This is a genomic window from Ignavibacteriales bacterium, from assembly GCA_026390795.1.
Taxonomy (GTDB): domain Bacteria; phylum Bacteroidota; class Ignavibacteria; order Ignavibacteriales; family Melioribacteraceae; genus Fen-1258.
In genome coordinates this window covers 2,422,201-2,479,871 of sequence record JAPLFG010000003.1, presented here as the reverse complement: position 1 = coordinate 2,479,871, position 57,671 = coordinate 2,422,201, and the positions used below count along the sequence as shown (strand labels likewise).

At 36.0% G+C, this 57,671-nt stretch carries 56 protein-coding genes and 1 tRNA gene (2 of these 57 only partly in view); 11 read left to right on the top strand and 46 right to left on the bottom strand.

What is annotated here, in order from left to right:
• From NTX65_14345 to rplM, 23 genes are all read right to left on the bottom strand, one after another.
• Window positions 1-734, bottom strand: partial view of a uracil-DNA glycosylase gene (locus NTX65_14345; GenBank protein MCX6170522.1) — the 5' portion only. 19 nt of this gene lie to the left of the window's left edge; 734 of the gene's 753 nt are visible here — the first part of the coding sequence; it begins with the start codon at window positions 732-734; its stop codon lies beyond the left edge, outside the window.
• 105 nt (window positions 735-839) lie between these two features.
• Entirely contained in the window at window positions 840-1,529 is a 690-nt protein-coding gene (locus NTX65_14340) for a response regulator (GenBank protein ID MCX6170521.1), read from the bottom strand.
• A gap of 11 nt (window positions 1,530-1,540) precedes the next feature.
• A complete protein-coding gene (locus tag NTX65_14335; GenBank protein MCX6170520.1) occupies window positions 1,541-4,189 on the bottom strand; it encodes a sensor histidine kinase KdpD in 2,649 nt (882 codons plus the stop codon).
• Window positions 4,190-4,238: 49 nt separating this feature from the next.
• A complete protein-coding gene (locus tag NTX65_14330) occupies window positions 4,239-6,272 on the bottom strand; it encodes a DUF4118 domain-containing protein (protein MCX6170519.1) in 2,034 nt (677 codons plus the stop codon).
• A gap of 4 nt (window positions 6,273-6,276) precedes the next feature.
• Window positions 6,277-6,852 (bottom strand): potassium-transporting ATPase subunit KdpC, encoded by a 576-nt coding sequence (gene kdpC / locus NTX65_14325; GenBank protein MCX6170518.1) that lies wholly within the window; start codon window positions 6,850-6,852, stop codon window positions 6,277-6,279.
• A 29-nt stretch (window positions 6,853-6,881) separates the two neighbouring features.
• Window positions 6,882-8,978 (bottom strand): potassium-transporting ATPase subunit KdpB, encoded by a 2,097-nt coding sequence (kdpB, locus tag NTX65_14320; protein ID MCX6170517.1) that lies wholly within the window; start codon window positions 8,976-8,978, stop codon window positions 6,882-6,884.
• A 26-nt stretch (window positions 8,979-9,004) separates the two neighbouring features.
• Complete coding sequence (gene kdpA, locus NTX65_14315; protein MCX6170516.1) at window positions 9,005-10,699, bottom strand: potassium-transporting ATPase subunit KdpA; 1,695 nt, start codon at window positions 10,697-10,699, stop codon at window positions 9,005-9,007.
• Window positions 10,700-10,741: 42 nt separating this feature from the next.
• Window positions 10,742-10,837, bottom strand: coding sequence for a K(+)-transporting ATPase subunit F (kdpF, locus tag NTX65_14310; protein ID MCX6170515.1), 96 nt, complete (start codon window positions 10,835-10,837; stop codon window positions 10,742-10,744).
• 128 nt (window positions 10,838-10,965) lie between these two features.
• Window positions 10,966-12,054, bottom strand: a complete 1,089-nt coding sequence (locus NTX65_14305) for a porin (protein MCX6170514.1) — start codon at window positions 12,052-12,054, stop codon at window positions 10,966-10,968.
• A 55-nt stretch (window positions 12,055-12,109) separates the two neighbouring features.
• Window positions 12,110-12,382 carry a hypothetical protein gene (locus NTX65_14300; protein MCX6170513.1) on the bottom strand — a complete coding sequence of 91 codons (273 nt, stop codon included), beginning with the start codon at window positions 12,380-12,382 and terminating at the stop codon, window positions 12,110-12,112.
• A 231-nt stretch (window positions 12,383-12,613) separates the two neighbouring features.
• Complete coding sequence (locus NTX65_14295; protein MCX6170512.1) at window positions 12,614-12,907, bottom strand: DNA-directed RNA polymerase subunit omega; 294 nt, start codon at window positions 12,905-12,907, stop codon at window positions 12,614-12,616.
• Between the two features lie 5 nt (window positions 12,908-12,912).
• Window positions 12,913-13,485, bottom strand: a complete 573-nt coding sequence (gene gmk, locus NTX65_14290) for a guanylate kinase (GenBank protein ID MCX6170511.1) — start codon at window positions 13,483-13,485, stop codon at window positions 12,913-12,915.
• Window positions 13,486-13,488: 3 nt separating this feature from the next.
• A complete protein-coding gene (locus tag NTX65_14285; protein ID MCX6170510.1) occupies window positions 13,489-14,364 on the bottom strand; it encodes a YicC family protein in 876 nt (291 codons plus the stop codon).
• Between the two features lie 92 nt (window positions 14,365-14,456).
• Window positions 14,457-16,583, bottom strand: a complete 2,127-nt coding sequence (locus NTX65_14280) for a BamA/TamA family outer membrane protein (GenBank protein ID MCX6170509.1) — start codon at window positions 16,581-16,583, stop codon at window positions 14,457-14,459.
• A 12-nt stretch (window positions 16,584-16,595) separates the two neighbouring features.
• Window positions 16,596-17,222, bottom strand: coding sequence for a L,D-transpeptidase (locus NTX65_14275; protein MCX6170508.1), 627 nt, complete (start codon window positions 17,220-17,222; stop codon window positions 16,596-16,598).
• A gap of 121 nt (window positions 17,223-17,343) precedes the next feature.
• Window positions 17,344-19,596, bottom strand: coding sequence for a phosphate acetyltransferase (gene pta / locus NTX65_14270; protein MCX6170507.1), 2,253 nt, complete (start codon window positions 19,594-19,596; stop codon window positions 17,344-17,346).
• A gap of 314 nt (window positions 19,597-19,910) precedes the next feature.
• Window positions 19,911-20,651: a hypothetical protein gene (locus NTX65_14265; protein MCX6170506.1), complete on the bottom strand. Its 741-nt coding sequence runs from the start codon at window positions 20,649-20,651 to the stop codon at window positions 19,911-19,913.
• Between the two features lie 310 nt (window positions 20,652-20,961).
• A complete protein-coding gene (gene frr, locus NTX65_14260) occupies window positions 20,962-21,522 on the bottom strand; it encodes a ribosome recycling factor (protein MCX6170505.1) in 561 nt (186 codons plus the stop codon).
• Window positions 21,523-21,543: 21 nt separating this feature from the next.
• The gene (gene pyrH / locus NTX65_14255) at window positions 21,544-22,284 is read right to left on the bottom strand and encodes a UMP kinase (GenBank protein ID MCX6170504.1); all 741 of its coding nucleotides are present in this window, start codon (window positions 22,282-22,284) and stop codon (window positions 21,544-21,546) included.
• Between the two features lie 57 nt (window positions 22,285-22,341).
• A complete protein-coding gene (gene tsf, locus NTX65_14250) occupies window positions 22,342-23,211 on the bottom strand; it encodes a translation elongation factor Ts (GenBank protein MCX6170503.1) in 870 nt (289 codons plus the stop codon).
• Between the two features lie 31 nt (window positions 23,212-23,242).
• A complete protein-coding gene (gene rpsB / locus NTX65_14245) occupies window positions 23,243-24,208 on the bottom strand; it encodes a 30S ribosomal protein S2 (GenBank protein MCX6170502.1) in 966 nt (321 codons plus the stop codon).
• A gap of 144 nt (window positions 24,209-24,352) precedes the next feature.
• Window positions 24,353-24,739 carry a 30S ribosomal protein S9 gene (gene rpsI, locus NTX65_14240; GenBank protein MCX6170501.1) on the bottom strand — a complete coding sequence of 129 codons (387 nt, stop codon included), beginning with the start codon at window positions 24,737-24,739 and terminating at the stop codon, window positions 24,353-24,355.
• A gap of 12 nt (window positions 24,740-24,751) precedes the next feature.
• On the bottom strand, window positions 24,752-25,192 hold the full coding sequence (rplM, locus tag NTX65_14235) for a 50S ribosomal protein L13 (GenBank protein ID MCX6170500.1): 441 nt from the start codon (window positions 25,190-25,192) through the stop codon (window positions 24,752-24,754).
• Window positions 25,193-25,395: 203 nt separating this feature from the next.
• Here rplM and NTX65_14230 point away from each other — a divergent pair, with 203 nt between their 5' ends.
• Together NTX65_14230 and NTX65_14225 are read left to right on the top strand one after the other, a co-directional pair.
• A complete protein-coding gene (locus NTX65_14230; GenBank protein ID MCX6170499.1) occupies window positions 25,396-26,433 on the top strand; it encodes an NAD-dependent epimerase/dehydratase family protein in 1,038 nt (345 codons plus the stop codon).
• Between the two features lie 89 nt (window positions 26,434-26,522).
• On the top strand, window positions 26,523-27,560 hold the full coding sequence (locus tag NTX65_14225; protein ID MCX6170498.1) for a deoxyhypusine synthase: 1,038 nt from the start codon (window positions 26,523-26,525) through the stop codon (window positions 27,558-27,560).
• Between the two features lie 301 nt (window positions 27,561-27,861).
• On the opposite strand, the gene NTX65_14220 is transcribed toward NTX65_14225, so the two are convergent.
• From NTX65_14220 to NTX65_14145, 16 genes are all read right to left on the bottom strand, one after another.
• Window positions 27,862-30,201 carry a T9SS type A sorting domain-containing protein gene (locus tag NTX65_14220; GenBank protein MCX6170497.1) on the bottom strand — a complete coding sequence of 780 codons (2,340 nt, stop codon included), beginning with the start codon at window positions 30,199-30,201 and terminating at the stop codon, window positions 27,862-27,864.
• Between the two features lie 17 nt (window positions 30,202-30,218).
• Entirely contained in the window at window positions 30,219-30,560 is a 342-nt protein-coding gene (locus NTX65_14215; GenBank protein MCX6170496.1) for a hypothetical protein, read from the bottom strand.
• Between the two features lie 128 nt (window positions 30,561-30,688).
• Complete coding sequence (locus tag NTX65_14210; protein MCX6170495.1) at window positions 30,689-31,174, bottom strand: Rrf2 family transcriptional regulator; 486 nt, start codon at window positions 31,172-31,174, stop codon at window positions 30,689-30,691.
• Window positions 31,175-31,342: 168 nt separating this feature from the next.
• The gene (locus tag NTX65_14205) at window positions 31,343-31,879 is read right to left on the bottom strand and encodes a BrxA/BrxB family bacilliredoxin (protein ID MCX6170494.1); all 537 of its coding nucleotides are present in this window, start codon (window positions 31,877-31,879) and stop codon (window positions 31,343-31,345) included.
• An 89-nt stretch (window positions 31,880-31,968) separates the two neighbouring features.
• On the bottom strand, window positions 31,969-32,283 hold the full coding sequence (locus NTX65_14200) for a DUF59 domain-containing protein (GenBank protein MCX6170493.1): 315 nt from the start codon (window positions 32,281-32,283) through the stop codon (window positions 31,969-31,971).
• Between the two features lie 111 nt (window positions 32,284-32,394).
• Window positions 32,395-33,645, bottom strand: coding sequence for a cysteine desulfurase (locus tag NTX65_14195; protein MCX6170492.1), 1,251 nt, complete (start codon window positions 33,643-33,645; stop codon window positions 32,395-32,397).
• A gap of 91 nt (window positions 33,646-33,736) precedes the next feature.
• Window positions 33,737-35,065 (bottom strand): Fe-S cluster assembly protein SufD, encoded by a 1,329-nt coding sequence (gene sufD, locus NTX65_14190; protein ID MCX6170491.1) that lies wholly within the window; start codon window positions 35,063-35,065, stop codon window positions 33,737-33,739.
• Window positions 35,065-35,841 (bottom strand): Fe-S cluster assembly ATPase SufC, encoded by a 777-nt coding sequence (gene sufC, locus NTX65_14185; GenBank protein MCX6170490.1) that lies wholly within the window; start codon window positions 35,839-35,841, stop codon window positions 35,065-35,067. The genes sufD and sufC overlap by 1 nt, the downstream gene beginning before the upstream one ends.
• A 78-nt stretch (window positions 35,842-35,919) precedes the next feature.
• Complete coding sequence (sufB, locus tag NTX65_14180; GenBank protein MCX6170489.1) at window positions 35,920-37,407, bottom strand: Fe-S cluster assembly protein SufB; 1,488 nt, start codon at window positions 37,405-37,407, stop codon at window positions 35,920-35,922.
• Between the two features lie 106 nt (window positions 37,408-37,513).
• Window positions 37,514-38,245 (bottom strand): 23S rRNA (guanosine(2251)-2'-O)-methyltransferase RlmB, encoded by a 732-nt coding sequence (rlmB, locus tag NTX65_14175; GenBank protein ID MCX6170488.1) that lies wholly within the window; start codon window positions 38,243-38,245, stop codon window positions 37,514-37,516.
• A 94-nt stretch (window positions 38,246-38,339) separates the two neighbouring features.
• Window positions 38,340-38,855, bottom strand: a complete 516-nt coding sequence (locus tag NTX65_14170) for a hypothetical protein (protein ID MCX6170487.1) — start codon at window positions 38,853-38,855, stop codon at window positions 38,340-38,342.
• Window positions 38,856-40,118: a histidine--tRNA ligase gene (gene hisS, locus NTX65_14165; protein ID MCX6170486.1), complete on the bottom strand. Its 1,263-nt coding sequence runs from the start codon at window positions 40,116-40,118 to the stop codon at window positions 38,856-38,858.
• Window positions 40,119-40,120: 2 nt separating this feature from the next.
• A complete protein-coding gene (locus NTX65_14160) occupies window positions 40,121-40,594 on the bottom strand; it encodes a PTS sugar transporter subunit IIA (protein ID MCX6170485.1) in 474 nt (157 codons plus the stop codon).
• A gap of 411 nt (window positions 40,595-41,005) precedes the next feature.
• Window positions 41,006-42,199, bottom strand: a complete 1,194-nt coding sequence (locus NTX65_14155; GenBank protein MCX6170484.1) for a PLP-dependent aminotransferase family protein — start codon at window positions 42,197-42,199, stop codon at window positions 41,006-41,008.
• Window positions 42,200-42,600: 401 nt separating this feature from the next.
• Window positions 42,601-43,203: a hypothetical protein gene (locus NTX65_14150; GenBank protein ID MCX6170483.1), complete on the bottom strand. Its 603-nt coding sequence runs from the start codon at window positions 43,201-43,203 to the stop codon at window positions 42,601-42,603.
• Between the two features lie 203 nt (window positions 43,204-43,406).
• Window positions 43,407-43,826, bottom strand: coding sequence for a hypothetical protein (locus NTX65_14145; protein ID MCX6170482.1), 420 nt, complete (start codon window positions 43,824-43,826; stop codon window positions 43,407-43,409).
• A 175-nt stretch (window positions 43,827-44,001) separates the two neighbouring features.
• Here NTX65_14145 and NTX65_14140 point away from each other — a divergent pair, with 175 nt between their 5' ends.
• The 7 genes from NTX65_14140 (at window position 44,002) to NTX65_14110 (ending at window position 50,338) form a co-directional block, all read left to right on the top strand.
• Window positions 44,002-44,232 carry a hypothetical protein gene (locus NTX65_14140; GenBank protein ID MCX6170481.1) on the top strand — a complete coding sequence of 77 codons (231 nt, stop codon included), beginning with the start codon at window positions 44,002-44,004 and terminating at the stop codon, window positions 44,230-44,232.
• The gene (locus tag NTX65_14135) at window positions 44,225-44,743 is read left to right on the top strand and encodes an O-acetyl-ADP-ribose deacetylase (GenBank protein ID MCX6170480.1); all 519 of its coding nucleotides are present in this window, start codon (window positions 44,225-44,227) and stop codon (window positions 44,741-44,743) included. The genes NTX65_14140 and NTX65_14135 overlap by 8 nt, the downstream gene beginning before the upstream one ends.
• 355 nt (window positions 44,744-45,098) lie before the next feature.
• On the top strand, window positions 45,099-46,514 hold the full coding sequence (locus tag NTX65_14130) for a TolC family protein (GenBank protein MCX6170479.1): 1,416 nt from the start codon (window positions 45,099-45,101) through the stop codon (window positions 46,512-46,514).
• 27 nt (window positions 46,515-46,541) lie between these two features.
• Window positions 46,542-47,513: a PhnD/SsuA/transferrin family substrate-binding protein gene (locus tag NTX65_14125; GenBank protein ID MCX6170478.1), complete on the top strand. Its 972-nt coding sequence runs from the start codon at window positions 46,542-46,544 to the stop codon at window positions 47,511-47,513.
• A 98-nt stretch (window positions 47,514-47,611) separates the two neighbouring features.
• Window positions 47,612-47,893, top strand: a complete 282-nt coding sequence (locus tag NTX65_14120) for a hypothetical protein (protein ID MCX6170477.1) — start codon at window positions 47,612-47,614, stop codon at window positions 47,891-47,893.
• 32 nt (window positions 47,894-47,925) lie between these two features.
• Window positions 47,926-49,959: an ATP-binding protein gene (locus NTX65_14115; GenBank protein ID MCX6170476.1), complete on the top strand. Its 2,034-nt coding sequence runs from the start codon at window positions 47,926-47,928 to the stop codon at window positions 49,957-49,959.
• Between the two features lie 4 nt (window positions 49,960-49,963).
• Window positions 49,964-50,338, top strand: a complete 375-nt coding sequence (locus NTX65_14110; GenBank protein ID MCX6170475.1) for a response regulator — start codon at window positions 49,964-49,966, stop codon at window positions 50,336-50,338.
• A gap of 50 nt (window positions 50,339-50,388) precedes the next feature.
• Here the strand turns inward: NTX65_14110 and NTX65_14105 are convergent, their stop codons facing one another.
• The 5 genes from NTX65_14105 to eno form a co-directional block, all read right to left on the bottom strand.
• A complete protein-coding gene (locus NTX65_14105) occupies window positions 50,389-51,279 on the bottom strand; it encodes a DMT family transporter (GenBank protein MCX6170474.1) in 891 nt (296 codons plus the stop codon).
• 90 nt (window positions 51,280-51,369) lie between these two features.
• Window positions 51,370-52,416, bottom strand: a complete 1,047-nt coding sequence (locus NTX65_14100) for a glycosyltransferase family 9 protein (GenBank protein MCX6170473.1) — start codon at window positions 52,414-52,416, stop codon at window positions 51,370-51,372.
• Window positions 52,413-53,417 (bottom strand): glycosyltransferase family 9 protein, encoded by a 1,005-nt coding sequence (locus NTX65_14095; GenBank protein ID MCX6170472.1) that lies wholly within the window; start codon window positions 53,415-53,417, stop codon window positions 52,413-52,415. Before NTX65_14095 ends, NTX65_14100 begins: the two co-directional genes overlap by 4 nt.
• Window positions 53,418-53,481: 64 nt before the next feature.
• Entirely contained in the window at window positions 53,482-54,864 is a 1,383-nt protein-coding gene (gene glnA / locus NTX65_14090) for a type I glutamate--ammonia ligase (GenBank protein MCX6170471.1), read from the bottom strand.
• Window positions 54,865-54,958: 94 nt separating this feature from the next.
• Window positions 54,959-56,254: a phosphopyruvate hydratase gene (gene eno / locus NTX65_14085; GenBank protein MCX6170470.1), complete on the bottom strand. Its 1,296-nt coding sequence runs from the start codon at window positions 56,252-56,254 to the stop codon at window positions 54,959-54,961.
• 214 nt (window positions 56,255-56,468) lie between these two features.
• Between eno and NTX65_14080 the strand changes: the two genes are divergently transcribed.
• Both NTX65_14080 and NTX65_14075 read left to right on the top strand, forming a co-directional pair.
• Window positions 56,469-56,542, top strand: a tRNA-Arg gene (locus tag NTX65_14080).
• 28 nt (window positions 56,543-56,570) lie between these two features.
• Window positions 56,571-56,846, top strand: coding sequence for a hypothetical protein (locus tag NTX65_14075; protein ID MCX6170469.1), 276 nt, complete (start codon window positions 56,571-56,573; stop codon window positions 56,844-56,846).
• A 48-nt stretch (window positions 56,847-56,894) separates the two neighbouring features.
• On the opposite strand, the gene NTX65_14070 is transcribed toward NTX65_14075, so the two are convergent.
• Both NTX65_14070 and mgtE read right to left on the bottom strand, forming a co-directional pair.
• On the bottom strand, window positions 56,895-57,605 hold the full coding sequence (locus NTX65_14070; protein MCX6170468.1) for a hypothetical protein: 711 nt from the start codon (window positions 57,603-57,605) through the stop codon (window positions 56,895-56,897).
• A gap of 29 nt (window positions 57,606-57,634) precedes the next feature.
• Window positions 57,635-57,671 carry the final stretch of a magnesium transporter gene (gene mgtE / locus NTX65_14065; protein MCX6170467.1) on the bottom strand. It continues 1,331 nt past the right edge of the window, so only the last 37 of its 1,368 coding nucleotides appear in the window; its start codon lies off the right edge, out of view — the gene reads right to left on this strand; it ends in the stop codon at window positions 57,635-57,637.

Genomic DNA, 57,671 nt, shown 5'->3' with positions numbered 1-57,671 from the left:
TCATAAAGTTTTCTGAATTTTTGAACATCTTCCCAGCAGCCGCGCTTCCAATTTGGATTACGCAGCAAAGCAGCAGGATGATATGTTGCCATTACTTTTATACCGTTAAAATCGTATATACTTTCTCGAAGCTGACCGAGCGATAATTTTTTATCGAGCAGTCCGTTTGCTGCAACTCTTCCCAAACACAAAATAATTTTTGGTTTAATGAGATCAATCTGTTTGTGAAGATAAGGAATACATGTTTCCATCTCGCCGGGCAGAGGATCACGGTTATTCGGTGGTCTGCATTTTAAAATATTTGCAATGTAAACATCTTCTCGCGCAAATTTAACAGCTTTGAGAATGTCGTTAAGAAGTTTGCCGGCACGTCCGACAAATGGCTCCCCTTGCAAATCCTCGTCGCGTCCCGGGGCTTCTCCGATTAACATTGCATCTGCATTGGGATTGCCGACACCGAAAACAAATTTAGTTCTTGTTTTTCCTAGAGCGCATTTCTGGCAATTGCAGATTTGATTATTAAGGTCAGTTAATGATTCCGCTTTTTGAAAATCTTCTACAAATAAATTTTCGACTAAAGAGATTTCACTTTTTACTGTTACTTCATTTGCTATGGTTCTTTTGCTCAAAGCTTCCTCCATAGGTTTATTCACGTCTTCAAGCAAAAAATCACCGAACAGATCCCGCTGATCTTTAATTGCCTCGATTAATAATTTTTTATCGTCTGAATTCAAAATAATAATTTTTGATGGGTTATAAAGAATTTTCTACGGATGAATTTAGTAAAAAAGAAGGTATTTGCGAAAGGGAGTTGTGAATTATTCTCTTAAAAATCTGCATTACTTGATATTTATCATTCGATAACCGATTCCGGATTCAGTAACGATCATTTTGGGATGAGCCGGATCATCTTCAATTTTTTTTCTTAACTGTCCCACGAATACACGTAATGACTGAGATTGCTCAACATAGCTTTGACCCCATACTTCTTTCAATATCAACTGATGTGTTAATACCTTTCCTAAATTTTTCACCAAAAGTATTAGTAATGAATATTCAGTCGCAGTCAATTTAATTTCTTCGTCACTTTTTATAACAGTTCTTGAGACAAGATCAATTTTTAGAGAGCCGTTAACAAATGTACTGCTCTCTTGAATCTGGCTAGCTCTTCTTAAACTAGCTCTTATCCGGGCGAGTAATTCTGCCGTATAGAATGGTTTGGTCAGATAATCATCAGCTCCTAAATCGAGGGCTCTTACTATATCTTCTTCTGAGTTTCTAACAGATAAAATCATCACTGGCAACGAGCTCCACATTCTAATTTCCTGAAGGACAGAAAACCCATCCTGGTCTGGTAAACCTAAATCCAGAATTATAAGATTAGGGTGCGCAGTTGCCGCTTGTATAATTCCGTCTTTACCGTTTTCGGCTTCAATGACTTTATAGTCGTCAGATTCAAGAGTGATTCTCAAGATTTTTCTTATCTGAGATTCGTCATCAATAATCAGTATTACCGGTTTTACACTCATTGTTTTAGATTTTATTTTTGAATCGGAATATTTATAATAAAAACAGCACCACCATCTTTTCTATTTTTTGCCGAAATGCTTCCGGTGTGTGCTTCAATAAATCCTTTAGCAATCGACAATCCAAGTCCGGTTCCGCCGGTTTTGGTTCCGGGTATTCTATAAAATTTTTCAAATAATTTATTAAGTGTTTCCTCAGCAAAACCCGGCCCGTCATCAGAAATTTCAATTACACAATTATTTTTTTCTTCCTTTACTCTAATTTGAATAGTACTATTTTCCGGAGTGTAAATTAACGAATTATGAATAACATTTATCAATGCTTGTTCAAGTAATCCGAAATCGAATTTGAGAAGAGGAATGTTTTCCTGTATCTCTGTTTTTACAGTATGATTAATTAATTCATTATTTAATCTTTTTAAGACACTTTCAATCAAATCCGGAATTTCATGCCAGTCCATTCTTAATTTCATTTGTCCGGATTCCAAACGCGTCATATCAAGCAAATTCTCAACAAGCCGGTTCAATCGTTCGGCGGCAATATTAATTTCTTTACTCAAATTTTTTCTCATCTCTTTATTTTCGGAGATCGAATCATCTGCGAACGAACTGATGCCGCCGATAATTGTTGTGATGGGAGTTTTTAATTCATGAGAAATTGAATTGAATAATGTCTTATATAATTTTTCCGATTCCGAGAAAACCAAAGATTTTTTTGCCAATTCATTTAGAAGTTCTCTTTCAAAATTAATTGTAATTTGATTTACAAACGCTTCAAGAAGAGTTTCTTGTTCAAAATGTAAAGGTTCATCATTTCTGAATTTTAGTCCAATCACTCCGATCTTACTTTTTGCTCCAATTAATGGAATAAATTGAGCATCAGAAGTGGGAAGAGTGTTGGTGAATTTTCCTGCTTTCTGCCCGCCAAAAAAACTCCAATTGGCGATATGCCATTCCAAATCTGCAAATTGAAATGTACTTGCGGAATGTGGCTGCGGAGAAAGTTTTTTTTCATTAACCGGAAATATTACTGCGACATCTGCATCAAAAACTTTTTTAATATTTTTTATGCTGATTTCAATCAGATCGTTAAGGCTTTTTCCTGTAGCCAATTCTTTAAGAAGATTGTAAAGTGCATTTGTACGTTTTTCTCGAATTGTTACCAATTTTTGTTGAGCTTTCAATTTTGAAGTAAGAACACCAGAAATTGTTGCTACAATAAAAAAGACAAATAACATTAACACATCTTCAACTCTGCCTATATGAAGCGTGAATTGCGGCGGAATAAAATAGTAATCCCAGCTAAGAGCACCGATTAACGCGGCAAGAATCATTGGACCCCTGCCAAGATTTAGTAGCGGCATTAATGAAATAACTAAAAGTAGTATTAATGAAACAGTTTGATAACCGATTTGATCCAACAATGAAAAACAAATTAATATCATAGTGCTAATTATTAAAGAAGAAATTAGATACTGATATTTGCCCGATTGAAATTTTGAAATCAGGCTACCTATTATTTTTCTGGAATCTGTCCTTTCACCTCCAACAATATAAATATCAATCTCTCCGCTCTCTTTTAAAAGTCTTTCGCCCACTTTCGATCTACCGGATTCTCTAGATTTACCGACAATTATCTGCGTAACATTATTTTCAGAAGCGATGCGAATTAAAGCATGAACAATATCTATATCATTAGTTATAATAATTTCAGCTCCTAATTCTTTAGCCAATTCAAAATTCTTTTTTAAAGCTTCCTTGTTTTCTTCAGATACTTTTTGATCTGTCTCCACATAAACTGCTAACCATGATGCTTCCATAGTATATGCCAGCCGGCGTGTCCATCGTATTAATTTTGCAGAATAAGGACTGGGACTTATTGCAACCATTAATCTTTGTCCAGACTTCCAGGCACTTGTTATATTCTTTTCGGTTTTATAATCGCGCAATTGGTAATCTACTCGCTCAGCAGTTAGCCGGAGAGCCATTTCACGAAGTGCGGTTAAATTACCTTTGCGGAAGAAATTCTCGATTGCTTGCTGTGATTGCTCTGGAGTGTAAATTTTTCCTTCACTCAATCTTTGCAGAAGTTCATCGGGTGTAATATCAACCAATTCAATTTCATCGGCATTGGCAAATATTGAATCCGGAACTGTCTCTCTAATCTGAGCGCCGGTAATTTGGAAAACTGTTTCAGCACGGCTTTCAAGATGTTGAACATTTAACGTTGTGTAAACATCAATGCCATTATTCAGAATTTCCAAAACATCCTGGAATCGTTTAACATGTCTTGATCCCGGAATATTTGAGTGCGCAAGTTCATCGACCAATACCAACTTCGGTTTGCGAGTTAGAATTGCATCGAGATCCATTTCCTTGAATATTGTTTCTCTATATTCAATTTCTTTTAAAGATAGAGATTCCAATCCTACTAATAAGTTTGCTGTCTCGGTACGGTTGTGAGGTTCAACATAACCGATTACTACATCAATTTTATCTTTTTTAGCTTTAAGCGCGGCTTCTAGCAATGAATAGGTTTTCCCAACACCGGCACACATACCAAAGAAAATCTTAAGCTTTCCTTTTTTCTCTTCAGCGTCTTCTTGTTGATTTGAGTCAAACAGTTTCAATGGATCCGGGCGATTTTCTTCATTTGTGTTCATTTTATTTTATCTAACTCCAAATTTATCCTTAGCACAGTTATATTACTTTTTAAATCCAATTTGCAATCGCAATAGACGAAAGTTTAGATATTGTATTTATCAGATTTCTTTGCTCTAATAAAATGTCTTTATAATTATATTTAAATCCAACAACTCCTATAGTTCCACCGGAAGGAATAGAGAGAGGAAGAAAGAACCAAAGAATCTCTGTTAAATTATCTGTTCCGCAGCCGGCAATTAAATTTTTATTAAATGTCCAATCTGCAACTCCTAATTCTTTCGTATCCAGTACTACATTAGAAGAGCTCTTTGATAAAGTACGAAGATTATTTTTTTCATCTTTCAGCATCATGATGCAATCGGCTTGTACAACTTTACTGATATATTTGATAACGATTCGAGAAAGCTCTTCCTGGATTGATGTTTTGATAATCTTTAAAATATTATCCGGCTGACTGATCGACTTATCAAAATCTTTAAGAATTTCTTCATGCAAAGGAATGTTCAGAAGGTCTTTGCTCAAATCCTCAATCAAGCTCAAGCTCTCTAATCTCATTCTTAATGCTGAATGTTGATTCTTCGATTGATTGATTAATTGGCTCACCAATGAAGAGACAACAAGAAAAATTAATAGACTTATTAAATGTTCCGGTCGGCTGATTGTAAAACTTAACCGCGGTTCAACAAAAAAATAATCATAAAATAAAACGCTCGAGATGGAAGTAAAGATCGCCGGTCCTAAACCGTAAAAGATCGCGGAGATTATAGGCGCAATTATAAATATAATTTCGAAAGAGGGAATTGAGAATAATTTTTCTAGGATGCCGACAATTATGGTAACCGGAATTAGAATTAAAAAAGAAAAAAGATAATTATTGAAATTGAATTTCTTCTTGTCTGTTTTTAATATTTCCGGACTGGCGGAGGCGTCAGTTTCTAAAAATGGTGTAATCAACTGGATATCAAAAGAACTCTGATCGTACATCAGTTTTGATGTTGGAGATCGTTTTAAGAATTCACGAAAACGCGATTTAAGAGGTTTACCAATAAGAACGCGTGTAATATTTTTATCTTTAGCAAAATTTATAATTTCATCGGCTATATCCGAACCGGAAAGTGTAAATATTTTCCCGCCCAAATTTTCAGCAAGGTTCAATGCATCCGAAAGATACGTCTGTTCTTTTTGCGAAAGATCTTTGAATTTCGGAATCGATACATATACGGCAAACCATTCTATTCCGGCATCATTCGCCATATTATAAGCGCGTCTAACTATTTGCTTTGAATACGGACTTGGTGAGACACAGACCATTATTTTATCTACAACATGCCACGGTTTGTCAATCGATTTTGTCTTAATATAATTAAGAAGTTCGCTGTCTATTTTTGTAGCAACTTTTCGAAGCGTAATTTCTCTAAGAGCGTTAAGGTTTCCTTTCCGGAAGAAATTTTCGATTGCACGTTTTGCCTGTTCCGGTAAATAAACCTTTCCCTCTTTCAGTCTTAATAACAATTCTTCCAGCGGAACATCTACTAATTTAATTTCATCGGCTTCATCCAGAATACTATCCGGGATTGTCTCTTGAACTCTAATCCCTGTTACCTGTTCAATAACATCATTTTGACTTTCGAAATGCTGGATATTAACAGTCGTTAAAACATCAATACCGTGTTCAAGAATTTCTTTTACATCCAAGTATCGTTTCGGATGACGGCTGCCAGAAATATTTGTATGTGCTAATTCATCTATAAGAACAGTTTGCGGATTCCTTTTAATGATGGCATCAACATCCATCTCTTCAAAAACCATATCTCTGTAAGGAATTATTCTTCGGGGCAGAACTTCAAGACCTTCAATCAACGCATTTGTTTCTTCTCTTTTATGTGTTTCAACATATCCAACTACAGTATCAAGACCTCTTTTCTTCAGAGCATGTGCTTCAAGGAGCATCGAATAAGTTTTGCCTACACCAGGAGCGTAACCTAAAAATATCTTCAGTGATCCTTTTTTATTTTCAGAACGCTTTATTTCTGCTAAAAGTGCATCCGGGTCGGGTCTTCGATGTTCTGCAGTTTCTTTCATAACATCAATTCATTTTATCTAAGTTCAAATTTAATAAAAGTATATTAACAACCGAATTGCCCAAAAAGCCAAACTGGGGTTTTTCAGTTAACGAATTAATTAATTGAATTAATTTCTCTTTTTTTGAATTATCAAAATTTCTAGCTTTGGCAACTCTCTCAACCTGCAGCATTGCTGATAAAGGTGAAATATGCGGATCCACTCCGCTTGCAGATGCAAAGAACATTTCATTCGGAATAGTTGAAGCATCTTTAACCGTGTTTTTTTCTACAAAAGTTTTCATTCTATCTTCGTAGAGTTGTTTTAACTTGGCGCTCGTTGGTCCAAGATTGCTCCCACCAGAAGGCGCCGGGTTATAATCGATTGCAGACGGTCGGGACCAGAAATATTTATCGCTTTCAAATTTCTGCCCTATTAATTCTGAGCCGATTATCTTACCGTCTTTTTCAATTAAGCTGCCGGATGCTTTTCCGGGAAAAACTATAATTGAAATTAATGTGATAAAGAGCGGGTAAATTATTCCGGTAACAATAGTTATTGCAGCAAAATATTTTATAGTAATTAAAAGTTGTTTTTTCATTTTATTATCTCTCAAATTTTCAAAGTTTATCAGACCAATTTAATTGCATTTATGAATAAGTCTATTAATTTTATTCCGATGAACGGAACGATCAATCCTCCAACACCATAGACCCAAATATTTCTTCTTAAGATAGCCGCGGCTCCCTGCGGTCTGTATTTTACACCTTTAAGAGCCAGCGGAATTAAAAGGACAATAATCAACGCATTAAAAATTACTGCGCTTAATATTGCGCTTTGAGGAGTTGCAAGTTTCATTATATTAAGAGCTGAAAGCGGCCCATCCGTAAAATGTGTTGCGTAAAGGAAAGTTGATATTGCCGGAATGATGGCAAAATATTTTGCCACGTCATTCGCTATACTGAATGTTGTGAGGGAGCCGCGCGTCATTAATAACTGTTTGCCGATTTCTACAACTTCAATAAGCTTTGTCGGATTACTATCGAGATCAATCATGTTACCTGCTTCGCGTGCAGCCTGCGTTCCGCTGTTCATTGCTATACCGACATCGGCTTGAGCAAGTGCCGGTGCATCATTCGTTCCGTCGCCGATCATACCTACCATTCTGCCGCCGGTTTGTTCTTCACGGATACGTTTTAGTTTATCTTCAGGTTTAGCTTCAGCTATAAAATCATCTACTCCTGCTTCTGCCGCAATTGCTGTTGCTGTAAGCGGATTATCGCCGGTTATCATGACTGTTTTGATTCCCATTTTTCTCAACTGTGCAAACCGTTCTTTTATACCGCCTTTTACAATATCTTTTAGTTCGATAACTCCGAGCACTTCAAAATTTTCCGCAACTACAAGCGGCGTAGAACCGGCTTTGGAAAAATTGTCTACTATCTGCTGAACATCGGGACTAAAAATTCCGCCGTTGCTCTCAACATATTTTTTGATTGCATCCGCCGAACCTTTACGTATAATTCTTTTTGATTCACCGTTCGAAGGATGAATATCCACACCGCTCATTCTCGTTTGAGCGCTGAACGGAATAAAATGTGCATCCAATTTTGAAATGTCTCTTCCTCTCAAACCGAATTTTTCCTTTGCAAGAACTACAATAGATCTTCCTTCAGGTGTTTCATCGGATAAAGAAGAAAGCTGAGCTGCGTCCGCTAAACTTTCATTAGATACCCCTTTTACAGGAATGAATACGGAAGCCATTCTATTCCCTAATGTGATTGTACCGGTCTTATCAAGAAGGAGAACATCTATATCGCCAGCAGCTTCAACTGCTCTTCCGCTCATGGCTATTACATTATGACCCAGTAATCGATCCATACCGCTGATACCAATCGCGCTTAACAAACCACCGATTGTAGTAGGGATCAAACAAACTAAAAGTGCAACAAGAACCGGTACAGAAACAATATCACTAACATTCACAGAACCTGTCTGATGGTATTCAATAAAAACTCTTATAGTTAGAACGACAAGTAAAAATACAAGGTTGAATCCGGCGATAAGGGTGGAGAGTGCAATTTCGTTTGGAGTTTTTTTACGTTTTGCACTTTCAACAAGTGAAATCATTTTGTCTAAATAAGTTCCACCTGGATCGGCAGTAATTTTAATTACTATTCTATCGCTGATAACTCTTGTTCCGCCGGTAACAACGCTCCTATCGTCGCCGCTTTCTCGTATTACCGGAGCGGATTCACCGGTTAGAGCAGATTCATCAATACTTGCCGCACCTTCTATTACAACTCCATCGGACGGAATAATATTTCCCGCTTCACAAACAACAAGATCACCGATTCGAAGTTCAACTGCAGAAACATTTATTTCTTTGCCGTTAGATAACTTTCTGGCAATTGTTAGAGTGCGGGTTTTTCGGAGGTTTTCTGACTGAGCTTTTCCTCTTCCCTCTGCAACAGCTTCTGCAAAATTGGCAAACAAAACAGTGAACCAAAGCCAAATAATTATTTGCAGATTGAATCCTGAGAAAGTACCGATGAAAATATTTTTAAAAAAGAATATCGTTGAAAGAAGAGCACCAACAGCTACAATAAACATAACAGGATTCTTTACTAAAAATTTTGGATTCAGCTTCTTGAAAGAATCTATTATAGCTTGGGTAATTATTTTTTTGTCGAAAAGTTTCCTACTGATAGATTTATTTGAGTTCATTTTCATATTCCTATTTTTCAAAGCATTTAAAAAGTAATTCCCTGCCCCATAAGCAGATGCTCGATAATGGGACCGAACGATAACGCCGGGAAGAAAGTCAACGCTCCAACAATTAGAATTACGCCAACTAGTAGAAGACCAAACAGAAAATTTTCTGTTGAAAGAGTTCCAGATGAAGCGGGTGTAATATTTTTCTTCACGAGACTTCCGGAAATAATCATCACCGGAATCAGCACACCGAATCTACCGATGAACATTCCGAGTGCCATCATTAAATTATAAAACGTGGTGTTAGCATTTAATCCTGCGAATGCACTGCCGTTGTTTCCAGCCGCGGAAGAAAAAGCATAAAGTATTTCAGAATAACCATGCGGTCCTGCATTAGCGAGACTTGATAATCCTGCAGTAGTTTTCATTGCGATTGCTGAAAAGAGAAGGATAACTGCACTTGGCAATAGTATTGCAACAATCGACCATTTCACTTCTCTCGATTCGATCTTCTTACCCAAATATTCTGGAGTTCTACCAATCATTAATCCCGCGATAAAAACAGTAAGAAATACAAAAAGCAATATTCCGTAGAGACCACATCCGACTCCGCCGAAAATAATTTCACCAATCTCCATATTAAATAGTGTGATCATTCCTGCAAGAGGAGATAAACTGCTGTGCATCGCATTAACCGAACCATTCGATGCAGATGTTGTAGCAGTTGACCAGAGGACACTGTTGGCTACTCCGAAGCGGGATTCTTTTCCTTCCATCAATCCGCTTGTATGAAATATTGGATTAGTTGAATATTCCGAGTAGATCGAAACAGACAATCCCGCAACAAAAAGGAAAAGCATAACACCGTAAATTACCCATGCATGTTTTTTCGAACCGATCATTCTGCCGAAAGTAAATACTAAAGATGCAGAGATTAAAAGTATTCCAAGCACTTGGATGAAATTTGAAAATGGTGTTGGATTTTCGAATGGGAACGCGCTGTTTGTATTAAAAAAACCTCCGCCATTTGTTCCCAACATTTTTATTGCGATCTGAGACGCTGCCGGACCCAAAGGAATTACCTGCTTAGCTCCTTCAAGCATCGTTACTTCTTTATAAGAAGAAAAAGTTTGTACAACTCCTTGGCTGACTAATACTAAAGCCCAAATTATAGCCAGCGGTAAAAGTATATAAATTGTTGAGCGGGTTAAGTCCACCCAGAAATTTCCAAGCGTATTTCCTTTTCTAGTTTTCAGAGCGCGTATTAAAACTAACAAAACGGCAATTGCAGTTGCTGCGCTTACAAAATTTTGAACTGCTAATCCGATCATTTGAACAAAATATCCCAGCGTTGTTTCTCCACCATAAGACTGCCAGTTAGTATTTGTTACAAAACTAACAGCAGTGTTTATTGCAAGTGTTAGTTCGACATTCGGAAGTCCTTGCGGATTTAACGGCAGATACGATTGAATTAGCTGAATTACTATCAAAAATAATATTCCGAAAAGATTGAAAGCCATCAATGCAAAAGTATACACCTTCCAATCCATCTCTTCTGATGGATTAATTCTGGAGAATTTATAAATAAACGATTCAACTTTTCCGAATACCGGGGTCAAAAAACTTTTCTCCCCTTTTAATACTTTTGCGAAGAAGCCGCCCAACAAAGGCGCTAGTGCCGTTAAAACAACTATGTAAAAAATTAACTGAATTATTTCATGTGTCGTTATCATTGTTAATCACCTGTTTGTTATTATGGCATTGCCATGACTATGTCAAAATTTTTCGGGTTTAATTAATGTGTAAATCACATACACAAAAAGAGCTAATGCCACGATCAATGTAAGAACCAATTCAAATGTACTTTCCATTTTTACTCCCAAATGTTGGTCAAAACTTATTTTAATTATTATAAAGACACTGTTAAGAAACACCTTGCGATATAAAGATTTTATAAAGATATTTTGTTTTTAACACAATTTTGTTATTCCCTTCATTACTAAAATGAAATAACAGAACTTATCAGTATAGTATTCTGGTCGTTTTTTGTCCCAATCTTATTGCCTTCATCAAAAACTTTTACATTTGACCAGTCTCTTCTATATTCCAAACGTACCAGTAAGTTGGGAAAAAATTTCTGTTCATACGTAAGAGTAATTTCTTTTAAATCCTGCACAGTACCTGTAGTAAATCCATAAGGATCGGAGTATGCTTCACATCTTAACGCTAAGGCAGAAGTTTCGTAGAAAGAATATTTTCCAGTTACAGCAATCCCTTTCCAGATTGCAAGTTCTCCGTTCGCTTGTTTCTCGTATCCATAATCAGCATTAAAAGAAAGGAAGAATTTATCTGACAATGTTAAATTTATAATTGTATCGAATACATTTCTAGCATTTACAGTTAATGAATCCGGCTGCTCAATACCGCCAATCCAATTTTCAATAATGGTTAGATTACTAACCGGAGACCAATTTATCGTAGCGCCTGCAGTTTTTTCCTTGTTATTATCATTCATAAAATTCCAGCCGTTATAGATATATCCGGTAAGGGATAGATTATCGAGCACGGGATACGAAGCGCAAATTCCAACATGGTAATAAGGAACTGCGTATGCGAATAGTAACGATCTGCTATAATTTGGATTTAGATTTGATTCAATGACTTCTTCACCCATATGTGTAAGCATTTTACCTGCATTGACGGTCAATCCTTTTCCTATAGGTAATAATGCAGTTACATATGCCTGCTGCAAAAAGTTTAAAGACTTATTCTGTTCTGCGCTTTGAACGATATCTGCCGTAGAACCAAATGCAAGTTCCAGTTTAAATCCTATTGGAAAAGCCTGCTTTTGAATTGTCAATTTTGCCAGACTAACATTAAACTGGTTTTCGGCTACATCAAAATTTCGATATTTATTCTCTTTGTTCACCGGATTAGAAAAATTATTTGAGTAATAAACATCCAATAGCCCATTTATTGTTGTTTTAAACGTATCCTCTGAATCCTGCGGATAGATAACAGTTTGAGTGCTTACTGCAATCAAACAAACAAAAAATAATTTTTTGAGTATTGACAAAATGGTTTTCATGTGTTGCCTATTATTATTAATAATTAGTTAGATATAATTTCATTTTCCCTAATTCTTACTTGAACACCCTATCCTTTACAACATCATATAAAAAATAGATAGCAAAAAAGACCGTAACTGTTATTGAAGGAATAAATAAAACCAGATATGCAAACGAGAGAAAAAAAGGTGATATATTTTTAAGATTGTCAGGTAGATCGGTAAAATAAGCAGCGTACTTATCCGGATGTAATTTTGCAAGCAGTAATGAAATAGCAGCCCATAGGATATAAGCGGCTAGGACTAATCTTGATTTATTTTTCATGAATGATTTTTTTAAATCAATCATTGATCTATCCCGTACCATGAAATTTTCAAATATTAGATTCATCGTAATATTCTCTCTTAATTTCGCGGCAAAGATAATTTTTGATTTATAATGAGGCTGTTAAATGAGTGCCAACCTGCGTAAAAAAATTGTTAAGATGAGATTGGTCTTAAAAGAGTGGTTGGAGGATTGGAATAAAAAAAAGCGGAGATGCTTTTAAGTATCTCCGCTTTTGAAAAACAACTCCGGTGGTTACTTTATGTCTTTATACCTGTATTCAATTTTATTATCAACTAACTCTTTAAGCGCTTGAATATGGGCTTTTTCCCTTTTTTCAAAATCAAGAGAAAGTTTCATTTGTTCCGGATTTTCTCTCTCTTCGAATTCATCTTCATGCCCGGTAGTCATTGTACTTAGCAATGAATTGAATTCAGTTTTATTATCGTCGTTAATTTTACGAGCGCGCCTTGCAGCAATGATAACAGCTTCATAAAGATTCGGGATACTTGCTTTTATCTTCGTCAAATTAATTGGTTTTATTGCCATGATTATTACTCCTTTGTTAATTCTTTTTCAATAATTCTTTTTACTTCTATTTTTGCTTGTGCCAGATCAATATTGGAAACTATATAATCGAACTTATCTTTAAAACTCAATTCCATTTCAGCGCGTTCAATTCTTTTATTCAGATCATCGTCTGTTTCTGTATTACGATTTTTCAATCTTTTGTTCAATTCTTCAATGCTTGGCGGTGCAATAAAGATTAAAACAGAATTTGAATATTTTTTCTTTATTCTAAGCGCGCCTTTTACATCAACTTCATAAACTGTTGAAATTCCTTTTGCCAGCATTCCGTCAACAAAACTTTTCAATGTACCGTAATAATAATCGTAAAATTTCTCCCACTCAACAAATTCGCCGGTTTCTATTTTCTTTTGAAACTCTTCTTCATTTATGAAAAAATAATCAATCCCGTCTTTCTCATTCGATCTTTTCTTTCTTGTTGTTGCCGAGATCGAAAAAACAAAATCCGGATAATTCTTCAGCACATCACGGACTATAGTAGTTTTGCCGGAACCGCTAGGCGCAGAAAATACGAATAGTTTTGCTTTATAATTTGCCACGCTTTACTCAATGTTCTGAATTTGTTCCCGGATTTTTTCTATCTCTTCTTTTATTGAAATTCCGCTGTGAGAAATCTCGGATGAAACCGATTTAGAGTTAATTGTATTTGCTTCACGGTTCATTTCCTGAACTATGAAGTTCAGTTTCCGTCCGGCATCGTCGGATTTTGCAATAGTATCTAAAAACATTTTTATATGACTATGTAATCTCACACATTCTTCAGTAACATCGGCACGTTCGGCTATTAGAGCAAGTTCCATATTAAGCCGATCTTCGTTGTTGGAAAACTCGGCTACTAATTGTTTTGCTTTCTCTTTTATTTTTTCAAAATATGCTTTTACACTTTGATCTGAAGCGCTCTCAATTTTATTAAGAGCGTCCTCAATTATCTGGACTCTCTTACGAAGTTCTTTTTCAAGTTCCTTTCCTTCAGCTTCACGCATGCTGTTCAGATTATCAATTGCACCGTCAATAGCTTCCACTACTAAACCGAATTCTTCACTTGCCTGTTCGTTATCGTCTTTGAATAACATATTTTGAAAGAGCATCAGATCGGTCAGTTTCAACTTTTCGGTTATCTTCGCGGATTTTTTAATTTCTTTCAGAAGTTTGACCGCAAACTTAACTGCAGTCGGATCTATTTCATTGAATTTTTCTTCAAAGTCGCCTTTACGGACGGTAACATTAAGATAAACTTTGCCCCGTTTGATGCGGCTTTTTACTTTTTCACGGACTTCAAATTCTTTATTCATTAAAAATTTTGGAACACGGAGAGATAGATCTAAATACCGGCTGTTGAGACTTTTGATCTCGGCTTCAATTGTAATATCCTTTTTCTGGACTATACCTTTGCCATAGCCAGTCATACTTGAAATCATCCGGAATCCTTAAAAAAGTGATGCCAAATTTATGGAAAAATGGGATGGTAAACAAAAAAACGATTCAGCCTAATCATAACACCGGAAAACAGTTAAAATGCTTCACCAATTCCAATATGGAACTGCAAAACTTCTTTCCATAATTGTTTTTGAGAGATTGGACGGCGATCGTTCGGGTCGTAAACTTTAAATCCAAAATCGATTCTGAAGGGTGCAAAATCAGAATAATAGCGGAAACCAAATCCTGCCGCAACCGCAATTCCATCAAAGCGTAATTCTTTACTATTGTTCCATGTATTACCGTAATCAATAAAAAGAGCGGAACCAAAACGGCCGAATAATCTGTTGCGTGTTTCAATTGAACCTTCAAAGAGAAAAAAACCGCCGGTTGCCGCGCCTCTAACAAGAATTGCTTCGATATCTTCCTGTGTAAGATTTTCGTTGAGATTAAACTCTTCATTTCTGGGAACGAGCTGACGTGTAGACCAACCCCGCACAGAGTTACTGCCGCCCGCATATAACCTTTGATTCAAGGAAATGTTGGCTTTGTCACCATGGTATGTGAAAATTTGTCCAACTTTAAATTTCATTCCTAGCGAATTAAATTTTGAGTCGTAAACCGGAAGATAGAATGATGAAGTGAAAACCGTTTTGAAAAACAAAGGTCTATTAAATTCCGAATTTGAGATTCTGCTAAAGAGGTACGGTATCGAGTTACCATCTTCGACCAAAAATGAAATGGCATAACCTCTTGTTGGAAAGAACAAATCGTCTGTTTTATTTGCACCAAGATTAGCACCAATTACCGCATTCGTGTTTGCGGATATCAATTTACCGCCAAGCGTATTATCCAATTTTAATACTGCCAACGAATCAGCTATACTCTTGGGATAGCCCTGAAAAAATTGATAAGAAGTACTCATCAGACTAATTAGATAATCGGGCTTGTAAGAATATTCGGTACGTTCAATATTAAAATATGCATTGAAAGAATTGAAGTAAGCAAATTGCGGCAGTTCAAAATCAAAGCTCAGCTTACTTCCGTAAAGAGTTGAATTGTATTCATTTTTTCTTTTTTGAGATGTAAGATAAACTTCAAATTTTGTATTGATCGGTTCTCCAAAAAGATAAGGCTGTTCAAGTGTAATACGTGCATCGGCGTAACCGTAAAAAGTTGAATCTGCGAAAGACGGATGTTTCAAGAATTCAGAAATATTTTGTGCTGCGATTGAGGTTGCGAAAGTAATTTTTCGTGCGCCTCCAAAAAAATTTTTCTTGATAAGGTTTAATCCAAGACCAAGATTAAAAGTATTGTCTTCATTGTTAACAATTATCTCGGGCGAAAGCTCATGCATCAGCCCGATCTCTGCGGTAATATTGAGTGGAACATTAATTCCGCTTGTATCGGCTATAATACCATTAACGGATGCTTGTGTGAATAAATTTGTCCTGAAAAGACGAACAATACCTCTCTGGTTTTCATAATTACTGTACCAGCTTCCTGTTTTTATACCGACTATTTCTTTTAACAAATCATCATCAACCAGGTCAGCACCTTTGCCTGAGCGCTGAGTCTTTATGTCGCTAATTTTATAACGGTTGCCCGTATCAAATTGCAGTTCAACATCCACATAATTTTTCATCGTATCAATAACAACTTTTGGACGATCTATTTTTACCAGCATATAACCGTGATCGCGTAAAAAGTTTGTAATGTAATTTTTCTTCTCATCAACTATTGCATCTTCATAAACAGTTGCGGTATCAATATGAATATAATCTCCAAGCGTCTTCTGGTATTCAGGTGCAATCCATTCCAAACCCTTGAACACAAATGATCTGAAATGAGCAGGCTGCGATTCTGTAATTGTATATGTAAGAGACGCGCTGTTGTCAGAAGTATCCAGATTGTAATGAGATTTTACCCGAGTCTTAAAATATCCTTTTGATTGGTAGAATCCTTTTAAAGCATTTAAATCATTAGGAACAATTAGAGAATCAAAATAAATAGCTTTACCACCAATACTGGAAAATTTATTAACGAATTGAAAGAACCAGTTTGGCGATTCTTTAGATTGAATAATTAGACTTAAGTCGGAAGAAGAAAAAGCATCATTCCCTTCGAATAGTATTTTTGAAAGCTCATATTTTTTATTCGTTTGTGCAAAGAGCACAAGTGAAAAAAGAAAAAATATTATAAGCCAGTATTTAATTTTCAATTCACCAATCCGCTAATAAGTTATTTTAACCGGTGTACCTATTTTGATAATCGAATATAATTCGTCAATATTTTCATTGCTAACTGCTATTGAGCCGTTTGTCCAATTAAATGAGAACGGCAGATTTTTGAAAATTATGTTATAGGTTCCTATTCCGTGAATGCCTACATCGGAGCCGAGTTTAGTTTCTTTAGGCGGACATTCGTTATTCTTAACTGAAAGTAAAATTACATTCATTTCATCGGCAAAGATATATTTCTGTTTGAACGCTTCGGCGGCATCGTGTTCATTTGGATAATTCAAGTGCAAGAATTTATGATATTTTGAGACCGTATCTATTGCACAAATCTTATACTCACCGATCGGTGTTACATTATCTGTTGAAGAAGTTTTCAACGTACTTGAATTCTTACCGAAAACTGCTTTATATGTTTTAATTAAAATTTTATCCGAATATAATTCAATTCTGTAATTTTTACGGTCTATAACCAAACGAACATCGTTAAGTTTTGTTAAACCCTTTTCAAGAAGCGCTTCTTGCAGAGTAATTTCCCGCAAATTGAGAATTACTCCGTACAGAATTAATCCCGCAAAAAAGAGGACCATACTTCCGGAAATATATAAAATATTTTTTAGCACTATATTCTTGCCGGTTATGTGTGGCTAAGATATAATTATCTAATTGCAATATAAATAACGAAAAACCCAACTTCTTAATGAAGTTGGGTTTTTTTAAGAATTAGATTTAAGAAGAAGTTTCCTATTTATGATCTTTAGCACCCACAACAGCAATAGCAGTCATGTTAATTATGTCGTTTACCGTATCGCCTCTTTGAATAATATGAACCGGTTTCTTCATTCCCATAAGTATAGGACCAATAACAGTTGCATCTGTTAATCTTTGCAAGAGCTTGTATGCAATGTTTCCGGCTTCAAGTGTTGGGAAGATCAATACATTTGCAGTACCGTTTAATGAAGAGAACGGATATTCCTTTTCAATCTTTTCCGCAACTACCGCGGTATCTGCCTGCATTTCACCATCTACCATTAAATCCGGTCTTCTCTGTTTAACAATTTTTACAGCTTGGGCTACCTTGATTGTCTGCGGATAAGGCGCACTTCCAAAATTGCTGAATGACAACATTGCTATTTTAGGAATGATGTCGAAATCTTTAACCGCCTCAGCGGCGCTGATTGTAATCTCGGCGAGCTCATCGGCTGTAGGATCCACATTTACAGTGCAATCCGCAAAGAAAAATACTTTTCGTTTTATGATTACAATATACATTCCGGATACTACTTTTAAACCTTCTTTTACTCCTATGCATTGCAGTGCGGGTCTGATTGTTTGCGGATAATGCTGGGTTAATCCGCCAACCATCGCATGGGCGTCTCCCTTTTCAACCATCATGGCGGCAAAATAATTTGGATCGCGCATTAATAATTTTACATCGCGCGGAGTAACTCCTTTTCTCTGCCGTCTTTGGTAGAATTCTTCTTCGTACGGAATCCCTTTTGCTGTAGTAATCGGATCGATAATTTCAAATTTCTTGAGATCGAATCCTAAATCTGCAATTCTCGTTTTAATTACCTGCTCATTTCCGAGAAGTATCGGCTTTGCAATATTATCATCGTAACAAGAATTGGCGGCACGTATAATTTTTTCGTCTTCGCCTTCCGGATAAACAACTTTTTTCGGATTCTGTTGAGCTTTGTGGACCATAATGCGGGCAATCTCTGTTGAAAAACCGAGACGTTCCTGCAACTCGATTTTATATGCTTCCCAATCAGTGATCGGATTTTTTGCAACCTTTGTCTCCATTGCGGCTTTTGCTACCGCTGGTGCGACTGTCCATAATACTCTTGGATCAAACGGTTTTGGAATAATATATTCCGGACCAAATGAAAATTCTTTCCCGCCGTAAGCATTAAGTACAACTTCGGGAACTTTTTCCCTGGCAAGACCAGCAAGAGCATGCGTTGCCGCCATCTTCATCTCTTCATTGATTTGAGAAGCGCGTACATCAAGTGCACCGCGGAAAATAAATGGAAATCCCAATACGTTATTAACTTGATTTGGATAATCACTTCTGCCGGTTGCCATAATAACATCTTTTCGCGCATCAACTGCATCTTCATACGAAATTTCCGGATCCGGATTAGCCATTGCGAAAACTATCGGATTTTTAGCCATTGATTTAACCATGTCTTTGGATACAACGTTGCCTTTTGATAAACCAAGGAAAACGTCCGCATTTTTCATCCCATCTGCCAAGTCCTTATACTCAATATTTTGGGCAAATAATTCTTTGTACTTGTTTAAGTCGGTTCTTTTTTTGTTGACATGACCTTTGGTATCAAACATCGCAATATTTTCTACTTTCACACCGGCAGCTACATATAATTTGCAACAAGAAATAGCGGCAGCACCAGCACCGGAGATAACAATTTTTATTTTGTCTAATTTCTTCCCGGCTATCTCAACAGCATTAATTAATGCGGCACACGATATGATTGCTGTTCCATGCTGGTCATCATGAAAGACAGGAATATTCATAGTTTTTTTAAGTTCTTCTTCTATCTCGAAACATTCGGGAGCTTTGATATCTTCCAGATTGATACCGCCAAATGTCGGTTCAAGGAGTTGAACTGCACGGATAACTTCCTTTGGATCGTGAGTTTTTAATTCAATATCAAAAACATCAATATCGGCAAATCTTTTAAACAACACGCCCTTACCTTCCATAACAGGTTTTCCGGCGTGAGGACCAATATCGCCTAATCCAAGAACGGCAGTTCCATTTGAAACAACAGCGACTAAATTTCCCTTGGCAGTGTACTTGTAAACATCGTCGTCGTTTTTTTCAATTTCTCTACACGGTTCAGCTACACCCGGTGTATAAGCAAGCGATAGCTCATGCGCTGTAAAGCAAGGTTTTGTGGGAATAACTTCAATCTTCCCTTTCCTTCCTTCACTATGATAACGCAGAGCTTCTTCTTTGTTGGAACTCATAAAATTATTCCTTTTTAATTCTTGAAATGATTTGAATCGTTAATTAAGAGGTTTTTGTCTGCCAAAAATTATGGATTTATTATCAAACAAGAAACAAGTAAAAAGAAGTGTTGGATTAAAATTGTCAAAAAAAAACCCGGTTTTCCGGGGTTCTAATTTTTTCTAATAGCTAATTGCTTACAGCCCACTTCGACTCGTTGTCGAAGACGAGGCGAGCTAAAAGCTAAAACTACACTTATTCTTGTCGCCGAGGATTATTCCTCGACGATAGTAAACCTGTCCGGATTTCTCTTCGTTCAACATTTTTGGTTCCCCTATTTAATTTTGTAATTTGTTAAAACATATTTTTCCAAGTAACTATATTTTTTAAGACTAAAGTGATAAACCATTTGTATCATACCTACAATACCAATACCCGGTTTAATGAAGTAATAAACCTCATCACGGAATAAAGGTTCAAAGTCCTGCCAAGCCATTTTGTAAACAATGCATCTGAAATCTCCCAGCGGTGTAGTAAATAATGAATCAGTTGATACACAGGTATATTGTGTAATTATATCATAAGGAACATTTGAATAATTCCCCAAGGTTGAATAATAAAATACATGACCGCTTACGGATTCTCCTTTTTTTGCCGGGCAAGGAAATAATAAATCGTTAAACGTCATTACAAGACTATCTTTACTTATGATGCCTGAATAATAAAAACCTTCATTATTTTGATGTACCAACTTACTTCCTCCATATAATACGCTGTAGGAATCATCAAGAGGTTGTAAATCATTACTACATAAACTCATTTGATAATTTGTTTTATTTTTATTATTTGTTAATTGTTCAGAAGGATTGAGAACTATAAAACCGAATCTCCATAAGCTAGAATCTTTTTCTGCGCCAGTTCCTCGATCAAGGTTATATTCCTTATAAATCCAATAATTACCAACACCAAGAGGCATAAGAGGTTCGTGCTCAACTGGTTCAGGTAAAACAAAATTATCGTTACACCCCAGCATTAGAGATATAAGTACAATAGATATAATTGTAATTCTTCTCATCGTTTGCCTCACTATCAAAAAATTTTTTGTTCTCTTCCTTCTTACAAGCCAGGAAGGTTTTAATCTGGGTCGTTGAGGACTATTCCTCGACGACACTTGTTAATATCCGCAATGATCAATTCTTGACAAACTTAAACCCGCCCAACTTCTTTCTGTCAAGCAATGGTCCTTGACAGCCAGAGAAAATTATAGCTTTATTATAAAACAAGAAACAGGTAAAACCATCTTCCAATTGAAGAAAATGAAAAACCCCGACATTTGCCGGGGTTCTTTTTGCTAAAAGCTAATCGCTTACAGCTAACAGCTAAACCTACACTTCCATAATTTCTTTTTCTTTGTGTTTGATGATCTCGTCAATTTTAGAGATATGTTCATCGGTTAATTTTTGTGTTTCCTTTTCGGCTTCTTTTAATTCATCTTCGGTCATACTCTTTTCTTTTTCCAATTTCTTAAGATGATCATTCGCATCACGCCGTACATTTCTTAAAGCAACTTTTGCTTCCTCAGCAAACTTCTTCACTAATTTAACAAGATCTTTTCTTCGTTCTTCGGTTAGAACCGGGATAGGAATTTTTATGTTCGTTCCATCGCTTATTGGATTTAAGCCAAGGTCGGATGCAAGAATTGCTTTATCGATCGCCTGCACCATACTTTTATCCCACGGCGTGATTGCAATTGTGTGAACATCCAGAACAGTAACATTGCCTACTTGATTGAGCGGACTCATAGTGCCGTAATAATCTACTTTTATTCCATCAAGCAGAGCGGTAGTAGCTTTACCGGTTCTTATCTTAGATATTTCCGTTCTGAAAGCTTCAACGCTTTTATCCATTCTATGCCGGGCATCTTTAATTTGTGGATGATTAATCATAGAATCCTCTAAATGTTTATATCAATTTTTATTAGGTTGAACAGAATTTCGAACAGAAGTACCGATGTTTTCCCCGGTAACTACTTTTAAAAGATTATCCGGTTTGTCCATATTGAAAACAATAATGGGAAGATTATTTTCTTTACAAAGACTGATAGCGGTTAAATCCATTACACGAAGATTTTTCTGCATTACATCCAGATAAGAGATTTCTTCAAATAGAGCTGCGCCTGGATTTTTTTCCGGGTCGGAATCAAATACACCGTCAACGCGCGTCCCTTTAAATATAGCATCGGCTTCAATTTCAACTGCGCGTAAAGACGCCGCTGTATCGGTACTAAAATAAGGATGACCTGTTCCCGCTCCGAATATTACAACTCTTCCTTTTTCCAGATGACGGATTGCTCTTCGGCGGATATAAGGTTCCGCAATGGCTTCCATGCTTATTGCGGTCATTAATCTTGTAAACATCCCTTTATCTTCACATGCGCTTTGGAGGGCAAGAGAATTGATTATTGTTGCAAGCATCCCCATCTGATCGCCGGTCACTCTGTCAATACTTTTTCCGTTGGAATTTAATCCGCGGTAGATATTTCCGCCGCCAATCACAATACCGATTTGAACGCCAAGATCATGAACTTTTTTAATTTCACCGGAGAAGAAATCCAAAATTTTGGGATTGATACCAAAATCGTTCTCACCGGCAAGAGACTCACCGCTAAGTTTTAAAAGTATACGATTGTATTTAAGATTCTTTTTCATAATTCCGCTCCAATATAAAAAAAAAGGTCTTATTTAGAAATAAGACCTTCTTTAGAATCACTTCTTTTCATCGCTGAGATGAAAGCGTCTGAATTTGACAAGCTTAGCCTGAGCCGAATTCTTTTTATTGAACTCATCAATAAGAACACTGATCTTTTTGGTGTTGTCTTTAACAAAAGCTTGTTCAAATAAACAATTTTCTTCGTAAAATTTGTTAAGCTTACCAACAGCTATTTTTTCAAGAATCTGTTCCGGCTTGCCTTCTTTGCGTGCTATCTCTTTATAAATCTCAATTTCCTTTTCAACCAAAGACTTATCCAATTCTTCACGGTAAATTGAAAGAGGTCTCATTGCCGCAACTTGCATTGCAATGTCTTTTAAGATCGGCTGAAATTCTGCAGCTTTATCTGCAGGAACATTCTCCGCTTCGATTAAGACGCCAAGTTTTGAACCCATATGAATGTAATCTACAATTTCGCCGTTGGTTGTATTGTCAAGAGCAAAACGGGAAATTTCAATTTTCTCACCGATCTTACCGATTAAAGTATTCAATTCATCTGCAACATTTTTTCCATCTTTTGCCAGAAGTGTTAACGCCGCAACATCTGCAGGATTATTGCTGATGACGAGATCCATAACAAAATTAGCAAAGTTTGTAAAGTCATCACTATTGGCAACAAAGTCGGTCTCACAATTAACTTCTAGAATTGCACCAGTTTTGCCGTCATTGAATACGCGGGTAAGTACAACACCTTCGTTAGCTGTTCTTTCTGCTCTCTTAGCTGCAACTGACGCACCTTTCTTTCTTAATATTTCAACAGCTTTTTCAAAATCACCATTTGATTCTGTAAGAGCTTGTTTACAATCCATCATACCGGCACCGGTCTTATCTCTTAACTCTTTAACTTGATTTGCACTAACTGCCATAATTTATTTACCTCAATTTTTTCAAAAACTTTTAGTTTGTTTTCTCTTCAGATTTATTTTCAGCAACGTCTGCCGGTTTATCAGCTGGTTTTTCAACCGGTTTATCAACTGGTTTTTCAACCGGTTTATCTTCTCTTCTCGGTGCAGGTCTTTCACTGCGGTTATCTCTTCTATCCCTTTGCTGAGGTCTTCTATCTTCTCTTCCATCAATCTTTACTCTTCTAACTTTACCTTTACTGTCTTTCTTCTCAGTGTCTTGTTCATCTTTTTTATCTTTTTCTTTTTCAGCAACTTCATGTGCTCTTAATTCTTTTCCTTTTAGATTGCCTTCTATAACTGCATCGGCAATTACTTTAGTAATAACTTCAACTGCGCGGGAAGCATCATCGTTAGCCGGAATGATATAATCAACCGGGTCGGGATCGCAGTTTGTATCTACGATTGCGAAGATAGGGATGTTAAGTTTCAATGCTTCGTTAACTGCGATAGATTCTTTTTTAATATCAACAATGAATAGAGCACCGGGCATTTTTGCTAATGTTTCAACACCATCCAAAACTTTTCTTAATTTATCTTTTTCGCGTGTTAATACTAAACGCTCTTTCTTTGTAATCTTTTCGAATGTTCCGTCGCTTTCCATTTTCTCGATATTTTGTAAATGCTTTATGCTCTTACGGATCGTTTGAAAATTAGTAAGCATTCCGCCAAGCCATCTTTCGCTTACCCAGTTGCTGTCCGAACGTCTTGCTTCCGAAGCGACAGTTCCTTTAGCTTGTTTTTTTGTACCGACAAAAAGAACGCGTTTACCCTGCGAAACAATTTCAGTCATTGCTTCTGCCGCGGCGTCAACGGCTGCTTGTGTTTTTTTCAAATCAATTATATGAATACCATTCTTCTCCATGAAGATAAATGGTTTCATTTTTGGATTCCAACGGCGTGTTAAGTGCCCGAAATGTGCACCTGCTTCAATAAGTTGTGTGAGTTCTACTCGTGGCATGTTTTCTCCTGTTTATCTTCTACTCTTTTCATCTTTGCCTTCCATCTCTTTTTGTGTGAGACACAGGGGACAAATCCGAGAGTATGAATGTTGTTAATTAATTTTTTAAGAAAAGCCCAACCGGTAAAAGTTGGGCTTGTAAAATTATCTCTTAGAGAATTGGAATCTCTTACGCGCTTTCTTTTGTCCGTATTTCTTACGCTCAACCATTCTTGGATCTCTTTTCAAAAGTCCTTCGGATTTCAATGATGGTCTGAACTCTCCGTTAATAGATTCGAGTGCTCTTGAAATTGCCAAACGAATTGCATCAGATTGACCGGAAATACCGCCGCCGGCTGCATTTGCAAATACATCATACTTGCCAAGCGTTTCGGTTGCAACAAATGGAAGCAACAGGTTATCTCTATGTTCTTTAAGCGGAAAATACTTTTCTACTTCTTTATCGTTAACAGCAACTTTTCCGGAACCGCTTCTGAGATAAACTCTAGCAACGGCATTTTTTCTTCTTCCGACAAAAATTTTATCTGTCATCAAATCACTCCATTAAAAACTTAATACTTCTGGTTTCTGAGCGCTATGCGGATGGCTTTCGCCTGCATACACTTTTAATTTCTTAATTAATTGTTTACCAAGTTTAGTTTTTGGCAACATACCTCTTACAGCAGTTTCAACAGCAAATTCCGGTTTCTTTTCCATCTGCTCTGCAAAACTTCTGAACCTTCCGCCACCAGGATACGTAGAGTGGGTGAAGTAGGTTTTCTGTATTTCTCTTTTACCCGTCATACGAATTTTATCGGCATTAATAACAACAACAAAATCGCCGGCATCCATATTAGGTGTAAAGACTGGTTTTTCTTTTCCGCGAATGACGCGAGCGACTTTAGCGGCTAAACGACCCAAAACTTTATCTTTGGCATCAATTACATACCATTTTTGATTAGCGTCTTCGGGTTTAATAAATCTTGTAATTCTTTCCTGCTTCAAAACATCCTCCAGAAACAAAATGCTATTTTTCAAAGGGTGTAAATATATTTCTATAGAGTTAGAATGTCAAGAAACAGCAATTTTAAATTTTACCCCATTTTTAAGTCAGAAAGCATTAATTCCCATATTATTAGCCGTGGTTGAGTGAAATGTACAACTATAACCGGAATTTGACTAAATTTGCCGCAACTTTGTGGAACTGAATGAAAATACTTGTAACAGGCGGAGCTGGATTTCTTGGAATTAATTTGATCCGTTATCTAGTTGAGAGAAATCATGATGTAATTTCTTTGGACATTGCAGATTTTGATTACCCGGATATGAAAGACAAGATCAAAATTATTAATGGAGATATCCGTAATCACGTTGTTGTAGAAAATGCTATGAAAGGAGTTGATGTTGTTATTCATACAGCAGCAGCTCTTCCACTATATACTCCCGAAGAAATTTATTCTACTGATGTAAAAGGAACCCGTATTCTTCTTCACGAAGGATTTATGAAAAAGATCGACCGCTTCATACACATTTCATCTACAGCGGTTTATGGTATCCCCGATCATCATCCTCTTTATGAAACTGATAAACTTGATGGTGTCGGTCCGTACGGCAAAGCAAAAATAGAAGCTGAAAATCTTTGTCTTGAATTCCGTAATAAAAATATGTGTTTGCCTGTGATTAGACCGAAATCATTTATCGGTCCGGAGCGGCTTGGAGTGTTTGCGCTTTTTTACGACTGGGCAAAAGACGGTAAGAATTTTCCTATGATCGGCAGTGGCAACAACAGATACCAGCTTCTTGATGTTGATGATTTGTGCGATGCAATTTACAGTTGTATTACTCTGCCGAAAGAAATTGTGAATGATACATTCAATATCGGTGCTAAAGAATTCACAACCATGAAAGAAGATTATCAAGCTGTTCTTGATTATGCAGGCTTCGGTAAAAAAATTATCGGTCTTCCGGCATCACCGATAATATTCACTCTAAGATTTCTTGAAGCATTGAAACTTTCTCCGCTTTACAAATGGGTTTATGAAACCGCTTCTAAAGATTCATTTGTTTCAATTGAGAAAGCAGAAAAAATTTTGGGATTCTCTCCCAAGTATTCTAATAAAAACGCTTTGGTTAGAAATTACAAATGGTATCTGGAAAATCTTGAATCATTTAAAAATCAATCCGGTATCAGTCACCGCGTTCCGTGGAAACAAGGAATACTTTCGCTCGCAAAAAAATTCTTTTAGCTGAAAGCTGACAGCCGAAAGCTGATAGCTTTTTCATAAGAAGTATTTATATTTGCAAACAGAAAAATTAATTATCAAAGGAAAATAAAATGGCAGCAAAGAAAGATTTTTTGAAAGAAACTATTCAGCATATCGATATAAAAGAGCACAATGTTGTTAAGCTGGTTGATTCAATGGAAAAGATGGCTTTCAGCGCGCGCGATCTTAGCCGTGCCGCAAAAATTTACGATATGATGCTTAAAGATAAAGAATGTGCCGTTATTCTAACTCTCGCCGGAAGTTTATTCAGCGCCGGTTTGAAGAAAGTAGTTTTCGATCTTGTTAATAACAATATGGTAGACGCAATTGTATCAACCGGTGCTGTGATGGTTGATCAGGACTTTTTTGAAGCGCTCGGATTCAAGCATTATATCGGAACTCCTTTTGTTGATGATAATGTTATGCGCGATCTTCATATAGACAGAATTTACGATACATTTATTGATGAAGACGAACTGCGTATCTGTGATGAGACAACCGCAAAAATTTTCGATTCACTCGAGCATAGACCGTATTCATCGCGGGAATTATTAAGACAATTCGGCAAATATCTTGATGAGAACGGCGGACCGAAAGTTGATGACAGCGTAATCTATGCCGCATACAAGAAGAACGTTCCAATCTTCGTTCCGGCGTTTTCCGATTGCTCTGCCGGATTCGGAATTGTTATGCACCAGGTAAAAAATCCCGAAAGTCATGTTTCAATTGATTCCGGAAAAGATTTTCTTGAACTGACTCAAATTAAACTGCATAATAAAGAAACCGGAATTTTTATGATAGGCGGAGGAGTTCCTAAAAACTTTACGCAGGATATTGTTGTTGCAGCAGAACTTCTTGAAGAAGATGCATCAATGCATAAATACGCAGTTCAAATTACAGTTGCTGATGTACGCGACGGCGCTCTCTCTTCGTCAACATTAAAAGAAGCAAGTTCATGGGGTAAAGTTGAAACGACTTACGAGCAAATGGTTTATTCGGAAGCTACACTTGCTATGCCGCTAATTGCCGGCTATGCTTACCATAAAGGTTCATGGAAAAATAGAGTTCCGAAAGAATTGAGTACAATCTACTCAAAAGAAAAAGTATAAACATTTTCTCATTTATAGATAAAAATTTTTGAAAATAAAGATGATTGTCTTTGCGATCACGCCAAAGGCGGGAGAAGCAAACTAAAACTTGCTTTTTGAATCCAAATTGAGATTGCTTCGTCATTTTCCCGAAGGGATTCCTTCGGAACATTCCTCGCAATGACCGCTGTGAAGTAATATTTCAGAGTTCTTTAAAAACAAAAAAACCCGGTTCGTAGAATCGGGTTTTTTATTTTATCAACAACTTTCATTTCACGTTTTTGCGTCTCACGTTTATACTTTTCACGTTTTACGTTTTACATTATTTCATCAGCACCATCTTTTTTGTCTCAACAAAATTACCGGATCTGATTGTGTAGAAATAAATCCCGCTGGATAATTGCGAATTGGAAATTGAGAATTGAGAATTATGATTTCCTGCTTGCTGGAATTCGTTTACAAGAGTTGCTACTTCTCTTCCAAGCATATCATACACTTTTAATGAAACTTGCCCGCTAACCGGCAGCTGATAACTTATTACGGTACTAGGATTAAATGGATTAGGATAATTCTGAGCAAGTTTGAAAGATGACGGCATTAACTCAATAACGTCTTTTACTCCTGTCGGCAAACTAACGTATGCACGGATTAAATAAACAATAAGCGAATCTTGAGGGTTGGTATCATCAACAGTAAAATTATACCATTTTCTAACATCATTATTGGTAGTATAGGTTAGGCTATTTGATGAAGGTTGATATGTATTCATAATTCTATTCGGACCTGTTGCGACACCAATTTGATATGTGCCTTCAAGTACGAATGAAACGACAAAGGATGTGCTAGCATCTATATTGTAGTTTCGCAAATCCACTTTTACCCAGTTCGTCCATTGAGGTGGATAAGTGCCGGATACATAGGTTTTACCAGTTGCAGTTATCGGTACAGCTAATTGTTTTCCGAATAAAGCGGAACCGGAAGTAGCTTTACGCCAAACTCCACCGTTTATTGAGCTTAATGTTCTTAAAGCAACTCTTATTGAGTCCAGTTTTGTACCGGGAATACCGTCAAACACAACAGCAACTGAATCACCTGCTGGCCAATTCCAAATACCAGTAGGCTCGGTATTATCATAAGCGATTTCCGTCGGCTTGTTTTCATTAGTACCGGATGAAGTATAGGAGTAGGCGAATGGTATCGAATTAGGATTTAGGACAGCATCATTATTATCGTTATGGCAAACAAGGAAAGTTACATTTGTATAGTCTGTACCAAAGTTTGGTTCGGTAAAATTGCTTCCCGGAGTGACAACCGAAACTTTCTTTCCAGCCGGACCGGTTTCAATCGCTCTTAATTGTAATGCGGTTTTACCATTAGTATTAAAATTTGCCGTTAAATTATTTCCTGATATATAAGAGATATATTCAGCTCCCAATTTATAAACGGCATCGCTTTTATATGTAACATTTGGATCTGCATTCATAGTGGTTGCTGGAACTTTCGGTACATTCGGATAAATGTAACCCCATTTGGTATCTACGTTTCTATCATTAAGAAAATTCGCAATCCACCAATCAACCACAATATCACTAAATCTTCTTGAAGTAGGTACAGCTGGAAGAGCATCTATATTAAGCGCATTAATACCTGTTCTTGTGGATTGTGTAAAAGATTTAAGTACACCGACACCAAATTGTTCTTTCAGGTATAGGAAAAAACGTGCGGCGCGAGAATAATCTTTTATTACATCTGTTGCATCATTATTTGGATTCCAGCCTAACATATATCTGTTCGTGCTTATATTATAATAAGATGATTGGCTGTACAGAGGATATCCATTAATTACTTCCGCTACAAGGGAACATCCCTCATCAAAAAATGTTTCTTGTTGAGCTGCTGTTAACATTCCATGGTAATTGTATTGAATCATGTGCTGAAATTCGTGAGCGAGTGTACTTAGCCCGGTTATTAATCCGCTTGAATTTGATATATCAAGTGGATTGGCATCAAGGAAAAACATTTCGGCTTCATTACTATTTGAGTATTGCAATTTGGAATACTCATTTATTGGATGAAAATAGCCGACAGTATAACCACCCGTGTGTGTTACACTGTAACTATCTAAAATATCAAAAATCAGTATAATGATCTTAGTGTCGTGATCAACATCGGGTGGATCACCATAAGTTTCTTTGTCGGTTTGAAAAATTCCTTTATTAGAATTAGGTACCGCATTTTGTGAATCAAATGCAATCCTAATTTGATCAACAGCAGTTTGAGTAACGCGTGTGCCCCAAACAGAGTCCGCAACAAAGATATAACAATTAGAACCAACAGAAGCTGCGCGGCATGTTGTGGGAATTGGATAAAAAGGAGTAGAAGTACCTGGTCTACGATCGCTTACAATCCAGCTTTTAATACTACCAACAGTAAAGTTCCATGCAACTTTTTTAAGATTTGTCTGAATCGGCTGGCCAAGCTTAGCGTAATCAATCCCGTTCGCTTTATCAAAAGCTTCATTTGATTCCCGCGCATCAACTGGATAACTTTCTCCGTTAGAAAGAGCAGATTCATCAACCTTCTGCATATTCAATTTGGTCTGAGCAAAAGAGATTGTAAAAACAAAAAACAGGATGGGTAAATATATTTTAAATGATTTCATGTTTCCCACGCTTTAGATTATTTATCATCTTTAGTTAACGGAATAATTTTTTCAACAGTGATAGTTGAATCTCCTTCTTCTTTCTGGAGACTACTATAAATGATATAGTAAAAACTCCCTTGCTTCTTCCACAGTTCCTCTTTCAATTCTTTACTGCACTGTAGAATGTAAATCATATCATCGTCGGTTTTAACTGCAAGTTTAGTGAACGGCTCATTGCCAACAACAGTTATGTAGCCTTTTACAAAACTTTCGTCATTGCCGTTATTACCGCAGTTACAACTACAGCCGGTAAAAGATGAAGCAGCTGCAATTATAGTGCTTGCTAGGATAAGCAAAAAAATTCTTTTTTTAGTCATTGGTAATTCTTGTTTTAGCCGGTGAACAAAATAAATAAATGAATCGTTCATTGCAAAGCAGAAAATCGGTGTTTAGTTGTTTGTGGTTGGTTATTTGATACCAATCACTAACCACCAATGACTAATCACTAAGATTCAATTTCTTTCAGCTCTTCTTTTATTTTTGAATTGCCGCTGAGTTCATCATACATAAAATTTTCTCTTACCATTAAATCTTTCAGAGTCATTTTAGAAACAATTGAATCAACGGAATCTTGTATCATTTTCCAGAGAGAGCGTACCGAACAATCAATTGAGTTTGTGCAGATGTCCATTGCTCCTGTGTGAGTATTGCAGAATTCATCATCAAATAATCTGCCGCCGAGGACTTTCAAAATATCGCCGACGGAAATTTGATCAGGCGGACGTGTTAATGTGTAACCGCCGATTTGTCCTCGCGAACTTTCTAATAATCCGCCGATGCGAAGCACGCGCAAAATTTTACCAGCATTGTGTTCACTGATTCCTTCCGCGCGGCTTATCTCCGGAATAGTCAAAGATTTCTCAACGGAATAAAATTTTGCTATCCGGAGTAAACATCTAAGTCCATATTCTTCTTGCGCACTGAATTTCATATTGTTTTCACTTATAAAAAATTCATTTCACTATTTTAAGTGAAAGTCATTGCGAGAATCCCGACAAAGTCGGGAAACGAGGCAATCTAAAAAAAGATGAGATCACTTCGTCCCGATAAATCGGAACTCGTGATGACATACAATCTTTTCAATCACTCTCATGCTCTTCTAATTTCTATTTAACGGTATTTTAGATCCGCATGTTACAGCATGAACCAGCTCGGCATATTTATCGGGAGAAATTGACGGTCCTTGAGCTTTGCATTGTTTATTAAAAATGGATTGCAATTCATTTGCAATATCCTCAGCATCTCTTCCTTCAATATGATGACGCGGCATTGTATAAACAACTTCTCCATTCTTAAAGAGTGCCATAAACGGCGATGACGGCGGAATATTTGAGAGATATTTATTTCTCAGATGATCTACCGCTTCCCTGTCTTGTCCAGCGAATACGGTTACAAGTCGATCCGGTATTATATCGTTTTGAAGAGAAAGCGCTGCAGCGGGGCGTGCGCTTCCTGCAGCGCATCCGCAAACTGAATTTATAAAAACGAAAACAGCTTTGTCGTCACGATTTGAAATTAACTCTTCAACTTTTTGCGGGGTGGTGGCTTCTTCAAATCCTACATAAAGAAGTTCATCACGCATCGGTTGAACTGCTTCAGGGTCGTAAATTGGTGCTTTCTGATTTATGTTAAACATGTTTCTGCCTTTCTTGTAATATTGAGGAGCGAAGCGACGAAATATCTCATAATACTTAAATTGAGATTCTTCGCATCGCTCAGAATTAATTATAAAAACCCTAATTCCAATTTTGCTTCTTCCGTCATTTTGTCAAAACTCCATGCGGGTTCCCAGACCAGATCAACATAAACATCTTTGACGCCATGAACGCTCTTTACTTTTTCTTTTACATCGCCGGGCATACTTCCGGCAACCGGACAACCCGGAGAAGTCAATGTCATTTTAATATATATATTTCCTTCATCGTCAATTTTAATTCCGTAGATCAATCCTAGTTCCCAAATGTCAACCGGAATTTCGGGATCGAAACATGTTTTGAGCACAGAAATAACCGCTTGTTCTAATTTTCCTTTGTCTATCATAAATTTTCCAAACGCTTTTTGTTTATTCTTTGTGCCTACGTGTCTTTGTGGCTAAAATTACTTCCGCCACCAAGACACTAAGATTCAAAGTTCAAAATAAAATTCTCTTTATTATGCAAACATTTTTTTTACTTTATGAATTCCCATAACGAGCTTCTCAATTTCTTCTTTTGTGTTATAGAACGCGAACGATGCCCGCGCAGTTGCCGGCACGTTAAATCTTTTCATTATCGGCTGAGTGCAATGGTGTCCGGTTCGTATTGCAATTCCGTCGGTGTCAATAATTGTCCCGATATCGTATGGATGAATCCCTTCAATCACAAACGATATTACAGATGCTTTTTCTTTAGCGGTTCCTATAATTCGCAATCCTGGAATTTGCAAAAGTTGTTCTGTTCCATATTGGAGAAGAAAATTTTCGTGCTCAATTAAATCTTGACGGTCAAATTGATTTAAGTAATCGATCGCCGCACCAAGTCCGATTCCACCGGCGATGTTCGGTGTACCAGCTTCAAATTTTCTTGGAATATCATCGAATGTGGTTTCTTCGAACGTAACCGTGCGTATCATATCACCGCCGCCTTGATAAGGAGGCATCATTTCTAAAAATTCTGTTTTGCCGTAGAGAATGCCAATGCCGGTAGGTCCAAAAACCTTATGACCGGAGAATACATAAAAATCCGCATCTAATTCTTGCACATCAATTTTGTAATGAGGAATTGCCTGAGCTCCATCGAGTAGAACAGGCACTCCGTGCGAGTGTGCTATCTCAATTATTTTTTTTACCGGATTAACAGTACCAAGCGAATTGGAGATATGAACTACCGAGACAAGCTTTGTTTTTTCGTTAAACATTTTTTCGAAAGTTTCCATATCCAGTTCACCGGCGTCGTTAATAGGAATGACTTTCAGATTTGTCTTTTTTCTGCCGCCCATTAACTGCCAAGGCACAATATTGGAGTGATGTTCCATATTCGAAATTATGACTTCATCACCATCCTTAAAATGTTTTGCTCTACAAAGCGATGATGCTACGAGATTAATAGCTTCTGTAGCGCCCCGGACAAATACAATTTCCGAAACGCTCATTGCATTAATTAGTTCTTTCACTTTAAGCCGCGTTGTTTCGTATTGCTCGGTAGCAAGTTCGCTTAAGAAGTAAAGACCGCGATGAATATTTGCGTTATCATAAGTATAATATTGTGTTAGAGCGTCGATGACCGCTTGCGGTTTTTGAGATGTTGCTGCATTATCGAGATAGACAAGAGGTTTTCCATTTACTAATCTTTTTAAGATTGGAAAATCAGCGCGAATTTCTTCAACATCAAATTTTCTTTTTACTTCCGGGATTGCAGTTATCACTTTTCACCTTTTAATGGAACGCAGAACTTTTATGATGATTATGATTTTTTATGATCAGCGAAAATCATATAAAATCATGATAATCCGTGTTCTATTTTTCATTTTCAATTTCAATTCTGTGAAGATGATCAAATATCATATTATTGATCTGCTCTTTCAACGGTTCAATCTTTATAGTCTCAATTACATCATTTGCAAATGCTCTAATCAACATTGATTTAGCAAGTTCTTGCGGTACACCGCGTGAACGAATGTAAAACTCCGATGTCTCATCAAGATGACCGACTGTTGCGCCATGAGAACATTTAACATCATCTGCAAAAATTTCAAGCTGCGGTTTTGTATCAATAGTTGCACCTTTAGAGAGTAAAATTGTTTTGTTCTGCTGATACGCGTTTGTCTTTTGCGCGTCTTGGCGAACAATAATTTTTCCGTTAAATACGCCGCGAGAATTATCGTCGAGAATTCCTTTATAAAGTTCGTTGCTCATACAATTAGGTTTTGCATGATCGATAAATGTATGGTTGTCAACGTGCTGCGTTCCGTTTGCCATATATAAACCGTAGTAATGCGTTTCGATATTCTCGCCATCGAGCAAAGAATTTATATCGTTGCGCACAATCGCTCCGCCGAAAGTCACATTGTAATGATTGAAGACGCTATTCTTCTTTTGCTGTGCCTGCACTTTTTCAATATGGTATGAATTCTCATTCTCATTCTGAACTTTGCAGAGATTAACTATTGCATATTCATCAACAAAAACTTCAGTAATGATATTGCTGAAGTATTTTTCTTCTCCGTAACCGCTGTAATTTGCAATAACACTTACGTATGATTTTTTTCCGGCGACAATCAAATTTCTTGGAAGAGAAAGGACTACTTCGTTCTCGCTTGTGTTTAGATACAAAACTTGAATTGGTTTCTCGAGTTCAATTCCGTCCGGTACAATAACAACAAGACCATCAAGCGCATAAGCCGTATTCAAAGCGTTAAACGCGTTATCAATTTTTGAAATCTTATTAATGTAACTGCTGAGAATTTGAGGATCTTCTTTAGAAATTTTCTTCAAACTTCCTAAAACAACACCTTTTGGAAGCTGATCGATTCTGCTTAATTCTTCAGAAAAAAATCCATTTACAAAGACTAATAAGTGGCAATCAAAATCTTGAAAGAGAAATTTTTTGATCTCCTCCTTGGTAAAATTTGGTATTGTTGTATTAACTGCCGGGACAAAATTCTGTTTTAGAATCGGCGATACGTTTGTGTATTTCCATTCTTCGTTTCGGTTTGTCGGAAATTCAAGTTCAGACAATCTGTTCATCGCTTCTTTGCGGATATCATTTAAAAATGATTTCGATTCTCCGTTTAATTTCTTTTGAAACGTATTGAAGTTTTCTATATAAAATTCTTTACCGGTCATTATTTCTCCAATCGCACATTTTCAGTCTCAACTTCTTCTGTTTTGATCCAATCGTAACCTTTTTCTTCCAGTTCAAGAGCTAATTCTTTTCCACCGGATTTAATAATTTTTCCTTTGTAAAGAACATGAACAAAATCCGGCTGTATATAATTGAGCAGTCTTTGATAGTGAGTAATTACTAGGAATGCATTTTTTCCATTTTTATAAACATTCACTCCGTCTGATACAATTCGGAGCGCGTCAATATCAAGACCAGAATCTGTTTCATCCAGAAGAACAAATTTCGGTTCAAGCATCAGCATTTGAAAAATTTCATTTCTTTTCTTCTCACCGCCGGAGAAACCGACATTAACATAACGGCTGATAAGCGTTTCATCGAGACCAAGAATTTTTGCTTTCTCCTTAATCTTCTCAAGAAATTGTTTTGGAGTTAATTCCGCTTCGCTTTTATATTTTCTAATTTCATTAAGAGCTGTTTTTAGAAATGTCGCGTTACTGATTCCGGGAATTTCCACCGGATACTGAAATGCAAGAAACATTCCTTCCCTTGCACGTGTTTCGGGATCCATTTCAAGCAGATTTTTTCCCTCAAATAAAACTTCTCCACCGGTTACTTCGTAACTTTTATTTCCAGTTAACACATTAGCTAGTGTACTTTTTCCGGAACCGTTAGGACCCATTATAGCATGAACTTCACCAGTTTTTATTTCCAGATCGATCCCTTTAAGAATTTCATTTCCTTCTACATTTGCACGCAGATTTTTTATTGATAACATTTTTTCCTCAGTTTTCAGCTGTCGGCATTCAGCCATCAGCTTTAATTATAAATTCTCAATTATAAATTAGCAATTGCTTTACCCGACGCTACCTTCAAGACTAATAGCAAGGAGTTTCTGTGCTTCCACAGCAAATTCCATCGGCAATTCTTTAAACACTTCTTTACAAAAACCATTCACAATCATGTTAACCGCATCTTCAGTCGCTATACCACGTTGATTCAAATAAAATATTTGATCTTCACCAATCTTCGAGGTTGTTGCTTCATGTTCAACTTTCGCCGTATCATTTTCAACTTCTATATATGGAAACGTATGAGCTCCGCAACGGTCACCCATCAACATAGAATCGCATTGTGTATAATTGCGGGCACCTTCAGCATTCTTTCCAATTCTTATTAAACCACGGTATGAGTTGTTGCTTCGACCGGCAGAAATTCCTTTCGAGACAACGGTACTTTTTGTGTGTTTACCTAGATGAATCATTTTTGTTCCGGTATCGGCTTGCTGCATATTATTTGTTACCGCCACAGAATAAAATTCACCGATTGAATAATCTCCTTGTAAAATACAACTTGGATATTTCCACGTAATTGCCGAACCCGTTTCAACTTGAGTCCAAGAAATTTTTGAATGCTTTCCTCTGCAGGCGCCTCGTTTAGTTACAAAATTGTAAATGCCGCCCTTGCCTTCTTTATCGCCGGGATACCAATTCTGAACTGTCGAATATTTTATTTCTGCGTTATCAAGCACAACCAGTTCAACTACTGCGGCATGCAACTGATTGGTATCTCTGATAGGTGCGGTGCAACCTTCGAGATAACTTACATAAGCGCCTTCTTCTGCAATGATTAAAGTGCGCTCAAACTGTCCCGTCTCTTGTGTATTAATTCTAAAATAAGTTGAGAGTTCCATCGGGCAGCGTACACCTTTTGGTATGTAAACAAATGAACCGTCGCTAAATACTGCTGCATTCAAAGCAGCAAAGAAGTTATCTGTGTACGGAACAACTGAACCTAGATATTTTTTTACAAGTTCCGGATGCTCTTTAACCGCCTCGGAAACAGAACAGAATATTATTCCCTTTTCATTCAACGATTCTTTGAATGTTGTAGCGACAGAGACCGAATCGAACACAGCATCAACAGCAACACCCGAAAGAAATTTTTGTTCTTCAAGCGGAATTCCAAGTTTTTCGAAAGTCTTTAACAATTCGGGATCAACTTCGTTTAGAGAATTTAATTTTGGTTTCTGCTTTGGAGCCGAGTAGTAGCTTATATTTTGATAATCAATTTTGGGATAATGCACATTCGGCCACTTCGGTTCTTCCATTTTCAACCAATAACGATATGCTTTCAACCGCCATTCGGTCATCCATTCGGGTTCGTTCTTCTTTTTCGAGATCATTCTTACAACATCTTCATTCAGACCTTTAGCGGCTGTTTCCGATTCAATATCAGTCACAAAACCCCATTTATATTCGGAACTGGTTAAATCATCCAGTACTTTCATATCGTCGCTGATTTCTTGAGGCGGCTTTAATTCTTTTTCTTCAATATTATTCATTTTGCTTCTTTCAGTTTATTACCGGGTTCAAAACTATTCTATCTTGAAAATAAAGTCAAGATTATAATTAAAACCATTTTCAGTTAAAAATCGTTCCAAAATCGCATTAATTAGTTAATCTTTGGCGGTTTATTTCGAAAAGAAGAATACCGGTTGAAACGGAAACATTGAGCGAGCCAATTTTTCCCTTCATAGGGATTTTTACTAGGAAATCGCAATTTTCAGAAACGAGTTTACGGATCCCCTTTTCTTCATTTCCCATTACAAGAGCCACGGGCATTTTATAATCAAGTTGATTGTAATTTTTCTCTCCGTTGATGTGAGTTCCGACGATCCAAAATCCATTTTTTTTCAAATCTTCAATCGTTCGGACAAGATTATTTACCTTACAAATTTTAAGATGCGAAACCGCACCGGCAGAAATTTTTTCTACAATTTCATTAATTGGCGCACTCTGATTTGTTGTGATAATAACTCCATCGGCACCGGCACATTCGGCTGTCCGTAATATTGCGCCTAGATTGTGTGTGTCCTGAATTGAATCTAGAAGAAGCAAAAGCGGCAATGGTGATGCTTTTGATTTTTTGATCAGTTCACTAAGGTCAAAATATTTTTGCGTACTCTTGAGAGCAATAACTCCTTGAGCATTTTGTCCGTCTTCCAGAGCATCAAACTTTGGTGTTGCAAGCTGAGTAATCTTTACTCCTCTACTCTTCGCAGCGGAAAATATCTGACTGATTACATCGCCGTGCTGACCAAAAGCGATATAGATCACTTCTATCTCCGCATCGGATTTTAGAGCTTCAAGAACCGGTTTTCTACCAAAGATTTTTTGCATAAATCAAATGGAACGCGGATTCTTATGATCGTTTATGATTTTTTATGATCTCAATTAATCATAGTTATCATAAAGATCAGCGTTCTATTCCTTTTTATTTTTCGGGAAAAGAAAATTCTTCTTCTGCAACTTCAAATTGACAAAAGAGGCGATTGTTTTTCTTTTTTGGTTTGTAATGTTTTGTTAAAAGAATTTCTTTTTTATAAATATTAAAATGATATTCGCCTGTATTGATTGCACCATCTTGTTTTACAACATTCACAATGTAATCACCAACCAGATCTTGAAAACGCAATTCCGTTCTTGCCGGTTGAACAAGAGGTACTACATTTGTTTTCGCCTTAAGACCCATCAGCACAAAATTGAATACATTTTTTTCCTGGATTACATCCACAGAAACTTCATACGAAAAACTTGTAAACTCAACTATCGTTTCAATTGCAAAGACACAATATTGTTTTCTCTCGGTTTCATCATAATCATAATAAGCTTTACATAGATATTCAATTTTGTCCGGTTTCTTTGTGGGAACGGCTAATAGCGCAAGATGCGCTTTTTTCTTTCTTGTCTTAGGTATCTTGGGAATGCTAACCGGTTTTTTTAGAGACAATCAATTCTCCTTTATACTAAGAAAGATTTTCTCGGATTCGTCTTTATTAAAAATTTTCTGTTCACCATTGCTCATATTTTTTAGAACTAACTCACCACGTGCAAATTCTTCTCCGCCGATAAGCAAAACATATTTTGCATTGGTTCTATTTGCTTCCCGCATCTGAGCTTTTACACTTCTGCTCAAATAATCAAGATCAACTGTTAGACCTTTTCTTCTAAAATCTACTGCGGTTTGATATGCAAAGTTCTGTAAATCTCTTTCAATTGTTACCAGGAAAAGATCTAGTTTTTCTTCTTCTAATGAAAATGATTTTTCATTTTCGCACGCGAGTAAAATTCTTTCTATCCCAGCGGCAAAACCGATTCCCGGAGTTTCTCCTCCTCCAAGTTCTTTGACAAGGAGATTATATCTTCCTCCGCCACATAATGCGCTCTGAGAACCAACACTTCCGCTAACAACTTCAAATGTTGTATGCGTATAATAATCCAGTCCCCTCACTAAACGGGCATCAACTTCGAAGGGAATATGCGAAGCCAGCAAAGCCCGTTTTACTTTTTCGAAATGTTCAAGACTTTCATTATCAAGATATTCGATTAAAAGCGGTGCGTTCTCCATGATCTTACGGTCGTTCTCTTCTTTGCTGTCGAATAGACGGAGAATGTTTGTATCAAATCTTTTTTTACTTTCAGAAGTAAGTTTTTCGAAATGCGGTTCAAGATAATTTTTTAATATAGTTTTATAACTTTCTCTTGAAGATGGAACGCCAAGCGAATTGATCTTCACCACCAAATGTTTCAACCCGAGGCTGGCAAAAATATCGTAAGCCATAATTATCATTTCGGCATCTAGAAGAGGGTCGTTACTTCCAAGTGCCTCAGCTCCGAATTGATGAAACTGGCGGAATCGCCCGGCTTGCGGACGTTCCTGGCGGAACATTGGTCCGATGTAAAAAAGTTTATTAAGATTTTGCTTTTTGTCCAACGAATGTTCGATGAATGCCCGTACAACACCGGCAGTCATTTCAGGTCTTAGTGTAACGCTATCTCCGCTCCGGTCAACAAAAGTATACATCTCTTTGCCGACAATATCTGTTGCTTCTCCGATTCCACGGGCGAATAAAGTTGTCTCTTCAAAAATGGGGGTACGGATTTCTTTGTAGTTAAATTTTGAGAATACCGATTCGACAATCGTTTGCAAGTAATTCCATTTAGGAATATCGGCTGGAAGTGTATCGCGGGTTCCAGTTACGGCTTTAATCATATTTATACTGCTTCAAAATATTGTTTCTCTTCCTGTTCGAATAACGAATAGATTTCTTCTGAAGTTTTAGCATTAGCCAGACTTTCACGGAATTCATCTTTATTCATCATACGGGAGATACGGCTGAGCAGTTTAATATGAGGACCAACCATATTTTCTTTTCCGACTAAAAGAAAAATAATATTAACCGGTTGTTCATCAAGCGCTTGAAAGTCTAGAGGCTTATCAAGTTTACCGAATGCTGCAATAATCTCATTTACACTGTTTGTTTTTGCATGAGGAATCGCAAATCCTTTACCAACGCCGGTAGACATGATTTTTTCTCTTTCATGCACGGCGTTACGCAATCCTTCGAGGTCGCTTACTCGTTCGTCATCTTTAAAGAGATTAATGAGTTCGTCAATTACTTCGGCTTTTGTAGAGCCTTGTAATGACGCAATAATTTTTTCAACTCTTAGAATTTCACAGATTTTCATTTAATATTACCAAATATTCGTTTTAGATTCTTTTCAAAAATACGGAAGGAGTAGGCATTAATCAAAGAAAAGTTGGAAAGATCAAAATCTATTTTCTTTGTCGTTTGATAAGTATTAACCCGTTATGTGAATTAGAATGTAAACCGTTAAAACGGTTTTAACATTGTATTTTGTGCTTCTAACCCCGCGATTAATCGCGGGGTTAATCACTGAGACAATGTTTTTTTTAACTGTTTCAACAGTTTATTAAACTATATTTTTAAGTCACACAACACGTAAGTATTAATAACTTTTAATTGAATACCATGAAATTCATTAATATTCCGCATGAGATCTAACATTTCAATAGTGCTACTTATTTTTTCAGAAAATCATTTCACCAAAATTTTTGCAGAGTCTTTCATTTTCATTTTATAATCTTGCTTTTAACGCCTCGGCAATTATTTTGACTCCTTTCTCAATTTCATCTTCCGGTGTATGAGAGAAAGCTAATCTCAGACAATTATTTTTTATTCCCATCGGATCGAAGGTTCTGCCAATAACAAAAATCGCACCGCGGCTCATTGATTCTTTTAATATTTCAAGAGCATCAACATGCTGCGGAAGCGAGATCCAAATATAAAATCCGCCTTTAGGAACAACCCATGTAGCTTCCGGCGGCATATTTTTTTGCAGACTGTCATTCATTATCTTCATTCTTCTTGCATAAATAATTCTTAACCGTTCAACATAGGGCTGTAATTTTCCTTGTCTTAAAAATTGATCTGCAAGTACCTGTGTAAAAGTTGAAGAGCATGCATCCATAGATTGTTTTGCTAATTGGGCTTTATTGATTATTTCCGGTGAGGCAAGGAGCCAGCCGAGGCGCATTCCGGGACCAAGAATTTTTGAAAATGAACCAAGATAGCAGATGGGTACCGGTTCAGGTTGAATTGTTTTCATAGGTATGGTTAATTCTTTGTACTCATCTTCAAAATAAAGTTCACCGTAAGGATCATCTTCAATAAGAATTATCTCTTTGCCTTCAAGATATTTTAATAATTCTTCTTTTCTTTTTTTGCTGTAAACAATTCCGGCGGGATTATGAAAATATGGAGACAGATATAGAATCTTGGCGTTTTTGGCTTCACCTTCCATTGCTTTCTTCAGCTCACTCATTATAATTCCGTCCGAATCCAGAGGAACACTAACAATATGAGCTTGATAAGATTTAAATGCCGAAGTGCCGCCTATGAAGCATGGATTCTCGCAGATTACTGTATCGCCGGGATTCACAAAAAGTTTTGTAATAATATTAATTGCTTGAAGTGATCCGGCTGTGATAATTAATTCATTCGTATCAACCGGTAAACCTTTACCTCTCAAATATTCTTTTAGAGATTCTATCAAAGGCGGGTAACCGGGTGTTGGTCCATACTGGAATCCAACTTTTTTTGTTTTGTCATCAAGTCCGTTATAGATCTCGTCTATCTCTTTGACAGGAAACAGATCATTATTCGGCATCCCGCCGGCAAACGTAATAATATCCGGTCTCATGGCAATACTCATCAAGTCACGTATTTCTGATGTTCTCATTGAGTCAACACATTGAGAAAATTTAATCATATTAGCTCCAAAATTTTTACGGTTTTCAAAATTGAAAACACCGCTTTTTAATATTCAGCAAATGAAAATTTTTACATACGAAATATGATAAAAATAGTTGGGAAAATAATGGGTTTGTTCTTGAAAGTAATCATTAATGCGGAAAACAGTTTAAATGAAACCAACTTCCGTTTTTTGAAGTATTTTTACTCATTCAAATTAATAGCTGTTGTTATGCAAGCGGTGAATTTTTTGCCACTAAGACACAAAGGCACCAAGTATAAATTTGATATTTATTCGTTTTTCGATATTTCTTAGTGCCCTAGTGTCTTTGTGGCTAAGGTATTTAAAAATATGCGTAATATCAGTAATAATATAAATGGAATAGATGAACTAATAGATTATAGAAAATTAAATTGGGGTTAAGCGAAGGCAAAATGTTGTACTGAAGAATTACGTTCAAACAAGTTTTGGAATTCATAAATCGTTTGATGCTTTGTATGACTGCCGCATATCATCGAAAATAATTGATCTCGGGAATTCCGGCGCAGTTGAATTTCCCCGGAGGTTAAATCATTTATAATTTTTTCAAGATCATTCCAACACAAATTCACGTCAAGTTTGTTTAATAAATGATAAACGATGATTTCCAATTTTTGTATTTCGTGAGGGAGAGAATCAGTGGCTTCAGTTAGACCCAGAAAACCACCGCATAAAAATGAAATTTCCAGAAAAGATTCACCCCCCCTCTGAATCTTTTCTGAAATCATCTCATTAAGATCACATAGGGTTACTTTAAGATCATCAATACATTCAATAAATTTTACACGTGGGAATTCTTCTCCAAAAATATCTTTATGTAGGTCCGACATAGTAGTGAAAATTTGTGTGTTTAGAGCCATAATCAAAAAATTTTGATCATGATTTGATTCTGTTTCTTCATCGGTCATTTCATTCTTCAAAAGAGAAGTGAAATATCCAATCATAAAAGCAGATGTAATTTTTCTTTTCGATTTTATAGTCATTTTCTGAATTATGCCAATTACTGCAAGAAAAATATAATTGGCGGAGAGATAAAACATTAGTAGTTATACTAAAGAATTAACTTTTTTTAGCTGTTTAGTGAGGAAAAGCTTAGTAGTTGTACTAAGGTTGTCAAAATAGAGAAAATTTGTTCTTTGTTAGTTGCAGTTGAAAGGACTATTGACTTGAAGTTTAAGATTAGAGTTTACAGATAAAAATTTGCGGCTTTAATATTTGATTTATTAATCTCTTCATTCACTATTGTATAGCGAGTTCTGCTTCCGTTAGTAATCTTGATGTGTCCATCATCATTCAATATTCTATCTTGAATATCGCGCGTTTCAACGGTTCGTTTTCTGACTATCTTTAATTCTCTGTGCGCATAATTATTTAATTGGAAAATTTGTGGATATGCAGATGTTTGATTATTCCTAAAAGCTTGCTGCTCAATATTCATGTTGCTATGTAAATTGTTTTGAGTGAGTATACTCCGGTATGATTTTTTAATGTTTGCTCTTTCATCTTCTCGCTCATTTTTAGAAAGAAGAAACGAAATAAGAACAACAAAAATCAGCAGGATCCCCCCAAAAATCAGTATATCGGAAATTATCTCTATTAATTCCATTGTCAATTTATATTTTGATTTCGGATAGACTCAACTTAAGTGCCATAGTTACACTTGCTTTATAATGTAAATTCATAATTTTGGAAATATGAGACGTTTCATGTTGAGAATCGTATTTATTATAAGACATTTTTTCTATTATGATTTGTAACGGGGAAAAGCTTGATGGAGACAAATGTTTTCCAGATTTTACATAACAAGATTAGGAATATTCGGTTCTATGATAGACGAGACCCAAAATATTATTGAAAAACCTTCTCTAATTCTTCACTCGGTAGGAGGATTTTTTAATGAAATGGACCAAATTTCTCTTTTTCATAAATTAAATTCTCATGAAGTTTGGCCTTATTATAAAGGATCCGCAATTCTACTCCATTGTTTCGAAAAGAATAAACGTTATGAATAATCGCATTGAAATAGTAGAAGGTGATATAACCAGACTTCATGTTGATGCCGTAGTAAATGCTGCCAATAGTTCTCTTCTTGGAGGCGGCGGTGTTGATGGTGCGATTCATAGAGCTGCAGGGCCAAAACTTTTAGAAGAATGCCGCACGCTAAAAGGCTGCAGAACCGGAGAAGCTAAAATCACCAAAGGTTACAATCTTTTTGCAAAATATGTAATTCATACAGTAGGACCAGTCTGGCAAGGAGGAGAAAAGCATGAAGATGAGTTGCTAACTAGTTGTTACAAAAATTCTCTTCGAATTGCGGTGGAACATGGCGTTTTTTCAATTGCTTTTCCTGCAATAAGCACGGGAGCTTATTTATTTCCTTTTGAGCGCGCTTCAATAATTGCATGTAAAGTTACTAGCGAATTTTTAAAAACTGAATCAGCACTGGGAAAAATAATCTTTGTGTTTTTCAACTCGAAAGATTTCTTAAACTTTTTTAAGATAGCCGATCATTACATTCAATGAAATTGGAATTTTTTTTTAGCCTCCCCAGTCAAAATTTTATTAAATAATCAATTCTCCTTTTTTAGCAGCGTGCAATTTTTCGATGGAATGTCCGGTTATCCAATTGTTAATTGTAAATGTTTAGTTTTTAGATGTTTTATAACGTTTTATCAAATTCATGGTATAACTAATTCCACCAAAATAATACCGTTTGCTACAGAATTAGCCCGTTCACAACATTAACTATAAACATATCAAATTTATGGTCGAATATAGAATCGTAGAGAAGCAATCTTTTCTATTTCACTAATATATAATGCAATATCATTCATCAATAAGTGGCATCAATTTCTTGTCAAAAGTGATAGAGTAGATAATGAGACTATGCAGAAGTACTTTGATTATAATTTTATCAGTATTGGTGATTCCATCACAAAAAAATTATGCCCAAGAAAATAATTCTAACTCCGATCTGACTTTAACTTTAAATCAGTGTATCGAAAAAACATTACAGAATCATAATTCTAGAGCGGCAAGTAAATTCGCCGTTCAAGCAGCGGAAGCGCAATTAAAGCAAGCTCGTTCGGGACATTATCCGAAATTAGATTTATCCGGATCTTATTCTCTGATGGACCAGAATCCAAATTTTGTAATGCCGGCAATGAATATCTCTTTAACTTCAATTGATCTTGGAACATTTACTTTAAATCTACCGCCGTTTACTTTTCCGGCTCAGAATATAAAAATGGCGGACATGCAAATGCTAAGTGCATCGCTTGATGTTCTATATCCGCTCTTCACAGGCGGCAAGATTTCAGCTTATATTTCTGAAGCAGAGGCCGGACTTGATGCCGTTAAGGAAGATTTGCGGGCTACCGATGCAGAAATAATATTCCAAACGAAAAAACTTTATTATGCCGTAGTGTTAACAACAAAGTTGGAAGAAATTGCCACCGAAGCATACGAAAGATTAAACTCTACATTGGATTTGACCGAGTCCTTATATCAAAAAGGATCAGGTAAAGTAACAAAATCGGATTATCTAAAAAATAAAACAATGGTCGAGGTGATTAAATCAATCGTTGCCCAAATATCTGGAGAACGAAGAATTGCGTTAGCTGCTTTAGTCAACGCAATAGGTTTGGAATGGCAAACAAGAATTACAATAACAGAAAATGAAATTCCATTCTCCAATAACGAATTATCTTTAAATGATTTGATTAATACTGCTACTGAATCAAACCCAATGATTATGAAAGTCGGCAAAGGATTGAAAGTTTATGAATCAAGAATTGATGAAGCCAAGAGTGATTATTATCCTTCAGTAGCATTATTTGGAAGTTACAGAAAAATAATTTCTCCTTACGATGCCGGAATAATGACAGCTGAAAATAAAAATATTTGGATTGTCGGCTTAGGAGTTCAACTGAGTATTTTTAATGGATATAGAACTTCAGGGCAAATTGAAGAGGCAACGGCAAATTACAAGCATTTAAATGAGCAGAAAGAATTATTGCGGAAAGGAATTACATTAAAAATTCAATATCTCTACAACAAAATATTAGCTTCCAAAGGGAGAGAATCCGCTTCCAAAGAGGCAATGCTAACATCTTCGGAAGATAGAGAATTAGTTGAGAAAGCATACTTTAGTGAAATAATGGAATTAAAAGATGTAATGCAGGCACAAATCACCGAATCTATGATGAAGGCTCAGTACCAGATTATTCTATACGAAGCTTTACAATTGTATGCTGAAATGGAACTTGTTCTGGCGAATAATATTCATCAATAAATAATTCATAATGTATTGAACCATTCAATGAAAATATCGCTTCGTATAATTTTGCTTACTAAAAAATTAGGAATCCTTCTTTTTTTTCTATGTTTTATTCTCTTTGAAGGATTATCTACCCAATACAAAAACGCAAGTGAGCACGAGAACAATCTTCAGACAGACAATTCAATTCCCACATTTAAAGTTGCTTACAGTTCAGGTATTTTTAGAAATGTTAATCTTGCAGATGCAGAAGCAGCTTCAAAGATTTTCGTTCAGCAAATTATCAAACAAACTAATACTAATTATATAAGTAAAGCATTTATAATAGACGATCTTGTGAATAATGTCGATTATATTAAAAATCAAGAATTGGATGTTATTACAATGACGGGGTATGAATATTTAGCCATTCAGAATAAAATCCGGTTATATCCGGTTGCGGCTCCCATTTTAAGCGATTCATGTTTAAATAAAATAATTATCCTGGTAAGAAAAGATTCGAACATAAATTCTATCGCCGATTTGAGTGATAAAAAGATCAAAATGGAATCAACTACATCCGGGGGCAATTCAAATATTTTAGGAGTTTGGTCAAAAGTTCTGTTTTATAAAAACAAAATAAATTTTAATAAGATGCTCAATTCACAGAATATTAATCGAGAGCAGCCATTAAAAACAATCACGAGCGTCTTTTTCAAAAAATTGGATGCGGCAATTGTTGTAGAGGATGATTATAAAACTGTTGTAGAACTAAATCCACAAGTGGGGAGAGAGTTAAAGATTTTAGCATCATCCAAGCCTTTATTGCTTGCAGTTGTTTGTTATACCGAGAAAGAAAAAAAATCGAAAGATTTTGATCTTCTTAAAACTACTATTTATAATTTGCATGAAACATATGCCGGAAAAAATTTTTTGAAAATATTTAAAATGAAAAAATTAGTCCCTTTCAAAAACGAATTTTTGACAAATATAACAGAATTGTTTAACGATTATGCAGCTATTCAGAGTAAGTAAGACTATAAATAAATTATAACAGTTCAGGTAATGTTGGGAAAAAGTTAGAGGAATAAAATGTTTCAGAATATATTGAAAGACCATGTGAAGAGTTGTTAATGATAGCGTTTAAACAAAGATCGAAAATTGTCTGTGATTCTCTTAAAGTTCCAGAAACATCTCCTGAACTTATTCATGGTTTGACTGCGATCCGGAAGAATACCGAGCAAGAAGTAATTGATATGTTTTATAAAGTTGCAAAAAATATTCACAAGACTACGGAAGGTCATAATATTATAAATTTTATTAGAGCACAAAAACTAATTGAGATAAAGAACAAAGACCTTGCCGGCACAAAACAACTTATTGATTTATACAATATGAAACATAAAAATAGATGAGATGAAAACATTAAATTTGTACCCGAGAATTAATGATGATAATATTTATTAAAAAAACTTTTCTCCGCTTGGTTGCACAAAAAATTGTGTGGCGTACAACTATATGGATTTGGGGGTTAATGCTTTTCACGATACTTATTTTTGTCCTTTACACAATTCCTTTTCAAAAAGAGACATTAATTGATAGGATGGAAAATGAATCGGTTGATATTGGAAATTCAATTCTGCATGCAAATAATTCGGCGCTTATAACAGAAGATTACGGCACAGTAGTAGACCATTGCACACAACTAGTCAATGATAGTAGATCAATCTTATATGTGGTTGTTACGAGGAATGACGGCTATTCAATTGTGCATACAAAGAATAAATGGTATGAAACTAGAAACGATTTAAGCTGGCTTCCTGATACTACGGATAACAAAGGAAAAATCATTTGGAGTAATCTGATTAAAGGAGAAGTATTCCAAAAATCTTACAAAGTTTCTTTTTCAGGAGTAGTTTGGGGATGGATTCACATCGGCTTATCTCTGGATAACTATGATAAAAGTTTAAGTAAAATAGAAATTAATATTACCTGGTTAACAATGGTAATGGCGGTTTTGGGATTTGTATTCTCGCTCTTGTTCGCAAAAAAATTAACAAAACCAATGAGAATATTGGACCGGACAACGAAATTAATTGCTGGAGGAAATCTTTCGGCAAAGGCAAACATTAATACCGGTGATGAATTACAAAGTCTGGCAGTATCTTTTAATAAAATGACCGATTCATTAAGAATTGCGAGAGATGAACTTGAACTGAGAGTACAAGAAAGAACCTCCGCTTTAGCCGAGACAAATGAAATTATGGTTAATGAAATCTCCGAAAGAAGAAAAATGGAAGATTCACTTCAGAGATATGCATTTAGACTTGAGGGTTTGCAGGATATCTATAGAGGAATTATAACAGCAAAAACAGCTAAAGAGATTGCATTTGAAACAATTAGTAAATTACAAACACAAATTGCCGATTTTACAGAGGCGAGTTTGAATTTGTTTGATTTCGCTAGTAAGACAGCAGTCATTCATCAATTCCGGCAAAACGGAAGTCATGTGGAGCAGGAAAGTATTGAATTTCCTATTCCTGAGTTTACAGAAGAAGATTTACATCAGCCGGATTTAGTGATCTGTAATAATCTTGAAGAGAAAAATAATCTTCAAGAAAGAGAGAGCGAACTATTGTATTCTGGAATTAAATCATATCTCCGATCAACTCTAAGTTTCCAAGGAGAATTAATTGGCGAATTAATTTTCAGATCTCCGAATCGTGATCAATTTTCGCAGGAAGACGGATCTGTGGTGCGGGAAATTTCAAATCAACTTTCGGTTGCAATTGCTTCATCAAAACTACAGGATAATTTAAGACTTCATGCCCAGACACTTCAAACTTCTCTTGAAGAGAAAGATATTTTATTAAAAGAAATTCATCATAGAGTAAAAAATAATCTTCAAATCATATCTAGTCTTTTATTTTTGCAGTCTTGCAAAATTAAGGATGAAGAGAATCTTTCCATTTTCCAGGAAAGTCAGAACAGGATCAAATCGATGGCGTTAGTTCATGAAAAACTTTATCAGTCAAAAGAATTATCGCGTATTAATTTTAGCGAGTATATAAATAATCTAGCCCAGTTTATTTATCAAACCTATAAAAATCAAAGCGCTAATATTGAATTCGACTATCAATTGGACGACGTTTTCATGTCGATTGATGATGCTGTTCCGCTTGGTCTCATATTAAATGAATTACTTACAAATTCTATTAAATATGCATTCCGGCATTTAAAGCCCGAATCTGAACAGAAAAAGATTATTCAGATTAGGTTAAAGAAAGATTTCGATCAACTTTTGTTCGAAGTTTCCGATAATGGTATTGGATTACCTAAAGATTTTGATATCCAGAAAAGTGAGTCTTTAGGATTAAAGTTGGTGAATAACTTAACACAACAAGTACGAGGTGAGTTGACAACTAGTACAAATTCAGGTGCAGTTTTTACGATCCTTATGAAACATAATTTCGGGGGATAAAATAATGGATAATTCACAGAAGAAAATTTTAATAGTCGAAGATGAAGTAATTGTAGCAATGGAAATTGAGATGCATCTCCAGATGAATAATTTTATTGTCGTTGGAAAATGTCAATCCTCCGAAAAAGCTATCGAATTATCCCTGGATAAAAGGCCGGATTTAATAATGATGGATATTAACATTCAAGGAGAAAAAGATGGTGTCCAAACTGCCAAAATAATTCTTGATACTTTTAAACCGTCCATTCTATTCTTATCGGCTTACAATGATGCAAATACAATTGAACGAATTAAACAAATTCCGGATTCAAACTTACTTCCAAAACCATTTTCAGTCCATGAGTTGTTAACTGCTATAAACAGTTATTTCGTTTCATGATTTATCAACTTTTCATTCTCCAACTACCGAATACCTCAATCGACTATTCACTAAAACATAAATAAAATCGCTATCCCTATCACAGCTATAACCGCACCAAAGATTGAGATCCATGATAGTTTTTCTTTGTAATAATAACGAACCATCGGCAGCATAATAATCGGTACCGTTGCCATAAGCGTAGAAGCTATTCCAATTTTTGAATGTGAAATTGCGATCATACTGAATGTGATGCCAAGATACGGACCAATTATGGAACCAATAGCTGTAAAGAGAAGAGCTTTTTTATCTTTCATAAAAACTTTTACCGGGTTTTGATATTTTCTTGTCAGCATTGCAAGAGGATAAATTATTGCTACGGCAGAGGCAATACGGACAAAGCTTGCGAGAAAGCCGCTCATTTCTCCTTCATTGAATGCGTGTTTTGCAAAGATCAATCCCACTGCTTGGCCTGTAGCTCCAATCAACGCATAAAAGATCCCGGTGTAATCAATTTTATAATTCGATGCAGGTTTCTCTTCCCTTTTCAAAACCACTGCTGAAATACCGGCAACAGTTATTACAATTCCAGTTATCCCGTAAAAAGATAAACGTTCTCCAAGAAAAAAAAATGCAAGTAAAGCAGAAATGGGTGGGACTGTTGCCATAACCAGCATACTTAATCTCGCGCCTATACTTCTATAAGCTTTGAATAAAAAAGTATCTCCAATTACTAATCCGGCGAAACCGCTTATTACCAAATTCCAGATTTGATGAATTGAAAGATCAATCTTTACATTTATTATCAGCAGAGTTATTGAAAGATAGAGAAGAGCCATGAACATACGTGTTACATTCACGTAAATCGGTCCGACTCTTATTGAAGCTTCCGTAAAAGCAATAGAAGTTCCCGACCATAATAAAGCCGTTGTTAATGCTGCTATTTCACCGAATGGAAGCATAATCCCTACTAATAGATTGCAAAATAAATGTTAGATATTTCAAGGAATATTCAAAAGATAAATTATAAGTTTAGATTTTTTTGACCATTATTAGATTTCGAGCTCTCGTATTTTAAGCTCATTCCATTTTTCTTCTACAACTTTAAAAACCATTTGCACAGAAATTTCATCAAGTGCTTTTCGTTCATCTTCATCTGTATAATGTTCAAGCACATGGGGCGATTTAATTGTTCGATGTATTTCTCCGACCGGCGACCAATCTAATGGATCTGTTGAACCTAACAAAGCAATTATTGGAGTGTTGACCGCGTTAGCAACATTCATTGGACCTGTACAAACTGAAATGAATAATTTGCATTGTTCAATTATGGCTCCAAGGTCAGCAATTGATTTTGTGTTTGGGGATAGAATTGCGTTACTTCCTATTGATTCAACAATACCACGTGCAAGATTTAATTCATTCGCTCCCCACGTTACCAATATTTTTGCACCTAATTCAGAGATCAGTTTTTTCGAAAGCTCAACATATCTTTCCGGCAGCCACGCACGGTTGTTTTTACTTGCACCCGGATGAATGCAAATTGTAATATCCTTCGTAAGAGAATTGTTTGTAAAAAATTCTCGAGCAAATTTTTTATCATCGCCGGAAATGTAAATTAACGGATTAGTATTATTAACCTTAATTCCAAAACTTTTCGCAATATCTAGATTCCGGTCCACTTCCTGATAACGCCCTTCCGGATGAACAATTTGATGAGTGTAACAAATTGAAAAATATTTTTGTGTGTATCCAACTCGTTCCTTTGCACCGCTAAGGAAGGTCAACACACTAGCCCGTTCAGATTTCCATTTCAGGTTAAAGGCAAGATCGAACTTTCTCTTTCTTAATTCCTTTATCATTAATAATTGATTAAGAAATGATTCATTAACATGCCGACCGCTTCTATTAAGGAAAATATATTCATCAATTATATAACCGGAAGGGAAAAGTTCCTTCATTATCTTGTTCGAAATCATTGTAATCTTTGCATTGGGATATTGATCTCGAATGGCTTTAATGGTTGAGGTCGCCATTATTAGATCGCCAAGGGCTCCCCATTTTATAATTAAAATATTTTTTGCCGGTGATAATTTCATTTATTCAAAACTTCGTTTACTTTGTTGAAGACTTCATCAACTGTAATTGAACCAAGAAATGGAACTCCGTTTATAGGATAGGTTCTTTTGCCCGTTAATACAAAATGATTATCTGAGCCCTCATAAAAATTCCAGCATTTTTGATTATCATCCGGCATTAACGCAATTACAGGAGTCCTAAGTGCAACTGAAAGATGACGAGTTCCGGTATCATTCGATATAAATATTCTGCACTTTTTAATCAAGGCGGCTGAACGATTTACATCTGTGGATTTATATACAACAAGATTTTCATTGTTTAATTTAGCTGAAATAGTATCAACGATTTTTTCTTCATTTGGACCAGCAATAAGAAAGATTTTTGAATTATATGTCGAGAAAAGTTTTTGAATAAGGTCGGCAAAATTTTCTGATGGCCAAATTTTAGTTGGTTCGCTGGCACCAGGATGAATTCCAATAATCAAATCGTCTCTGTTAACATTGTTCTCTTTTAGAAATTCATCAGCCCAAACTGAATCCGGTTCACTCACAAAAAATTCGGTATTCCCTTTGATAGATTCTTTTGTAAAAGCAATTATTAATTTATTGTAATAATCCAAATAGCTGATTGAATCTTCTTCAACATCAACCAGAACATTAAAAAGAAAATTAAATGGCTGTTTGCGGGGGGCAATTCTAATCTTGGCTCCGCTGAGCCATGCTAAAAACGCAATCCGGTCTCCGGGATGCAGTGCTATAATAACGTCAAATCTTTCTTTTCGGATCTGATAGATAAACTTAATTTCAGAGGAAATTCTGCTGAAGATATTTTTCTTTTTCACACTAAAATCAAAAGGAATAATCCGGTCGATGTTCGGATTATTCCTTAGTGTTTCCTCGTAACCTTTTCTTGTAATCAAAACTATTTCGGAGTTTGGATTTTTTTTTCTTAATGCATTGAGTCCCTGTGTTGAGACAATCAAATCTCCAAGAAATTTTGTATTAATTACAAGAATTTTCACAAATGAAATAAGTCGTTATAGTTTTCTAAAAACTGTTCACAATAAATTGAACTTCTTGTTAATACTAAAGAGTAAAATACATTTTGTATTCGAACGGGTGCGGCATCGTTCCGATTGCATGTATTTCATCTTCTTTTAAATTAACCCATTGCTGAAGCAACTCATCGCTAAAAATATTTCCTCGTTTCAAAAAGTCATTATCTGCCTGAAGTGCATCGAGCGCCTCATTCAAGTTCCTCGGCAAAAAGTGAATTTTTTCTTTATGCTCTTCATCAAGAAAATTTTTGTCGTAAGGTCCAAATCCTTCTTTAACCGGATCGATTTTATTTACTACTCCATCTATGCCGGCAAGAAGCATTGCAGTTAAACATAAATATGGATTGATCGTTGCATCAGGCGGACGGTATTCAAAACGTGTTTCATCTGGATTAGAAACATATTTAGGGATTCTGATAGCAGAAGCCCTATTGCCTCGACCATATGTTAATGCGACCGGAGCTTCGAATCCAGGGACTAATCGTTTATATGAATTTGTACTTGGGTTTGTAAATGCAGAGAGAGCGGGACCATGTTTCAACATTCCACCGATAAAAAATCTGCCAAGCTCATTCATATTACCATATTCTCCCTTTTTATAGAAAGCATTCTTCCCATTCTTAGTAAGATAGAGATGTAAATGCAATCCATTGCCGGGCTGTTGGTACATCGGCTTAGGCATGAAGGTAAGAGAAAGATCTTTCTGCTTTGCAAGATTGAACAAAACATACTTAGCAGTTATAATGTTATCAGCAGTGGTTAACAAATCGCTAAAATAAGTTTCTATTTCCTGCTGACCGCGCTCGCCAGTTTCATGATGATGGTATTTAATTTTAATTCCAAACTTTTGAAGAAGCTTTGATGCCTCATCGCGGAAGTCATCATACAGATCAAACGGATTTGCGGCATGGTAAGCCCGTTTATAAAATTCCTCCGTGTGCTCTACACGGTAATATGATGTTGCAGTTCTGGTATCGTACTCGACTTTCGAAAAAATATAAAATTCAAATTCCGGTCCCCACCAGGATTTATCAGCACCCGTTATTTTTTTTAGAAGCGTTTCTGCTTGTTTTGCTAAATATCTCCCATCCTGCGAAAAGCGTGAATGTTTTTCATCTGTTAAAACAATGTTGGAATAAAAACTTAAAGTCGGCGCATCTCGGAATAAATCAATCACGGCTGTATCCAAATCCGGAATCATTATCATATCGCTGTTTTCAACTTTGCGAAAGCCAAAGCTGGATCCATCGAATCCCACTCCTTCAGTTGTAAGTTTGGTAATTATGTTATCAAAAACCGGAAGCGAGATGTGATGAAGTCTACCGGAAAGGTCAATGGATTTTAAATCAATAAATTCAATCTTATTCTTCTTGATGAACTCGTTAATAGTTTTAATAGTGTGGTGCGGCATAAAGACCTCAATAAGCCAATTTTATTATGAAGTTTGAATAGGACAAAAAAGCCCCAGCCATAAGCGGGGGCTTTTATATTTAATTTATACCTTATTATTTAACAGAATAATTTATTGCATCAATTCCAGGAAAGATTGCTGTTGTATCCAACTCTTCCTCAATTCTAATCAATTGATTGTATTTTGCTATACGATCTGTTCTGCTTGCCGAGCCGGATTTAATTTGTCCGCAATTTGTTGCAACAGCCAAATCAGAAATTGTAGTGTCTTCCGTTTCTCCCGAACGATGGGATATTACGGCAGTATAACTTGCTCGTTTAGCCATTTCAATTGCATCAAGAGTTTCAGTGAGCGTGCCAATCTGGTTTACTTTTATCAATATGGAATTTGCAACTTTAAGCTCAATTCCTTTCGATAAATAATCTGTATTGGTTACGAAGAGATCATCGCCAACTAATTGAATTTTGCTGCCGACTTTATCGGTTAATAATTTCCAGCCGTCCCAATCAAATTCTGCCATTCCATCTTCAAGGGAAATGATTGGATATTGTTTAACCCAGTTTGCCCAGTAATCAACCATTTTTTCCGGAGTCATATAAGACTTATCAGATTTAAAGAAGAAGTAAGATTTCTTCTCATTGTCCCACATTTCACTTGCAGCAGGATCGAGAGCAATGAAAATATCTTTACCGGCTTTTAAACCAACTTTTTCAATTGCTTCAAGAATTACAGTAATTGCTTCTTCATTGGATTTTAAGTTTGGTGCAAATCCACCTTCATCACCAACCGCAGTGTTGTAACCTTTCTTTTTTAATACTGATTTGAGCGAATGAAATGTTTCAGCGCCATATCGAAGAGCTTCTTTAAATGTGGGTGCGCCAACAGGCATCACCATAAATTCTTGAAAATCAACATTGTTATCGGCATGCTTGCCGCCATTAAGAATGTTCATCATTGGAACTGGCAAAGTTCTAGCGCCTATACCTCCGATATAACGGTATAAAGGAAGACCAAGTGCTTCTGCAGAAGCTTTTGCACAGGCTAATGATACGCCAAGAATCGCATTTGCACCAAGTTCAGATTTTGTGGAAGTGCCGTCCAATTCGCAAAGAAAATTATCAATTCCAACCTGATCAGTTGCATCGAAATCGATTAGATCATCTGCAATTTTGTTGTTAACATTATCAACTGCTTTTGTAACACCTAAACCATTGTAACGAGTTTTGTCACCGTCGCGTAATTCTACAGCTTCATTTTCACCTGTTGAAGCGCCGCTCGGAACTGCTGCTCTTCCAACAACTCCGCATTCCAGTGTCACTTCAACCTCAACCGTTGGGTTACCGCGTGAGTCAAGTATTTCCCTTCCCCATACATCTACAATCGTTGTCATTCTTTTTCTCCTAGTGTGTAATTCAAAAATTCGAAGCAAAAATTATCAAAAAGGACAAGCAAATTCAATTTAACATTTCTGAATCAGCTTGAAACTACAATATTGAGCTAATTTTTTATTCTATAATCCAATGGTTATATTTCCTTTCGAAAATTATGCTTTAGAATTAAGTCTATTCTGCATAAAATTCTTGTTAATTAGAAAAGAAATAGCCGCCCCCGTAGCTCAGAAGGATAGAGCAGCAGTTTCCTAAACTGTTGGTCGGAGGTTCGATTCCTCTCGGGGGTACTAATGTTACTCAATTAATGAGGTTCAAATGAAAAAGATAATGTCCGTTATTGTATTTGCACTTGTAGATATAGTCTGTTTTTTGCAGGGCGGTGTAATTTTAGCTTATGCTCTACTCCATATAAGTTACAAAGTTGAAATTGCCAGAGGTGAAGGACTTACTCCTCTGGAAATTCAGAATATACCTGTAGCAATTGGCGGATATTATTTTTATTCGGATCAATACATTAAAGTTTCGCTGATAGGAACTGCATTACTGATTACAGGCTTTTTAATGAGGAGCTGGCGTAAAAGTTTTGATTAGAGATTTAAAATGACAAATTGTAGCTATACTGATTTTTAATAATCTCATTTATTGAAACTTGTTAGGATCTAATCCATGTTCGTTAAAAAGATCCCGGTATTTATTTGACACAAGACGTTTAAATTCATCCACACTGTCTAAAAGCTTAACTAAAGAGATATCTCCGCCAAATCTGAAATAATATTCCGCTAGTTGCTCTAAATAAATTTCCGTTAGCTTTGAAATTGTATTATATGAAACCGACGTCTCAAAATCGAGTTGCCCCAATTCTTCCAATTCCTCGGGACGAATTACCTCTTCTTCATCTAAAAGTGAGAAGTCTTCAATATTATTTTCAATTTCATTTCGTCTTGTCCAGATTCTGGCAAGTTGAAGTAAAACAGAAACTATCTCTTTAAGTTTTTGTTCACGGTTCAGTTTAATATCGTCTAACGTTTTTTCTCTGAGTGTATCGTTAATTGCTTCTATTTGGAATTTATCCAGTATTTCAGAAAGCTTGTGTGGTGAATCAAGGCCAATCACAATCTCCTTGAACTTTTGCTGTATATTTTCAGAGAAAGCAATTTGAGCATCGCTCTCAATTTTATTTGCCATCAGCATTCCCAACACTTCCTCTTTTCTGTCTGGGTATTTTCTAAGCAAATATTCTTCAGTATAGTCAAAGCTGTTATAATCCAGTGAAGGATCATCCAGCAGACTAATTAAATAAGATTTAAGTTTGAGCAGAATTACAAATAGTTCAAATTGTTCTGAAGCCATTTTAATCTCAAGTTATTGGATGAAATCATCTATAATAAAATAATCAGTGCAACCGAAAAATAAATT

Coding starts and splice junctions, on each gene's coding strand:
- NTX65_14220 (MCX6170497.1), bottom strand. CDS start 30,201: ATGAAATCATTTAAAATATATTTACCCATCCTGTTTTTTGTTTTTACA.
- sufD (MCX6170491.1), bottom strand. CDS start 35,065: ATGACCGGTAAAGAATTTTATATAGAAAACTTCAATACGTTTCAAAAG.
- NTX65_14070 (MCX6170468.1), bottom strand. CDS start 57,605: ATGGCTTCAGAACAATTTGAACTATTTGTAATTCTGCTCAAACTTAAA.
- NTX65_14230 (MCX6170499.1), top strand. CDS start 25,396: ATGAAAATACTTGTAACAGGCGGAGCTGGATTTCTTGGAATTAATTTG.
- NTX65_14285 (MCX6170510.1), bottom strand. CDS start 14,364: ATGATTTCAAGTATGACTGGCTATGGCAAAGGTATAGTCCAGAAAAAG.
- pyrH (MCX6170504.1), bottom strand. CDS start 22,284: ATGAAAAAGAATCTTAAATACAATCGTATACTTTTAAAACTTAGCGGT.
- NTX65_14100 (MCX6170473.1), bottom strand. CDS start 52,416: ATGAAATTATCACCGGCAAAAAATATTTTAATTATAAAATGGGGAGCC.
- rpsI (MCX6170501.1), bottom strand. CDS start 24,739: ATGACAGATAAAATTTTTGTCGGAAGAAGAAAAAATGCCGTTGCTAGA.
- tsf (MCX6170503.1), bottom strand. CDS start 23,211: ATGGCAGTTAGTGCAAATCAAGTTAAAGAGTTAAGAGATAAGACCGGT.
- sufC (MCX6170490.1), bottom strand. CDS start 35,841: ATGTTATCAATAAAAAATCTGCGTGCAAATGTAGAAGGAAATGAAATT.
- hisS (MCX6170486.1), bottom strand. CDS start 40,118: ATGATTAAAGCCGTAACTGGAACCCGCGATACACTTCCAGCCGATATT.
- NTX65_14210 (MCX6170495.1), bottom strand. CDS start 31,174: ATGAAATTCAGTGCGCAAGAAGAATATGGACTTAGATGTTTACTCCGG.
- NTX65_14330 (MCX6170519.1), bottom strand. CDS start 6,272: ATGAAAGAAACTGCAGAACATCGAAGACCCGACCCGGATGCACTTTTA.
- kdpA (MCX6170516.1), bottom strand. CDS start 10,699: ATGATAACGACACATGAAATAATTCAGTTAATTTTTTACATAGTTGTT.
- NTX65_14125 (MCX6170478.1), top strand. CDS start 46,542: ATGAAAATATCGCTTCGTATAATTTTGCTTACTAAAAAATTAGGAATC.
- NTX65_14105 (MCX6170474.1), bottom strand. CDS start 51,279: ATGCTTCCATTCGGTGAAATAGCAGCATTAACAACGGCTTTATTATGG.
- NTX65_14075 (MCX6170469.1), top strand. CDS start 56,571: ATGAAAAAGATAATGTCCGTTATTGTATTTGCACTTGTAGATATAGTC.
- NTX65_14130 (MCX6170479.1), top strand. CDS start 45,099: ATGAGACTATGCAGAAGTACTTTGATTATAATTTTATCAGTATTGGTG.
- NTX65_14300 (MCX6170513.1), bottom strand. CDS start 12,382: ATGATTGATTTAAAAAAATCATTCATGAAAAATAAATCAAGATTAGTC.
- NTX65_14305 (MCX6170514.1), bottom strand. CDS start 12,054: ATGAAAACCATTTTGTCAATACTCAAAAAATTATTTTTTGTTTGTTTG.
- NTX65_14295 (MCX6170512.1), bottom strand. CDS start 12,907: ATGGCAATAAAACCAATTAATTTGACGAAGATAAAAGCAAGTATCCCG.
- pta (MCX6170507.1), bottom strand. CDS start 19,596: ATGAGTTCCAACAAAGAAGAAGCTCTGCGTTATCATAGTGAAGGAAGG.
- frr (MCX6170505.1), bottom strand. CDS start 21,522: ATGATTAATCATCCACAAATTAAAGATGCCCGGCATAGAATGGATAAA.
- NTX65_14205 (MCX6170494.1), bottom strand. CDS start 31,879: ATGTTTAACATAAATCAGAAAGCACCAATTTACGACCCTGAAGCAGTT.
- rpsB (MCX6170502.1), bottom strand. CDS start 24,208: ATGCCACGAGTAGAACTCACACAACTTATTGAAGCAGGTGCACATTTC.
- glnA (MCX6170471.1), bottom strand. CDS start 54,864: ATGCCGCACCACACTATTAAAACTATTAACGAGTTCATCAAGAAGAAT.
- kdpF (MCX6170515.1), bottom strand. CDS start 10,837: ATGGAAAGTACATTTGAATTGGTTCTTACATTGATCGTGGCATTAGCT.
- rlmB (MCX6170488.1), bottom strand. CDS start 38,245: ATGCAAAAAATCTTTGGTAGAAAACCGGTTCTTGAAGCTCTAAAATCC.
- NTX65_14120 (MCX6170477.1), top strand. CDS start 47,612: ATGATAGCGTTTAAACAAAGATCGAAAATTGTCTGTGATTCTCTTAAA.
- NTX65_14225 (MCX6170498.1), top strand. CDS start 26,523: ATGGCAGCAAAGAAAGATTTTTTGAAAGAAACTATTCAGCATATCGAT.
- NTX65_14155 (MCX6170484.1), bottom strand. CDS start 42,199: ATGATTAAATTTTCTCAATGTGTTGACTCAATGAGAACATCAGAAATA.
- eno (MCX6170470.1), bottom strand. CDS start 56,254: ATGACAACGATTGTAGATGTATGGGGAAGGGAAATACTTGACTCACGC.
- NTX65_14160 (MCX6170485.1), bottom strand. CDS start 40,594: ATGAAAATCTGTGAAATTCTAAGAGTTGAAAAAATTATTGCGTCATTA.
- NTX65_14335 (MCX6170520.1), bottom strand. CDS start 4,189: ATGAACACAAATGAAGAAAATCGCCCGGATCCATTGAAACTGTTTGAC.
- NTX65_14215 (MCX6170496.1), bottom strand. CDS start 30,560: ATGACTAAAAAAAGAATTTTTTTGCTTATCCTAGCAAGCACTATAATT.
- kdpB (MCX6170517.1), bottom strand. CDS start 8,978: ATGAACTCAAATAAATCTATCAGTAGGAAACTTTTCGACAAAAAAATA.
- sufB (MCX6170489.1), bottom strand. CDS start 37,407: ATGAATAATATTGAAGAAAAAGAATTAAAGCCGCCTCAAGAAATCAGC.
- NTX65_14110 (MCX6170475.1), top strand. CDS start 49,964: ATGGATAATTCACAGAAGAAAATTTTAATAGTCGAAGATGAAGTAATT.
- NTX65_14145 (MCX6170482.1), bottom strand. CDS start 43,826: ATGGAATTAATAGAGATAATTTCCGATATACTGATTTTTGGGGGGATC.
- NTX65_14200 (MCX6170493.1), bottom strand. CDS start 32,283: ATGATAGACAAAGGAAAATTAGAACAAGCGGTTATTTCTGTGCTCAAA.
- NTX65_14265 (MCX6170506.1), bottom strand. CDS start 20,651: ATGAGAAGAATTACAATTATATCTATTGTACTTATATCTCTAATGCTG.
- NTX65_14150 (MCX6170483.1), bottom strand. CDS start 43,203: ATGACTATAAAATCGAAAAGAAAAATTACATCTGCTTTTATGATTGGA.
- NTX65_14340 (MCX6170521.1), bottom strand. CDS start 1,529: ATGAGTGTAAAACCGGTAATACTGATTATTGATGACGAATCTCAGATA.
- NTX65_14140 (MCX6170481.1), top strand. CDS start 44,002: ATGTTTTCCAGATTTTACATAACAAGATTAGGAATATTCGGTTCTATG.
- NTX65_14115 (MCX6170476.1), top strand. CDS start 47,926: ATGATGATAATATTTATTAAAAAAACTTTTCTCCGCTTGGTTGCACAA.
- NTX65_14135 (MCX6170480.1), top strand. CDS start 44,225: ATGAATAATCGCATTGAAATAGTAGAAGGTGATATAACCAGACTTCAT.
- kdpC (MCX6170518.1), bottom strand. CDS start 6,852: ATGAAAAAACAACTTTTAATTACTATAAAATATTTTGCTGCAATAACT.